General features: G+C 34.3%; 53 protein-coding genes, 2 other RNA genes and 1 CRISPR repeat array (1 of these 56 running past the window's edge). Of the genes, 29 read left to right on the top strand and 26 right to left on the bottom strand.

What is annotated here, in order from left to right:
- The 12 genes from AS161_RS09095 to AS161_RS09040 all read right to left on the bottom strand — a co-directional run.
- Nucleotides 1-1,577: the 5' portion of a CBS domain-containing protein gene (locus AS161_RS09095; RefSeq protein ID WP_164542576.1), read on the bottom strand. 1,075 nt of this gene lie to the left of the window's left edge; 1,577 of the gene's 2,652 nt are visible here — the first part of the coding sequence; its start codon is at nucleotides 1,575-1,577; its stop codon lies off the left edge, out of view.
- Complete coding sequence (locus AS161_RS09090) at nucleotides 1,574-2,758, bottom strand: metallophosphoesterase (RefSeq protein WP_164542575.1); 1,185 nt, start codon at nucleotides 2,756-2,758, stop codon at nucleotides 1,574-1,576. The genes AS161_RS09095 and AS161_RS09090 overlap by 4 nt, the downstream gene beginning before the upstream one ends.
- A gap of 46 nt (nucleotides 2,759-2,804) precedes the next feature.
- Nucleotides 2,805-3,641, bottom strand: a complete 837-nt coding sequence (locus AS161_RS09085) for an MBL fold metallo-hydrolase (protein ID WP_011994061.1) — start codon at nucleotides 3,639-3,641, stop codon at nucleotides 2,805-2,807.
- Nucleotides 3,642-3,702: 61 nt separating this feature from the next.
- A complete protein-coding gene (gene rplI, locus AS161_RS09080; protein ID WP_011994062.1) occupies nucleotides 3,703-4,152 on the bottom strand; it encodes a 50S ribosomal protein L9 in 450 nt (149 codons plus the stop codon).
- A 40-nt stretch (nucleotides 4,153-4,192) separates the two neighbouring features.
- On the bottom strand, nucleotides 4,193-4,969 hold the full coding sequence (gene prmC / locus AS161_RS09075) for a peptide chain release factor N(5)-glutamine methyltransferase (RefSeq protein WP_164542574.1): 777 nt from the start codon (nucleotides 4,967-4,969) through the stop codon (nucleotides 4,193-4,195).
- Between the two features lie 14 nt (nucleotides 4,970-4,983).
- The gene (locus AS161_RS09070) at nucleotides 4,984-5,292 is read right to left on the bottom strand and encodes a metal-sulfur cluster assembly factor (RefSeq protein ID WP_011994064.1); all 309 of its coding nucleotides are present in this window, start codon (nucleotides 5,290-5,292) and stop codon (nucleotides 4,984-4,986) included.
- Between the two features lies 1 nt (nucleotide 5,293).
- A complete protein-coding gene (gene glmM / locus AS161_RS09065; protein WP_164542573.1) occupies nucleotides 5,294-6,592 on the bottom strand; it encodes a phosphoglucosamine mutase in 1,299 nt (432 codons plus the stop codon).
- Nucleotides 6,593-6,647: 55 nt separating this feature from the next.
- Nucleotides 6,648-7,322, bottom strand: a complete 675-nt coding sequence (locus AS161_RS09060; protein ID WP_011994066.1) for a TIGR00266 family protein — start codon at nucleotides 7,320-7,322, stop codon at nucleotides 6,648-6,650.
- Nucleotides 7,312-7,866 (bottom strand): bifunctional pyr operon transcriptional regulator/uracil phosphoribosyltransferase PyrR, encoded by a 555-nt coding sequence (pyrR, locus tag AS161_RS09055; protein ID WP_041257136.1) that lies wholly within the window; start codon nucleotides 7,864-7,866, stop codon nucleotides 7,312-7,314. The genes AS161_RS09060 and pyrR overlap by 11 nt, the downstream gene beginning before the upstream one ends.
- A gap of 10 nt (nucleotides 7,867-7,876) precedes the next feature.
- Complete coding sequence (locus AS161_RS09050; RefSeq protein WP_011994068.1) at nucleotides 7,877-8,638, bottom strand: hypothetical protein; 762 nt, start codon at nucleotides 8,636-8,638, stop codon at nucleotides 7,877-7,879.
- Nucleotides 8,616-9,737 carry a tRNA guanosine(34) transglycosylase Tgt gene (gene tgt, locus AS161_RS09045; RefSeq protein WP_011994069.1) on the bottom strand — a complete coding sequence of 374 codons (1,122 nt, stop codon included), beginning with the start codon at nucleotides 9,735-9,737 and terminating at the stop codon, nucleotides 8,616-8,618. Before tgt ends, AS161_RS09050 begins: the two co-directional genes overlap by 23 nt.
- Entirely contained in the window at nucleotides 9,718-10,344 is a 627-nt protein-coding gene (locus AS161_RS09040) for a cyclodeaminase/cyclohydrolase family protein (RefSeq protein WP_164542572.1), read from the bottom strand. Before AS161_RS09040 ends, tgt begins: the two co-directional genes overlap by 20 nt.
- 245 nt (nucleotides 10,345-10,589) lie before the next feature.
- Between AS161_RS09040 and AS161_RS09035 the strand changes: the two genes are divergently transcribed.
- Both AS161_RS09035 and AS161_RS09030 read left to right on the top strand, forming a co-directional pair.
- Nucleotides 10,590-10,892, top strand: coding sequence for a hypothetical protein (locus AS161_RS09035; RefSeq protein ID WP_164542571.1), 303 nt, complete (start codon nucleotides 10,590-10,592; stop codon nucleotides 10,890-10,892).
- The gene (locus AS161_RS09030) at nucleotides 10,867-12,909 is read left to right on the top strand and encodes a methyl-accepting chemotaxis protein (RefSeq protein WP_164542570.1); all 2,043 of its coding nucleotides are present in this window, start codon (nucleotides 10,867-10,869) and stop codon (nucleotides 12,907-12,909) included. Before AS161_RS09035 ends, AS161_RS09030 begins: the two co-directional genes overlap by 26 nt.
- A 57-nt stretch (nucleotides 12,910-12,966) precedes the next feature.
- Here the strand turns inward: AS161_RS09030 and AS161_RS09025 are convergent, their stop codons facing one another.
- Nucleotides 12,967-14,661 carry an HD domain-containing phosphohydrolase gene (locus AS161_RS09025; protein WP_164542569.1) on the bottom strand — a complete coding sequence of 565 codons (1,695 nt, stop codon included), beginning with the start codon at nucleotides 14,659-14,661 and terminating at the stop codon, nucleotides 12,967-12,969.
- A gap of 184 nt (nucleotides 14,662-14,845) precedes the next feature.
- Here AS161_RS09025 and ffs point away from each other — a divergent pair.
- An RNA gene (gene ffs, locus AS161_RS09020) (signal recognition particle sRNA large type) lies at nucleotides 14,846-15,110 on the top strand.
- Nucleotides 15,111-15,151: 41 nt separating this feature from the next.
- Here the strand turns inward: ffs and rnpB are convergent.
- An RNA gene (gene rnpB / locus AS161_RS09015) (RNase P RNA component class A) lies at nucleotides 15,152-15,482 on the bottom strand.
- Nucleotides 15,483-15,657: 175 nt separating this feature from the next.
- On the opposite strand from rnpB, the gene AS161_RS09010 reads away from it, so the two are divergent.
- Both AS161_RS09010 and fmt read left to right on the top strand, forming a co-directional pair.
- The gene (locus AS161_RS09010) at nucleotides 15,658-17,004 is read left to right on the top strand and encodes an MATE family efflux transporter (protein ID WP_164542568.1); all 1,347 of its coding nucleotides are present in this window, start codon (nucleotides 15,658-15,660) and stop codon (nucleotides 17,002-17,004) included.
- 56 nt (nucleotides 17,005-17,060) lie between these two features.
- On the top strand, nucleotides 17,061-17,993 hold the full coding sequence (fmt, locus tag AS161_RS09005; protein WP_164542567.1) for a methionyl-tRNA formyltransferase: 933 nt from the start codon (nucleotides 17,061-17,063) through the stop codon (nucleotides 17,991-17,993).
- An 80-nt stretch (nucleotides 17,994-18,073) separates the two neighbouring features.
- Here the strand turns inward: fmt and AS161_RS09000 are convergent, their stop codons facing one another.
- From AS161_RS09000 to AS161_RS08955, 10 genes are all read right to left on the bottom strand, one after another.
- Nucleotides 18,074-18,445 (bottom strand): hypothetical protein, encoded by a 372-nt coding sequence (locus AS161_RS09000; RefSeq protein WP_164542566.1) that lies wholly within the window; start codon nucleotides 18,443-18,445, stop codon nucleotides 18,074-18,076.
- A gap of 100 nt (nucleotides 18,446-18,545) precedes the next feature.
- Nucleotides 18,546-19,460: a prolipoprotein diacylglyceryl transferase gene (gene lgt, locus AS161_RS08995; RefSeq protein ID WP_206518811.1), complete on the bottom strand. Its 915-nt coding sequence runs from the start codon at nucleotides 19,458-19,460 to the stop codon at nucleotides 18,546-18,548.
- Complete coding sequence (locus AS161_RS08990) at nucleotides 19,421-20,722, bottom strand: hypothetical protein (protein WP_164542564.1); 1,302 nt, start codon at nucleotides 20,720-20,722, stop codon at nucleotides 19,421-19,423. Before AS161_RS08990 ends, lgt begins: the two co-directional genes overlap by 40 nt.
- 1 nt (nucleotide 20,723) lies before the next feature.
- Nucleotides 20,724-21,335: a winged helix-turn-helix domain-containing protein gene (locus AS161_RS08985; protein WP_164542563.1), complete on the bottom strand. Its 612-nt coding sequence runs from the start codon at nucleotides 21,333-21,335 to the stop codon at nucleotides 20,724-20,726.
- A 94-nt stretch (nucleotides 21,336-21,429) separates the two neighbouring features.
- Nucleotides 21,430-22,620, bottom strand: coding sequence for a methyl-accepting chemotaxis protein (locus AS161_RS08980; RefSeq protein WP_164542562.1), 1,191 nt, complete (start codon nucleotides 22,618-22,620; stop codon nucleotides 21,430-21,432).
- A 24-nt stretch (nucleotides 22,621-22,644) separates the two neighbouring features.
- Nucleotides 22,645-23,952, bottom strand: a complete 1,308-nt coding sequence (locus AS161_RS08975; protein WP_164542561.1) for a response regulator — start codon at nucleotides 23,950-23,952, stop codon at nucleotides 22,645-22,647.
- A gap of 29 nt (nucleotides 23,953-23,981) precedes the next feature.
- On the bottom strand, nucleotides 23,982-24,575 hold the full coding sequence (locus AS161_RS08970) for a chemotaxis protein CheB (protein WP_164542560.1): 594 nt from the start codon (nucleotides 24,573-24,575) through the stop codon (nucleotides 23,982-23,984).
- Nucleotides 24,576-24,599: 24 nt separating this feature from the next.
- Entirely contained in the window at nucleotides 24,600-26,354 is a 1,755-nt protein-coding gene (locus tag AS161_RS08965; RefSeq protein ID WP_164542559.1) for a response regulator, read from the bottom strand.
- Between the two features lie 27 nt (nucleotides 26,355-26,381).
- A complete protein-coding gene (locus AS161_RS08960) occupies nucleotides 26,382-27,134 on the bottom strand; it encodes a hypothetical protein (RefSeq protein WP_011994081.1) in 753 nt (250 codons plus the stop codon).
- A gap of 41 nt (nucleotides 27,135-27,175) precedes the next feature.
- The gene (locus AS161_RS08955; protein WP_164542558.1) at nucleotides 27,176-28,330 is read right to left on the bottom strand and encodes a CheR family methyltransferase; all 1,155 of its coding nucleotides are present in this window, start codon (nucleotides 28,328-28,330) and stop codon (nucleotides 27,176-27,178) included.
- A 139-nt stretch (nucleotides 28,331-28,469) separates the two neighbouring features.
- On the opposite strand from AS161_RS08955, the gene AS161_RS08950 reads away from it, so the two are divergent.
- The 16 genes from AS161_RS08950 (at nucleotide 28,470) to AS161_RS08875 (ending at nucleotide 44,038) form a co-directional block, all read left to right on the top strand.
- Entirely contained in the window at nucleotides 28,470-29,015 is a 546-nt protein-coding gene (locus AS161_RS08950) for a TIGR00725 family protein (RefSeq protein WP_011994083.1), read from the top strand.
- Between the two features lie 26 nt (nucleotides 29,016-29,041).
- Nucleotides 29,042-29,866 carry a DMT family transporter gene (locus AS161_RS08945; RefSeq protein WP_164542557.1) on the top strand — a complete coding sequence of 275 codons (825 nt, stop codon included), beginning with the start codon at nucleotides 29,042-29,044 and terminating at the stop codon, nucleotides 29,864-29,866.
- Nucleotide 29,867: 1 nt separating this feature from the next.
- Entirely contained in the window at nucleotides 29,868-30,878 is a 1,011-nt protein-coding gene (locus tag AS161_RS08940) for a rod shape-determining protein (RefSeq protein WP_164542556.1), read from the top strand.
- A gap of 18 nt (nucleotides 30,879-30,896) precedes the next feature.
- Nucleotides 30,897-31,658 carry a flagellar basal-body rod protein FlgF gene (gene flgF, locus AS161_RS08935; protein WP_346774428.1) on the top strand — a complete coding sequence of 254 codons (762 nt, stop codon included), beginning with the start codon at nucleotides 30,897-30,899 and terminating at the stop codon, nucleotides 31,656-31,658.
- 11 nt (nucleotides 31,659-31,669) lie between these two features.
- On the top strand, nucleotides 31,670-32,455 hold the full coding sequence (gene flgG, locus AS161_RS08930) for a flagellar basal-body rod protein FlgG (protein WP_011994087.1): 786 nt from the start codon (nucleotides 31,670-31,672) through the stop codon (nucleotides 32,453-32,455).
- Nucleotides 32,456-32,588: 133 nt separating this feature from the next.
- Nucleotides 32,589-33,233 (top strand): hypothetical protein, encoded by a 645-nt coding sequence (locus AS161_RS08925; RefSeq protein WP_164542554.1) that lies wholly within the window; start codon nucleotides 32,589-32,591, stop codon nucleotides 33,231-33,233.
- A 26-nt stretch (nucleotides 33,234-33,259) separates the two neighbouring features.
- Entirely contained in the window at nucleotides 33,260-33,886 is a 627-nt protein-coding gene (plsY, locus tag AS161_RS08920) for a glycerol-3-phosphate 1-O-acyltransferase PlsY (RefSeq protein WP_164542553.1), read from the top strand.
- Between the two features lie 18 nt (nucleotides 33,887-33,904).
- The gene (locus tag AS161_RS08915; protein ID WP_164542552.1) at nucleotides 33,905-35,473 is read left to right on the top strand and encodes a hypothetical protein; all 1,569 of its coding nucleotides are present in this window, start codon (nucleotides 33,905-33,907) and stop codon (nucleotides 35,471-35,473) included.
- Nucleotides 35,474-35,495: 22 nt separating this feature from the next.
- Nucleotides 35,496-35,942 carry a tetratricopeptide repeat protein gene (locus AS161_RS08910; RefSeq protein WP_206518810.1) on the top strand — a complete coding sequence of 149 codons (447 nt, stop codon included), beginning with the start codon at nucleotides 35,496-35,498 and terminating at the stop codon, nucleotides 35,940-35,942.
- The gene (locus tag AS161_RS08905; RefSeq protein WP_164542551.1) at nucleotides 35,939-36,574 is read left to right on the top strand and encodes a hypothetical protein; all 636 of its coding nucleotides are present in this window, start codon (nucleotides 35,939-35,941) and stop codon (nucleotides 36,572-36,574) included. The genes AS161_RS08910 and AS161_RS08905 overlap by 4 nt, the downstream gene beginning before the upstream one ends.
- Nucleotides 36,571-37,323 carry a lysophospholipid acyltransferase family protein gene (locus AS161_RS08900; protein ID WP_011994093.1) on the top strand — a complete coding sequence of 251 codons (753 nt, stop codon included), beginning with the start codon at nucleotides 36,571-36,573 and terminating at the stop codon, nucleotides 37,321-37,323. The genes AS161_RS08905 and AS161_RS08900 overlap by 4 nt, the downstream gene beginning before the upstream one ends.
- Complete coding sequence (locus AS161_RS08895; RefSeq protein ID WP_164542550.1) at nucleotides 37,304-37,840, top strand: bifunctional nuclease family protein; 537 nt, start codon at nucleotides 37,304-37,306, stop codon at nucleotides 37,838-37,840. Before AS161_RS08900 ends, AS161_RS08895 begins: the two co-directional genes overlap by 20 nt.
- A gap of 23 nt (nucleotides 37,841-37,863) precedes the next feature.
- Nucleotides 37,864-40,344, top strand: a complete 2,481-nt coding sequence (locus AS161_RS08890; protein WP_164542549.1) for a hypothetical protein — start codon at nucleotides 37,864-37,866, stop codon at nucleotides 40,342-40,344.
- Between the two features lie 50 nt (nucleotides 40,345-40,394).
- Entirely contained in the window at nucleotides 40,395-41,015 is a 621-nt protein-coding gene (locus tag AS161_RS08885) for a hypothetical protein (RefSeq protein WP_164542548.1), read from the top strand.
- 32 nt (nucleotides 41,016-41,047) lie between these two features.
- On the top strand, nucleotides 41,048-43,390 hold the full coding sequence (gene pheT / locus AS161_RS08880; RefSeq protein WP_164542547.1) for a phenylalanine--tRNA ligase subunit beta: 2,343 nt from the start codon (nucleotides 41,048-41,050) through the stop codon (nucleotides 43,388-43,390).
- Nucleotides 43,391-43,426: 36 nt separating this feature from the next.
- Nucleotides 43,427-44,038 (top strand): SagB/ThcOx family dehydrogenase, encoded by a 612-nt coding sequence (locus AS161_RS08875; protein ID WP_164542546.1) that lies wholly within the window; start codon nucleotides 43,427-43,429, stop codon nucleotides 44,036-44,038.
- Between the two features lie 74 nt (nucleotides 44,039-44,112).
- Here AS161_RS08875 and AS161_RS08870 read toward each other — a convergent pair whose 3' ends face one another.
- Nucleotides 44,113-45,012, bottom strand: a complete 900-nt coding sequence (locus AS161_RS08870; RefSeq protein WP_049751011.1) for a MoxR family ATPase — start codon at nucleotides 45,010-45,012, stop codon at nucleotides 44,113-44,115.
- A 150-nt stretch (nucleotides 45,013-45,162) separates the two neighbouring features.
- Nucleotides 45,163-46,404 carry a hypothetical protein gene (locus tag AS161_RS08865; RefSeq protein ID WP_164542545.1) on the bottom strand — a complete coding sequence of 414 codons (1,242 nt, stop codon included), beginning with the start codon at nucleotides 46,402-46,404 and terminating at the stop codon, nucleotides 45,163-45,165.
- Nucleotides 46,405-47,318: 914 nt separating this feature from the next.
- Between AS161_RS08865 and cas6 the strand changes: the two genes are divergently transcribed.
- The 8 genes from cas6 to cas2 all read left to right on the top strand — a co-directional run bounded on the left by cas6 (nucleotide 47,319) and on the right by cas2 (nucleotide 55,630).
- Nucleotides 47,319-48,104, top strand: a complete 786-nt coding sequence (gene cas6 / locus AS161_RS08860) for a CRISPR-associated endoribonuclease Cas6 (RefSeq protein WP_164542544.1) — start codon at nucleotides 47,319-47,321, stop codon at nucleotides 48,102-48,104.
- Between the two features lie 94 nt (nucleotides 48,105-48,198).
- Nucleotides 48,199-49,779 carry a type I-B CRISPR-associated protein Cas8b1/Cst1 gene (gene cas8a1, locus AS161_RS08855; RefSeq protein ID WP_206518809.1) on the top strand — a complete coding sequence of 527 codons (1,581 nt, stop codon included), beginning with the start codon at nucleotides 48,199-48,201 and terminating at the stop codon, nucleotides 49,777-49,779.
- Entirely contained in the window at nucleotides 49,772-50,698 is a 927-nt protein-coding gene (cas7i, locus tag AS161_RS08850; protein WP_164542542.1) for a type I-B CRISPR-associated protein Cas7/Cst2/DevR, read from the top strand. The genes cas8a1 and cas7i overlap by 8 nt, the downstream gene beginning before the upstream one ends.
- A gap of 2 nt (nucleotides 50,699-50,700) precedes the next feature.
- Entirely contained in the window at nucleotides 50,701-51,444 is a 744-nt protein-coding gene (cas5b, locus tag AS161_RS08845) for a type I-B CRISPR-associated protein Cas5b (RefSeq protein WP_164542541.1), read from the top strand.
- Nucleotides 51,434-53,767, top strand: coding sequence for a CRISPR-associated helicase Cas3' (gene cas3, locus AS161_RS08840; RefSeq protein ID WP_164542540.1), 2,334 nt, complete (start codon nucleotides 51,434-51,436; stop codon nucleotides 53,765-53,767). Before cas5b ends, cas3 begins: the two co-directional genes overlap by 11 nt.
- A gap of 19 nt (nucleotides 53,768-53,786) precedes the next feature.
- Nucleotides 53,787-54,299, top strand: a complete 513-nt coding sequence (gene cas4 / locus AS161_RS08835) for a CRISPR-associated protein Cas4 (protein WP_164542539.1) — start codon at nucleotides 53,787-53,789, stop codon at nucleotides 54,297-54,299.
- A 5-nt stretch (nucleotides 54,300-54,304) separates the two neighbouring features.
- On the top strand, nucleotides 54,305-55,285 hold the full coding sequence (gene cas1b, locus AS161_RS08830) for a type I-B CRISPR-associated endonuclease Cas1b (protein WP_164542538.1): 981 nt from the start codon (nucleotides 54,305-54,307) through the stop codon (nucleotides 55,283-55,285).
- Between the two features lie 81 nt (nucleotides 55,286-55,366).
- On the top strand, nucleotides 55,367-55,630 hold the full coding sequence (cas2, locus tag AS161_RS08825) for a CRISPR-associated endonuclease Cas2 (protein ID WP_164542590.1): 264 nt from the start codon (nucleotides 55,367-55,369) through the stop codon (nucleotides 55,628-55,630).
- Between the two features lie 208 nt (nucleotides 55,631-55,838).
- Nucleotides 55,839-57,570: direct repeats of the CRISPR family, unit length 29 nt; unit sequence GTTTTATCTGAACTATGAGGAATGTAAAG.
- Nucleotides 57,571-57,671: the final 101 nt, after the last annotated feature.

Genomic DNA, 57,671 nt, shown 5'->3' with positions numbered 1-57,671 from the left:
ATGGCATTAAGTTGTTGAGCCATATACTTAGCGAATTCTATACCATTCCCCTCAACAACGATATCAATATCGTAATTTTCAATATTCAAAATCAAATCTCTAACAAATCCTCCAACAACATATACAGGAGAATTCATTTCGTTACCGAAAAAGCCAATTAATCTGAGAAGATTTACAATTCTTCTTGATAGTCTTTCGTTTATTAAATGAGATATATTATTGAACGTAGTTTTAATTTCCTCTCTTTTTTCTAAATAAGACTTTTTTGGGCTACTTTCAGCCCTAATAATATCAGACCTAGTAACTATTCCAACTAAAATATTATTTTCATCTAAAATTGGAATTCGGCCAATATCATTCTCAATCATTAACTTTCGAAGGACACTTACAGGTGTATCTAACTTCGCAGTTATCAACTTAGAGCTCATTATAGACTTGATAGGTCTCTTGCCAAGTCCATGATTGAGTGCCTTATCAACAGTTTTTTTAGTCACAATCCCCACCAATTTATTTCCTTCAACAACAGGCATACCGCTGTGCCCTGTTATTTCCATTATTTTATTAACTTCCTCTATACTTTCGGTTGCGAGAGCCGTTCTAACCGGTGAGGACATAATATCTTTCGCCTTAAGTCCAGTATTTATGTAATTTGGCAAAACCTGAAGTATTTTATGCTCAACTTCCTCCACAGAGGCTATATTCACTTTAGCCGATGCCGCTTGCTTGTGTCCTCCGCCGCCAAACACACTCATTAATCCAGCAAGGTCAATATCTGGTGATTTGGTTCTAGCTGTAATAAAAACTTTCTTAGCCATCCTAACGATAACTATAAGCGTATCAACATTTTGAGCATACCAAAATTTCGCAACTATGGCCGCAAGCCCACCAATAAATTTTTCAGTTTCCGCTGTAGCTATCGTAATTTGATAATTATTTACATTATAAGTCTTAACATTCTGTAATAGATTATTTAAAACAATCTTTTGATCTATCGTGAGGTCAAATTTTATGTATTCCGAAACAGTATTCAAAGAAAGACCATTTTGAAACAGATAAATCACAGCCTCTAAATCTTCAAGTGTTGTGCTCGAAAACAAAAGACTTCCGGTATCTTCGTAAATACCTATACCAAGTAAAGAAGCTTCCTCATTTGAAAGCTTAATCCCTTTTTCTTTTAGCATATTAGCAACAATAGTAGTCGCTGCGCCAGTTTGCTTAATAATTTTATTTAAATTCTTATTTTCTATATTCAACTCACGGATATCTGGATGGTGATCTATTACTGTAATTTTTGTATCAGAAGACAACTTACTCTTTATTTCCTCGCCTATTCTTTCTATATCCGGCGTATCAACAATAATTAATTCTTCGATATCGCCATTGAAACCCTTGAGTTCATTTTCGTATATAAAAGGGAAAAAATCGCCATAAAATCTTAAAAATTCGCTAAGATTTTGAAATGGGTTACCAGATATAACAATTTGAAAATCTGGATAAATCTTTTTAAGCCCTACGCAACTAGCAAAACCATCAAAATCAGGATTAGAATGAGTTGTAATAACTTTTAATCTATTCAATCTATCACTTCCCGTTTTTTTAGCTTATTAATTGTTCCTGTGACTATTTCCAAATCCCTTTTGTCAACTTTAGCTATTCCATAGAATATCTCAAAATACCTTTGGAATATACCTGATGAGCGTCTTTCAACAACGGGTTTCCAAGAACCGCAGTTCATATAAAATTTAATATCATCTTTAACTTTCAGAACTTCAAAATTAGGTCGATGGCTGTGACCAGTTATTATACCATCTATATTTCCAATTAACTTTAAGTTTGATTTATCATCAACGTATCCATCCATATTATTTATCAAAAAAGATGGATCTTTGAAAATTCTCACCGCAGCTTTTTTTAAATAATCCGTCTTTTTAAGCTTTCTAAAATTCATTACCATCCTAACAATCAATTCGCCTAATTTAATTCCACCAACTTTATTTAAAAAAACTATTGAAAGCTTACTCATAAATGGATAATTTTTCTTCATCCAAGTTTTTGCTTCATCTTGTCTCATCATTTCTATAAAATTATCTATCCACATTTTCAAAAGGTCAACGCTATTCTCATATACCTCAGTTATTTTCTCAAGCCAGAGAAACACATCTAATGTAGGCCTAACATTATCGTAATCACGTATTACTTCATCCGGTAAATGCTTTCTCAATTCATTATCGAAGTTACTCATCATGTACCTTGCTATAAAATCGCCCAGTGGTGGGATAATTTCACCGTTGACTTCCTTAAATTTATTAACAGAATCAAATTGATTTCCATGGATAGCCAATATATTTGTTTCCTCATCATAGAAATATGGAACTATGTTTAGGTTACTTATTCTTTCTTTTAAAGCTTGTTGAAGCCTTTGATTTTTTAATATATAGTAATCATGATTACCAACGACATACCATATATTTCCTTTGAAATTTTGTAATGCTTTAAAAATTTTGGGATGCCTTCTTTCTATATCCTCAATCACATTTTCGTCAATTTTATCCATACTTTCCCAAAAACCAATGAGCCCAAGACTTTGAACAGCACTTGATTCAAGAATTTCGAATCCATCACCAACAATAACAATTTCGGGGTTCTCCAGATTATTCCAATCTAAAAGCATACTCTCGAACAAATCATCCTGTTCGAAATCATCTTTGCTATTTCCATCACCGATATGAAGGTCACTGATAAATATAAGATTTCTCATAAAGAACCCCTCTATTCAAGGTAATTATTCAATTTTAAGCAAAAAATTAAAATTCAAAAATCCTCTCAGGATGTACATAAAATATTTTCGTACCTGGTATATTTATCTTTTTTATAGCCTTTTCAAGTCCTCTAACGTATCGTGATGAAATATGGTACAAAACTAAATTCTTTACGTTTGAATCTTTTACAAGTTCAACTATATCATCCAAAGACGCATGATTGTTAAATTTTCTGTCCTCCCTATTTAAAAAAGTACATTCATGAAAAAGTATCTCCGTATCCATTATATCTTCTTTTTTCAACAAAACAGTATCACCAGAAATTGTAAGCACCTTTTTCTCATAAGCTTCCGTTATCTCTTCGCTTCCAAGTTTTTTAGCAAGATTTGAAATCTCCTCTTTCGGCAAATCCCTGTATTCTTCTTTCAATCTCCTACGTACGTCTATTACGTGATAACCAAAAGCTACTTCACTATATGTATGGTTAACTTGAAATGGCTGAACGTATCTAATGAAAGAACCTGATTTTCTTAAAAATACATTTTCACCTTTTTTTACAGGCACAAAAATAAGCTCAAATCTTAGATCGTTATTTGCTCTCTTCAAAAATTCCGCGTAAAATTCTATTCCCTTATTACCTTCAGGATAATAAACTGTGAGAGGCTTCTCTCTATCTCCCATAGCGTTATTTCTGGTATTTATTATCGACCAAAGTCCCGCTATATGGTCAACATGCCCATGAGTAAGAAAAATATGCCTAACAGCATAAATTTTATTACTAAGCATAGTAGCAACACCTTCACCAGCGTCGAACAAAATCCTCTCCGGTGAATAATAAATCCATGTTGAGTACAGTGCTTTACTAAACGCTATAAAATTCAAAAAAAACGCACCTCCAAAAGTATTCTAATATTCTATTGGATATTCTCCTATTTAAATTAATTTATTCCTCGCGTAATACCTCAACCTTTATCTTTCCACTAACTCCTCCTGGTAATTTAACGGTTACATCATACGTTCCAAGGGCTTTTATTGGATTATCTAACACTATCCATTTTTTGTCAAATTCCTTAGATAATGTTTTTGAAATTACATCTGATATATTGGCACTTGTAAGTGAACCGAAGAGTTTCCCACCATCACCAGCTTTTGCTTTTATCTTAAAAACATGTTTGTGTAGTTCAGAAAGCAAATTTTCACTTTCTCTTTTCAACGCCTCAAGCCTTTTCTTTTCTTCTTCTTTCTCTTTTTCAAGTTGCTTAAGAACCTCTGGCGTTGCCTCTCTTGCAAGACCTCTTGGAATTAAAAAATTCCTTGCGTATCCATCAGACGCGTTAATTACTTCACCTTTCTTTCCAAGTTTCGGAACATCTTGAATAAGTACTACCTTCATTTACAATTCCTCCCTTTCATATTTCAGTTAAATTCAAACATTAATTGCCTATAACTACCAAATACCTATCTTTACCGGCTAAATCCTTCAGTATTTCTCCACCTGTAAGTTTTCTCAACGCCTCTCCTTGATCTTCTCCTATCTCCATTACAACTATTTTACCTTGAATATTGTAACGTTCAAAGAACTTTTTGTAAAAATCAAGACCATCTTTTCCCGCGAATAACGCATCAGGTGGCTCATATTGAACTTCTATAGGCAAAACAGCATCCGCTTTCACGTAAGGTGGATTTGAAACAATCAACTCAATTTCATCGAACTTCTCAATAAACGGCTCGGCGTATTCACCAAGTTTCAACTCACAACTAACATCGTACATTTGAGAATTCTTTCTTGTAACTTCAATTGCCTTTGGATTAATATCCGTTCCGTAACACTCCACGCCTGTTTCCAAAGCAAGGGTAATTAATATCACCCCACTTCCAACTCCTATTTCCAATACTTTCTTTATACCATTTTTTCTAATCAAATCAATAGCTATTTCAACAAGCCCTTCCGTTTCCCAACGAGGTATAAGGACCCCTTCTTCTATGTAAAACTTCCTCCCGAAAAATTCAACTTCACCTAATATGTATTGGAGTGGGTAACCTGTCAGACGTTTCTCCAAAAGCTCTATTGCCTGTTCAGGGCATTCCAACTCATCATGTGAAATGACAAATTCTTTTGACCTTTCAAGCACCTTACTAATCAAAATCAGAGCTTCCCTCTCGGGAAGCCCTTTCTCTTTGTAAAGCTTCAAAACTTCAGAGATTTTCATCTGCTTAATTCTGCTTATATCCCGAGTTGTTTTCTTACAACTGGGTCTATCCTATCTGGTGTCCATGGTGGGTCAAATGTGAGTTCAATCTCGACATTACCGACACCTTCTATAGACCTTATTTTCATCTCAGCATCGCCCATAATCCCACCTGCTAATGGGCACATGGGTGTTGTCATCGTCATTAAAACTTTAACATTATTTTGCTCATCGACCTGTATATCATAAACTAAGCCAAGTGTAACAACATCGAGACCTATTTCCCAATCAATTACTTCTTTCAATTTATTCAAAACGGCTGTACGAAGCTCTTCTCTTCCCACATTAATCCTCTCCTTTCGATAATTCCTCTATCTTACCAGCTATATCGTAAGCGGCATTTGAAATATACTCTTCATTAGGCCCTTGCACGAAAACTCTAACAAGAGGTTCTGTACCGGATGGTCTTACGACGATATCAACATCTTCTCTCTTATATTTCTCTATCAACTTCTTCACTTCTTCATGCTCGACAACTAATTTGTTTTTTGTCTTAACATTTATCATTATCTGCGGATAATCTGGTATCTCATCTGCAAGTTCAGAAAGTTTTTTACCAGATTTTATCATAACACTGATAGTTTCAAGAGCTGTTATAATACCGTCACCGGTTGTAGATTTATCTAAAAAGATTACATGACCACTTCTCTCTCCACCGACACTTGCGTTAAGTTCAAGCATTTTCTCAAGGACGTACCTATCTCCAACTTTCACTCTAACAAGTTTTATGCCATTGTTTTTAAGAAAAACCTCCAATCCCATATTGGAAAGCACTGTACCAACAGCAACATCGTTTTTCAATCGACCTTCCAATTTCATGTGTTTCGCACACAAACCAATTATCTTGTCACCATGTACCTCTTGTTTTTTCTCATCTAAAAGAATACACCTATCGGCGTCACCATCGTGCAGTATCGCAAGATTGTGATTCGTCATCTTTTCAATAGCTTTCTTAGGGTTTGTTGAGCCACAATCTACATTTATATTGTAACCATCAGGGGTATTATATATCACATCAACTTTTGCTCCTAATTCCCTTAATATATATGGTGTTGTCTCGTATGCTGCACCATTTCCAGCATCTACAAGAATTTTTAAACCAGTTAAGTCCAAACCTTCAAATTGCTGAACAATGTAATTTGTATATTCCTCAAACGCAAGCTTATAGTCCACCACACAGCCAATCTCATTGTAAGGGGAATAATGAATTTCATTCATACGCTTTTCGAGAGTTTCCTCAACTTCATCTGGAAGCTTGAAACCACGTGATAATACTTTTAAACCGTTGAACTCAGGAGGATTGTGAGAGGCTGAAATCATGACACCTATAGCATCCTCCAATTTTGTTATAACCGCAAGCGCGGGGGTCGGTAAAACTCCACATCTATAAACAGTTGCACCCGCGGATGTCGCTCCTGCAACTAAAGCGGCTTCAAGCATATCGCCACTTGCCCGTGTGTCCTTTGCAATGAATATCCTCTTATCAACATATTTTGCTAAAGCATTCCCGAGCTTGAAGGCTATCTCTGGTGTTAATTCTTCATTTACAACACCTCTGATACCATCTGTTCCAAAAAGGCGCATGGAAATTCCTCCCTGTTTAAATTATTTATCTCGTCTCCATATTATCTTCTCTATATTATCTACTACCAGTTTCACGTGGGACAAGTGATTTAATCCATTCTACAAAAGCTGGATAATTCCTCGTTTGTATATACACCCTACCAGGTCCTGTAAAGGTACACACAAGCCCTTCTCCACCGAAAATAGTCGACTTTAATCCACCAAACGTACGAACACTGTAATTCACACTGCCATCAAAAGCGACAACATGACCTGTATCTATTGTCATCTGTTCCCCGGGCTGAAGCTCAATAAGCTTTATACCTCCGAAAGATGATATAGCCACATCACCGTAACCTTGAAGCTTTAGCAAGAAAATACCTTCCCCTGAAAAGAAAGATTTAAAACCACCAAATGACACATCAATGTCTACCGAAGTATCACTCGCGAGAAAAGAAGTTGATTGAACAAATAAAGTTTGATTTAATGGCACAACATCTATATCACCAGGCAACTCAGGCGCAACTCCAACTTCACCATTACCGTGAGAAACATAAGTATTCATAAAGAAACTCTCGCCACCTAAAATAGCACGTTTCAAAGCTTTCCAAACGCCACCTGTTGAAGTTTGAACTTCCACAGGACCTTTCATATAAACCATAGCTCCCGGTTCCACTTTCGCACTTTCCCCAGGACCTATAAAAATTTTCAAAAGAGCATAACTTCCCCTGAATTCAATATCATATTTCATATTCTTCGTCCTCCATCTTGAATATGTAAACACCATCTTCGTTATCAACTTCTTTGAGCCTTAATTTTACTATTTCCTTCTCTTTGGAGCTTGGTATATTTTTACCAACGTAATCAGGTCTAATTGGAAACTCTCTATGTCCTCTGTCAATTAAGACTGCAAGTTGTATGCTCTTTGGTCTACCACGTGAGATAATCGCGTCCATAGCAGCCCTAACTGTTCTTCCAGTGAAGAGCACATCATCAACAAGAATAACTTTCTTATCGTTAATCGGAAAATTAATATCGCTCTTGTCATCTTCTTTTGACGTTCTTTTTTCATCATCTCTGAATGGCGAAACATCCAGAGCGCCAACAGGCACATCAACACCTTCGATAATTGATATATTCTTACCTATCCTCTTTGCGAGAAATGCTCCTCGTGTTATTATTCCAATAAGGACAATATCTTTGGCACCCTTATTCTTTTCTAAAATCTCATGGGCTATCCTCATCAACGACCTTCTTATATCATCTTCATTCAAAATCTTTATAGCTTTATTAATAGCGCTCATCTTACAACCCCACTCCAAATAAAATTTTTAGATTGTATAGATCTTTTAAATAGTTATCATTAACATCCGGTTCAGAGAGTAAGTAAGAACCTGAAATTCCTAACCTGAAATTTGAAAAACCAAATTCAACCGCTCCGCTAAAAATATTGAAAAACTGGTTGTCTGAAAAACGGAAAACGGGCAAATATGTCAAAGACAACTTATTAATAAATTGCCATTTTGGAAAATTAACATTAAAACCCAACTGCACTTTATTATCTCCAACATTATTCAAACCAGCGGAAATATTCCAACCATTTTCAGTAAAAAACGTCACTCCACCAAATGCCACAGGTAAATAAATTGTCTGAGTCGCATCCATATTTATAAGCGTAACATCAAAAACTCCAAAGTCTATGACTAAGTTCTTATCGACAATTATCTTTCCGCCAATGTCCACCTTCAAATAAAATTTATCTATAGGTAAAACATTAGCTTTTATATTTAAACCATAAAATCCTGTTAAATTTGAAAGTTTGTAATTAACAACCCCATAAGAAAATTGAGAATCAGTCGTGTAACCAAGTTCACCACATAAATTTGTTACCCTTTGTTGCCAAGCAACTCTGACAAAAGATGAGCCAGACTCAGAAATATAGTTTTCAAGAAAAACAAAATTGCTACTTACAAAAAGATTAGCAGGACTTTCAAAAACTGCGAATGTAAAAGCAAAAAATTCCACAACTAACAAAAGCAAAACACTAATCGTTAGCAGTCTTTTCATAAGCTTTTTTTATCCCCTTTCGGAATTCTTCAAAAGTACCATTTTCCAAACTCTCGCGCATCTTCTCGCCAAATTCCATCATGAAATGGATATCATGAATTGTCAACAATATCTGCCCCAACACTTCTTGTCTATCAAACAAATGCCTTATATACCCTTTGGAAAAGTTCCTACAGGTATAGCAAGTACAATTTTCATCGATAGGTGTCTTATCGTACTTATACCTTGCCGACCTTATGTTAAATTTACCATTCCATGTAACGGCAAGCCCGTGCCTTGCCACTCTTGTTGGGAAAACACTATCGAACATATCCACACCATTGGCAACTAAATCGACCAACAAATCTGGAGAACCACCACCCATAAAATAGCGTGGTTTATCTTGCGGCATTTTAGGACCTATGAATTCAACCATCTTAATTGTTACCTCGCGTGGTTCACCAACACTCAACCCACCGATCGCAAAACCGTCGAAATCAAACTGGGTAATCTCATGGAGACTCAATTCTCTCAAATCTTCATACGTTGCACCTTGAATTATACCAAACGTTGCCTGATTGGATATTCTTCTCAAATGTTCAAGACTTCTTTTTGCCCACTTTGTGGTTAACTTAACCGCTCTCTTAGCTTCATCATATCCATCTTTAGGGTCTGCGCAATAATCGAACGCCATAACGATATCTGAACCAAGAGTAGCTTGTATTTCCATGGAAAGCTCCGGGGTAATATAATGCTTCGAACCATCTATAGGTGACATTATCCATACGCCATCATCTGTTATTTTCTGGCCTTTCTTTAAGCTGAAAACTTGAAAACCACCACTATCGGTTAGTATTGGTTTATTCCAACGCATAAAATTATGAAGCCCACCGAACTCTCTGATAACATCAAGTCCGGGTTTTAAGTACAAATGAAACGCATTTGAAAGAATTATCTGAACATTGTTCTCTTCAAGTATATGCGGTGTAACAAGCTTTACATTCGCATTCGTCCCAACAGGCATAAAAGTAGGTGTTTCAACAACACCATGTGGTAAGTGAATCCTACCTCGTCTGGCATGTCCTTGTGTGTTGATTATCTCAAATCTTAGTGAACCCATTTTCCTTTACCAACTCCTGTATTCTATCATAATAAACCTTTGCTTCATGCATTACTTCGTACATTTCGTCAAGAATTTTATTTTTATATTTTTCATCTGTAATTGACTTCAAATTAATCATGACATTGTACTCACCAATTTTACAAGCTGCTCTCGCAAGCTCCGCAGCACTGAAAGCGTCTGATATTGCATTCTTATTTCCCCACTTCGCCACAATCTCACTGTACTTCAAAATATCTCTTGCGCACTCAATAAGCTCAAAAGGAGTTTCGATGGCTTTCTTTAAAGCCTCTTGAATCTTTTCTTCACGGTTTGGTTCTTCCTTTGGAAGCTTATAAGCTGCCATAACTGCATCAAAAGCCTTAACATCTTCTTCGGCAAGCTTCAAAGACTTTTCAACAACCAATTCCATATTTTCCAACACTTCCTGCATTAAACCCTCGTACTCCTCATACTTTTTCTTTCCAAATGTTAAATTCGCAACCATAGAATTTAACGAACCGGCAAGCGCGGCGGCAACAGCACCAACAGCTCCACCACCAGGAACTGGCGTCTTCTCTTTAACTTTATTACACAATTCCTCAACAGTAATTTTCCTAACCTCCACAAGTACCCCCTCCTTCTTCTTTTATTCTTAATTTTTCCCACGTTGAGTTAAAAATCTAATTTTAAGCAAATCCAAAGAGGAAGACAAAAAACTTCTATTTAATTATACCACACTCGAACGGATTATACCACATGTACTTTTATCCTAGATTTTTCCTTGACAAACGTATATAATTTTTTGTAAAATGTTAAGATAGAATATCAAAAAACCCGCAAACATAAAAATTTCTATTGGAGGTGAAATTAATGAGTATTAAAATGGTGAATTACATTTTATTACCTGTGTTAGTTGCTTTGGGAATAGGTTTAACCATTTTCTTAGACTACCGTTCAAATACTGAAAATAGCGGTCTTTGGATGAATAAGATGGAAGAAACATTTGCAAAAAATTTAGAAAAGACATTTGAAGATGTCCAGAAAAAACTCCAACTCGCATCCGACTATGTTCTATCAAAACAAGAGATATTAGAAGCATTCGCTAACAAAGATAGGGATATGCTCATACAATACGTGATGCCAATCCATGAGAATTTATCAAAAAAACTATGAAACCAACCTAATACACTTCCATACTCCTGATTTGAAATCGTTCCTCAGAACTAATGATTTAAATAAATACGGAGATAGTTTAGACTATAGAAATGACATAAAAGTTGTGCTCCAGAAAAAAGAACCCATATTTGTATCATCTCCAGGCAAAAGTGGTGTTGGCTTTAGATACGTAAGACCTGTATACTATAACAACGAATTTGTGGGTACTATGGAAGTTACATTTTTATTAAATAAAGAAGTGCTTAAAAAAATCGGGGATGCGATTGTCTATCAATTCTTAGATGAATATGGTAAACCTGCAGAAATAATTACAAAACCTGACGAAGTTGAAGATTTTCTGCAAAAGTACAACATTGAAAACCTAAAAGCTGGAAAAGAAGAATCTTTTGAGGATGATAAATATTTTTACATAAATTACCCTTTTAAGGATGTCGATGGAAAACCATTCGCAGTACTCCTTCAAAGAATCGACGCAAGGGATATTTTCAGTATGCAGAAAAAAGATATAACTTCCCAGATTATGTTAGGACTACTTGTGGCTTTGATAACAATAGCTATTGTTGTACTCTGCTCCACACTCACGGTGAAAAAGATCTCAACTCTTGTGATAGAAATAGAAAAATTACAAAAAGAAAGGAACTTAGCAAAAGGAATCTCATTCAAATCAGGTAAAGATGAAATATCAAGCGTTTTTCAAAAATTATCTGAGTTGCTCGCTAATTTAAGAAATATAATAAAAGAATTTGTCCTCTCATCAAAAGATTCTAACATTAGATTAGGTACACTTATCTCAAAAATCGATGATTCTTACTCTTCGCTTGAAGTATTCAAGGAAAGCTTTGAATATGGAGTTCAAATGGCACAAACGTTATCTTCTTCAGTAGAGGAAACAACAGCAACAATAGAAGAAATATCTGCCACCACATCAAACATATCAAAAGCTGCCCAGAACGTTGCCACAGCAGTTGAAAAAATAACAAATGATGTTGAGCTAAGTAACGATTCGATAGTTCAAATGAAAGGCTCAGTCGATGAAACAATTCAAGGTTCACAAGAGATAGTTGGGTTCGCAAATCAATTGAAAGAAAAATCCGAAAGGATAGGAGACATATTAAAGACGATAACGGATATAGCGGAGCAGACGAATTTATTAGCATTGAACGCAGCAATAGAAGCTGCACGCGCAGGAGAGGCTGGAAGGGGATTTGCGGTTGTTGCGGATGAAATTAGAAAACTGGCTGAAAGTACGAGGATATCGGCTACAGAGATAGGTAAAATACTGACAGAGCTAAGAGACGGAGTTGGTGGAATAAGCGAAAGACTTGAAAGTTTTGATGAAAAAATAAGGAATATAGAATATGCGACTAAATTGGTGAGCCAAAAACTTGAAGATATACAATCTGAAGTAACAACGCTAGAAAAAGAAGCATCAAACCTTGCGGCGGTAACAGAAGAACAAAGCGCATCTATAGAAGAAATATCCGCAGCAATGGCAACATTGTCAAAAACAGCAACCGACATGAGTGAACAGATGGAAATGGACAGAAAAGGATCAGAAGAAATGGAAAACAACTTTAAACTTGTGAAACAATCCTCTTTTGAAGTATCTGAGTCATTTAAGAAAATCGGATCAATCATATCAAGTGAAATAGTTGTTTTAAACGAAAGCGAGTTAAAAGATATAATTAATAGTGAGATAGAAGCCCATGAAAAATGGATGAAAGATGTGGAAAGTGCTATAAACAGAATGGATGAAAAATTGAATGTCGTATTAGATGGCTCATTCTGCAAGTTTGGTTCCATTTATCATTTTGTTAGACCTCCAGAAAAAGTAGCGGACAAATGGAGAGAAATAGATGCACCACACAAGAAAATACACGCGTTTGGAAAAGAAATAGACGAAGCCTTAAGGAAAAAAGATTACGAAAAGGCAAAGCGTTTATTCAAAGAAGTTGAGAATACAAGAGACGAAGTAATAAGACTTATGAAGGAGATATCCAATAACCTAAGTTAGTAAATTAAAAAGAAAAACCTCTCCTCAAAATTTGTGAGGAGAGGTTTTGTGATAATTTTAATCTTTAAATTCCTCATAAACTTTTCGTATTTTATCAATCTCACTTAAAAATGCGTCAACGACATTTGGATCGAAATGTTTACCTTTTTCTTTTACTATCATTTCCAAAGATACGTCAAAATCAAACGGTTCTTTATACGGCCTTTTCGTTGTCAGCGCGTCAAAGACATCAGCTAACGCAACTATCCTTCCTTCTATACTTATCTCTTCTCCTTTTTTACCCCTCGGATAACCACTACCATCGAATTTTTCGTGGTGGTCTGAAATTATATTTATCATAACTTCTATTGCTTGAGTTTCCATAAAGTTTTTCGAACTATTAGAAAATTTTCTAAGTACTTCTTCACCTATCTCAACATGTTTTCTCATTATAGCCATCTCTTCATCTGTCAACCTTGCTGGCTTAAGCAATATCGCGTCTGGTATCCCAACTTTACCTATATCGTGTAAAGGTGCAAAGCGGTAAATTTCTCTGACTTTTCTCGGATGTAACCCCAATTTTTCCGCTATTATTTTCGAGTAAAGAGCTACTCTTTTAATATGATTGCCAGTTTCGTTGTCTCTAAACTCAACAAGGTCAACAAAGCTTGAACCGAGATTTGAAATTAAGTTTTGCATAATTATCGAATAGTAAAATCTATAGGAAATTACGTTCGAAAGTGCCAAAAGAAGCCTTGCATCGCGCTCTGTGTAATTATTTTTCCTTTCCGAAGCTAAAAAGATAAAGCCAAACGGTCTGCTGTTTATTGAGGTTAAAACAGTCAAATTTGATTGAAAGCCTTCTTCCAAGATAAAATTGGTACTTAAAGATTTTGTTTTTTGAAAGTGTTCATAAAGGTCGTTTATTATCCTAAATTGGATATTTTCACTAATCATCTTTCCAAGAGAGGTTTCATCAAAACTTTGTTTAAACCCAGCTTTTAAAAAAAATTTTTTATTTGGATCTTTTGTATAAGCAACTTCGGCAGTTATAGTTTTACTTTCCCAATCGATAAGAGCCACAGAAAACCTTTGCGAATTGAATAAACTACACAAATACGGCCCAATATTAAAAACAAAATCTTCTATCGTTGAAGTCAATGGTATGTGTTTAATTGTATCGTATATATTCTGAACGTTATTAATTTCATTAATAGCTTTAAAAGCTTCTAAATCTTCTTCGTACTCTATTTTTGGAAGAGGTATAGCCGAGATATTAACATTACGTGCTATTTGTTGAAAATTATCTATAACTTTATCAACATGCTTTTTGAATTTTCTTGTTTGAAATCCAAAAAACGCCATAATAATTACACCAAAAACAACGAAAATGGAAGAAAATTTATAAACATTGTTTATATGCGAAAATTTTTTCTCTTCATAGCTTCTAAGATAGGAAGCAAAGTCACGAACGTAATTTAAGACTTCTTCTTTATCGATTTTTCCATTTTTAAAATCTTCAAGCGCTTGAGCAAATTTTTCGTATTTATAACTAACATTTCTCATAGGTACTAACAACTCATCAAAATTTTTCCTTCCGACAACAACATCGTTTATTAAATTAAAATACGCGCGTATATTAACGTAAGTTTTTTGAAACTCTTTGTGCTGAAATACATCAAAAATAATTATAAACAGCAGGAAAGCGAATAGAATTGTAATAAGGTACATATTGAAATTCATGCATTTTTTCAAACTTCTAAGTTTTTTCATAATTCCATCTCCTTACAGAAATGTTCATTTCGTTGAAAGAAAATATAAATCTTTTTTGTATTTTATTATATCACAAATTATTTTATTAAAATCAATTAAAAAGAATTAGCATTCCTCAAAAATTCACAGATATTTAAAATTTCTCTTGAAAAATAAAAAATAAATGGTAGAATAACTCATGGTGCCGTACTAAGCGGGGGGTTGGTGGTCCCCTGTAACCCGAAACCCACCTTAGCGGGGCTGAATTCCCCGTCTGAGGCTACCTGGGTTCGGAAACGGCGTACCTGATGGCGTTGAAGGTTGGGTCCTACGCAACAACTACCTGCGAACCGGGTCAGGTCCGGAAGGAAGCAGCCCTAAGTAGGCAAGTGTGTGCCGTAGGAGTGCCCGGCCGGAGCCACAACGGGTACGTACGACCGGGTTCAGGCGTGTCGAAGCGGGGTGTACGGCACCATTTTTTTTGTGTGAATTGTGTAGGCCAAAATAAAAAAGCTCAAGAGGAGCTGTAAGCCGGATTCTGTCTTGAGCAAGCATCTGTCTAAGCGGTCTACCCGGGGGATTTAGGGTGGGACCGCCCAACCCCCTGTTTGACCTTGCTCCGGATGTGGGTTGCCAAGCCAGTGCATTACTGCACTGCTGGTGAGCTCTTACCTCGCCTTTCCACCCTTGCCTTACTCGGAATAACCTTTCAGGCGGTTTCCGTTTCTATGGCCCTATCCGTGGCTCACGCCACCTAGCCGTTAGCTAGCATCCTGCCCACGGAGTCCGGACTTTCCTCAGGACAGCCTTGTGCGGCTGCCTGCGCTTGCTCGCCCCTCTTGAGCTTTTAAAATTTTTAAAGCAATGATTTGCGTAGATTATTCTACTACACTTTCAAAATATTTCAATTTCTGATTGTTGCTCTTATGCAAAATTTATGATAAAATACATTTAGTTCGTAGTACGAATTTTTCACATTAAAATTCTCAGAGAAAAAGCAAAAGGTAGGGAGAAAATGTGGCGAAAGTAAACGTGCTTAATGAAAGAATAGAATATTCGTTATTTCACTTAGCATGGCCTCTCATAGTTTCAAACGCGCTTCAAACAATTTACAATATCGTTGATTCTTATTTTCTAGGTAAGCTTGGGCCTGTACAATTCTCAGCTTCCACAATTACTTGGCCCGTTATATTCACATTTATCTCACTTGCCATGGGTTTTTCAAACGCTGGGATAGCTATTGTCTCACAAAGTTACGGAAAAATGGATATACAAAAGGTTAAAAAATCAATTGGGCAGTTATACCTTGTTACGATATCCGTTGGTTTGCTGGCTACCGTACTAGGAATCGCTTTTGCAAAACCTATATTGAACTCTATCGCGGGTTCTGAAAGTAGAGATGTTGTCCCGTATGCTTTAAAATACTACATAGTAGATATGTTAGGTCTTCCACTTGTATTTATAATCAACAGCACAACTTCCGCGATGCGCGCCGTCGGTGATTCTCAATTTGGCATGAGAATAACCCTTTACATGAATCTTATAAATATGTTTTTCGATCCACTATTGATATTCGGTATTGGACCATTTCCTAAGCTTGGTGTTGCCGGTGCAGCTTGGGCTACTAATATTGGTCGGTTTATAGCAGCTGGAATTTCTGTATACCACGTTGTTTCAAAAAAAGCTCATGTGAAAATATCGAAAAGCGATTTTAAACCAGATTGGAAGATTATAGGCTTGATTTTTAAGCTTGGACTTCCAAGCGCGCTTGGAATGTCAATAACATCGGCTGGTTTCGCTGTTATTATGAAATATGTGGCTATGTTTGGTCCCGCCGTAATAAGTGCTTACGGGATAGGTAATAGGGTTACCAATTTGGTTTCTATGATATCTTTCGGGCTTGCCGGCGCTGTTTCCACAATGGTTGGACAGTTTATCGGTGCAAAGAGATATAAAGATGCTGAATATACAGTTTTAAAAGCGTTTTACTGGAATATAACCATTATCGGCGTGTTATCTTTATTGACATTTATATATGGTAAGCAAGTGACTCAATTCTTTATAAACGATCCAAAAGTTATACAAATGGGAGAAATCTATTTCAAATACATATCTTTCTCAATGCCCATCTTTACGGCTTATATGATTTATAACAACGCGCTGATTGGAGCTGGGAAGACGATACTAACCATGGTTGGCGATATACTCCGTTTATGGGGAATTAGAATCCCTATCATCGCGGCATTATCTCTCACCTTTGGTTTTAAAGGTATCTTCGTTGGAATGATAATAAGTAACCTAATTGTTTTTGTTATAACTTATCTTTTCTTTAGGCTTTCCAATTGGAAAAAAAGCGTGGTATAATCTTCTGTGTGAAAATAAAAATTCTACACCTAGATTTATTGATTTGGAGGTATTTTATGCGCATTTTGTTTATGGGCACTCCTGAATTTGCCGCGAGTTATTTAGATTTTCTTATTCAAAAAAAATTTAACGTCGTTGCTGTTATTTCACAAAAAGACAAGCCACGCGGCAGGGGGCAGAAATTATTGCCTACTCCGGTTAAAGAGGTGGCTCAAAAGTACGGTATTCCCGTTTTCCAACCTTCAAAACTAAATGAAGAAGGGTTAGAAATTATTGAGAACTACAGACCAGATATTGGTATAGTCGTCGCCTATGGTAGACTGTTAAGAAAACCATTTTTAGATGCTATTCCACTTTACAATGTTCACACATCGCTCTTACCGAAATACAGGGGCCCTGCCCCGATGCAGAGAGCTATCGAAAATGGCGAAAGAGTTACAGGCGTTACTATATTCAAAATAAGCGAAGGTATGGACGAGGGCGATATTGCTTTGCAAAGAGCTTTTGAATTAGAAGAATGTGAACCATTTGGAAGTGTTTACGAAAAGTTTATAAAGTATGGCACAGAACTTCTTGAGGAGTTTCTAAAAAATTATCCAGTCACATTAACCCCGCAAGACCACTCAAAAGCGACATACGCGCCTAAAATAGAGAAAAAAGATTTATACGTTGATTTCTCAAAACCAGCGGTGGAGGTAAGAAATAAGATTAGAGCTTACGATCCAACTCCTGGCGTGCGAACGTTTTTAAATGATATAGAAGTTAAATTGTATGGTGCATGCGAAATAGAAAGCAATTCCCAAGAGAATATTGAACCAGGTACTGTTGTAAGGATTGAAAAGCAATCTGGTGATGGTGTTATAAAGACTATCGATGGTCTCTTACATATAAAATACATCCAATTTCCGGGGAAAAATAAAATAACATTCCTTTCGGCAAAAAACGGTGGGCTCATAAAGGAAGGAATGGTATTTAGAAATTTAGATTAAAAAAACAAAAAATCCCCGCGATGCGCGGGGATAATGTTTTTTATTTACCTTCCTACCAGGGGGATGGGGAGGGGGAGAAATTACTTTTTCGTACTATTTAACCTAAAGTAATCGATATTCTCATCGTGCTCAATTTTTTTGTATCTATGCATTGCCGTTTCATACATTCTGTTTATTATAGCTTTTAAGTCACTTTCTTTACCAATCTCGTTAACTAGGTTTTCAAGTTCACCCATAAATTCGTATTTAAATTCTTTTTCGTCGAACCTTATATTTTCCATCAAAGATAATGGCAAACTCGGTTCAATTTTTTTAAGAAGTTTTATTATGAATTCTACAAAAACATTCTTCACATCACTTTTTCTCTTTGCTTCCGCTAATTTCTCTCTGTATTCAGTTTCCAACTCGTGTTCATACTTAACATAACTGACCATCTTTTCTGTACCTTCCATATAATCCCCCCTTGAAATTTATGTGGAAACAACCAAAAACATATTCATCCTTATAGCATAAATTTAGACTAAGTTAATATGGAAATCGTTCGATTAATTTTTAATTGCCCCTCTTGCCCGTTTTCCCTATTATGTACGCATACCAAGCAGCACCGATAAAAATTAGAATAATACTAACAACCTGAGCTGCTCGAAAGTGACCTGCCATAAGGCTGTCAAGCCTTAGTGATTCGATCCAAAAGCGACCTAATGAATAAAGTATAAGGTACAAAGCTGTTGTTTCACCATATTCACGTTTTCTTTTTTCAACAAAAAAGTACAGAAAAACAAATATAGTTATATCCCACAAACTTTCGTATAAAAAGGTTGGATGGAAAAATCTATCAATATCAAAACCTGGCATTCTTCTTTCAGGTGGAACATACATTTTCCAAGGTAGTGTGGTGGGTCTTCCATAGGCTTCGTAATTGAAGAAATTTCCCCATCTGCCAATTGCTTGAGCCAAAGGAAGCACAGAAGTAAACAAATCGGTTGCGTGGACAAATTTAAAATAACCTTTTATTTTTGAGTATATAAATATCATCAGCAGAGCTCCAAATATACCACCATGGATAGCTAATCCACCGTGCCATATCTTATATATCTCCGAAGGATATTTCGAGTAGTAATTCCAATTAAAAATAACATAGTAAATCCTTGCCCCCAATATTCCGGCAACAATTCCCCAGAATAATCCCTCATCAAGATCTTCTGGTTTAATAGGATACATGCTTAATCTTCTTCTCGCAAGTACGTAAGCGACTAATATACCACTTGCAATACAAATACTGTACCACCTCAATTGAAATTTGCCAATTTGGAAAATGTAATCCCTAACAATAAGCCGTCCAGAAAAAACTTCCCTTAAGAAGAAAAACAATCCAATTCCAACGGCTAAAATAATCACGACTGATAATATAATTCTTTTACTTTTGCTCAACTTTGGCTCCTCCTTTTTCTTAAATCTTTTTCCCATAGTTGTTGATAAATATAACTTACATTAGCTAATTTCTCCTTTATTGAATCATCGAACGGTATATATCTCCAAAATATCTCACGAACAGGTTTTTCAAGCTTTTGAATACCGGCAACTTCTTTAGTAACCCATAGTACATAATCTTTTACGAAATATTCCGCAGGGTTCCCTTTATACTTGTTGTCCTCAAGATACCTATAATACTCACCTGTTAATCCTTCCTCCATCCATCTGCCAAATGAGAGTTCTTTCTCTAACTTCCATCTATATTCACCAAAAGCTTGGTAAAATGGTTCAGTGCCTTTGCGTGAGAAAAGTGGTACAACAATTCTACCACGACCGTAAATATTCAATCCTTCAATAGGTTCCCAACAGAAGCCCATTTCGCCGTAACCCGGGACCAAAATTATATAAGGTGGCATAAGTACTTCTGTACCACGTATATTTCTGGTAAGTGAAGTTTTATCGATAAGCTTAAAATTTTCAATTAATTCGTTGACAAAAGATTTCGTGAAGACTTGGTTTATTTCTTTAAAGTAATTCGATATCAATGCAGGATATTGAATACCAAATTTTCCAATAGCTTTTTTCACCATCTGCCTTACAACTAAGTGTTCTGTTAATTTCTTTTCACTACTTGACTTTAAAGGCAAATTTCTTTGTTTTTCATGCATCGAATCTAAAACTTCCTTTAAGTTCTTTATATCACTATCCATCTTCTTCAATTTTCCAATAGCTTTTATAACCTCATCAAATATTACGTAAACGCCTTTTGAATATGGTCCCTTCCCCTGTATTCCTTTCACAAGGTCTTTAAGTTTTTCTTCCTCTATACTTCTTTCAAACAACCTTCGTTCGTACTCCTTCTCAAACATTGTAGGATCAATTTGTCTTTCTTGCATACTATCTTGAATGACATCTTCGAAAGTTGATGGAGGAACTTTGCTTTTCTTAATAGCAATAATCCATTCATCAGCATAAAAAACTGTATCACTCTGCACAAGCTTTACAATTTCTTTTATTCTATCCCAATCTTTTGCTAAGTAACGCGGATCAACAATGCCAGCCCTAATGAATAATCTTTGCTCCATAGGACTGTTTTCTTCAAGTAATTCCGCAATATTTAAATACACATCCCAAAATATTTCAGTGAAAGAATCTTTGTACTCGTTGAAATTCTCTTCTTGAAGTTTTTTCCTCTTCAAAAACTCTTCTTTTAACCCATCATCAATTCCTGATAAAAGCTTATCAAGATATTCCATCTCAGCCTCTCCAAACAAGCTTGAGTTTATCACCTAAGAATTCCACAGAGTAAACATTTCTAAAACCTTTTTTCAACGCTTTCTCGCACATTTTATCAACATTTTTAAAAGAAGCGACAATTAAAGCGTCCGCTTGTATATTTGTCTCTAAGCTTAAAACAGGTACTCCTTCTATCTTTGTCCCAACTTTGTTTCTGTCATCATCTAAAAACGCTATAACATTGAATTTTTCTTTGTTAGCTATTAATCTAAATAACATCTTACCAACAACGCCGGCGCCGTAAATACAGATGTCTTTTTTTCCAACAAGCTTTAAAAACACATCCTGAAATTTAACTTCGATGCTTTTATACAATTCTGAAATTTCAGACAAATACGCTAATCTTAAATAATTAAGTTTTATTAATCCTTTATTTGTAAGTTTATACTTCCCTTCGACTTTTTCCACAAGCTCATCTGAAAGAAAGGATTTAAGGTATTTATTAACCAACGAAGGGACAATACCTGCCTTCAAAGATATTTCTGAATGAGACGTAATTCCTTCGGAAAGAGCTTGTAAAATCATCATTTGTTTGTATAAGGGAGAATATTCAAAAAAATCAAATTTTTCCATCCAAATCCTCCTCATAATCTCACAATTTTATATCTCTAAACATTTGACCGAATTTTTCTACCTCAGATTTTATTTGACTAATTGCTTCTTCAAGTTATTCAACACCTGCATACAACTGTTCCACAGCTTCATGAGTATTTCGAGAAATTCGAGAGAGTTTGTCTGTATTCTGTGTCGACGCAAATACAACTTGGCTTATTAGATTCAATGATTCTCTGACATTGTTTAATTCTTTGGATATTTTTTCAGTAATCAAGACAGTCGAAGTAACTACTTTATCAACGTCTTTAAGTGAATTTTTTGACTCCTTGGCAAGAGAACGAGTTGAATTAGAAAGTTCCATTATCATTTCCGCTATTCGAGAAAGTCCGTCACGGTCTATTGTTTCTTTACTCGTCTCAATCGATGCGTTTATAGCTAATACAGTTATATTATCTGATATTTCAGTTATTTTTTCAACAAACCCGCCAACAGATTCTATCATATTCGTTAATTCCGTAACAGCATTCGTTATTTCTTCTATTGTTTTCGTAAAGTCTTTTATTCTATCTAATGTCGTTTCCACTTCCGCTCGGCTTTCTTCAAAATAAGCTGCAAATTCTTCAACTGATTTATCAAGCTCCATAGAGGCTTCTTCGGTATTTTGTGCCATAGATTTTATCTCAGCGGTTGAAGTAGATGTTGATATGATATTGTCTGAAATCTTCTCCAACAATTCATTTGTCGCATAATATTGTTTCTTCGTAGGAGCAATAAGAATACCACCAAAAATATAACCAATAATTATGGAAATTATAACCATTACTGGAATTAGAAACTTAAATATGTTAGATTGCAATCTTTTCAAATCTTTGAAAAGCTCATCTTCCCTTGCTGCATGAGCAAAGTATTTTTCACCATCGTAAGAAAAAGCAACGTATCTTTTTACTCCTTGGTATAAATAAGAATATACTCCCGATTTTTCTTGTTTCATATATTCCAATAACCCTGGAACTTGGGTTTTTACGTCAATTCCTATTTTTGTCGGATCTGTATGGTAAAGCGTTATACCTTCAGTTGAAAGAACATAGTAATATCCAAATTCTGGTTTGAAATTAAGTAAAAAATCGTATTGTTTTATTTCGGAAAACACTTTTGTCTCATTTAAAAAATTCTTAAGTGTAATATTTTCGATAATTTTTGAAACTTGAGAAATCAATATCGAAAAGAAAACCAAAGTCGTTGCAAAAATTAATAACGCAATTATTAAAGCATACTTAGTTCTAAGTTTCATCCTTAATTTCATATTTATCCACCCCCAATTAAGATTTTATGTTAATTTTTCAATTAGCTCTCCAATCGTTTCACCGTGCCACTCGACAACTTTACAATCAAAATCAATTTTAATATTTTCACTTTGTGCAATTTTTTGTACATTTTTTTTGCACTCTTCAATCTCTAATTTAGCTCGTTCTATATCTTCGCCAATAAATATACAAACGAACTCATTAGCAGAAAACCTTCCAGAAAACTCCTGAAATTTCTCAAGAAAAAGGTTTCCAATCTTTTTCAATAAATTATTTGTCGCCTCTTCACCATGTTTAGTACTTATCTCTCTAAGATTTTTGATCGTTAATTTTCCAAGTGATGCTGGCAAGTTATTCCTTTGAACAAAATCCAAAGCGTTCAACAATCTCGTTCTAAAATATGTTTTATTGCATAACCCGGTGACTTCATCTATCTCTTTTCCTGATGAAAGATTGTTGTAATCGTTAATTAAACCTATTAAAGCACCAATTGGTTCGTTAACAATCGAAAGCACATGTTGAACAACTTCATGTGAAGAAGGCTCTTCCACAACTAAAAACCCTACAGGTTCACCCTTTTGGTAGATAATCTCTATTACAAAATTATCTTTTATTTTTCTATTTCCATCAAAATATGCTTTTACACTGGAATAATATCTTATGCCCGTAAAATTTTCTATAAACGAATGTAATTCTTCTGGCGAGGCTAAATTCTCACCAAACCCATAGAGCCTCATTTCAGACAATGAACAAATGCTCATATACATCGCTTTAAAGTTCAGTACTTCGCTAAAAAGCTCAAAAAGTTTATTTACAACAAGCCTTTCATCGTAAATAAATTCGGAATAGCTCATTATCTCTCTCACCAGAGTCGATTCTTTTAAGCTCTCTTCAATTATATCCACAAGTTCTCCGTATGGTTCTATATGGATTTTGTAAATTTCCCTTGACCATTCCATAGCGAATGGTTTATTGACAAATTCAAGTATTTCTTTCTCTAATTCATCTTGAGGAAGTGTTTTCTTTAAAAAATAATTCACACCACTTTTTTTAGCCCAAAATTTATTGACTGTTTCATCAGCACCTGTAAGCATGATTATTCCAACATTTTTCGAAAAACTAAAACTCCTAATGAAGCGTGTGAAATGTATACCATTAAGCTTTGGCATTACGTAATCAACAATAACAACATCTGGAAGAAAAGTAAAAAATTTGTTTATACCATCCAAACCATCTTTAGCGGTTTCAACATTGTAACCCTTAATTTCCAAAAGATTCTGCAAAAAATTTCTCCAAACTGTCGAATCATCAATCGCGAGCACTTTTTTCACATTTATCACCACGCTTAAATTATTTATAATCAATAATCTTGCAAAGCTTGTCTGTTAATTCTTATTATTATATCTTTTATTCTACTCTGTTCCGCTTGTTCATATCTCATTTCTAATTCTTTCGCGATGTTGTTTGGCAGATAAGGAAACCTTGGATTTTTCTCAATAACAAATTTAACCCCTTTATTTCTGAGTATTTTGGCATAGTCTTTTCCATCGTCGCCAAGTCCGCCGAGTACTATAATAGTTGTTTTATCGTCTGCGTATTTGACAAGCGATTCAAATAACTTTGATATCGAAGGATGTACCTTATATTCACTCTCAACAGAATTCAAAGTATTTTCCGAAATGAAAATTATATCTTTACCGCCTTTTGGTAAGTATATTTCATTTTTTATAGGAGTTGGTTGATCAACGATTTTTACTATATGTCCTGTCTCAATTTCGATGTGATTTGCAAACGTTTCCATAGCACTACTTGTAAAATGGATACATATAATTACTGGAATATTAAGCTTTTCGTTTATTTTCAAAAGGTTTACTGCAACATTAGGGCTTCCCGCGGAACCAACAATTATAAATTTGTAATTGGCTTTATTAAGCATATTGTTTGAACTTTCCATTTTTTCACATCCATATACATAAAATTATCCTACCAATTTTTCGATTAATCTCAGCAATCTCTCTGGTGATTCTTCTTTTGATAAATAAGCATCCGCACCAACTTCGAGTCCTTTTGCTAATTGTTCTTTAGAAAGTGTGCTAAACAATATCACTGGTAATTCTTTTTTTATTTGTTTTATTCTCCTTGTGGTTTCAAAACCATCTATATCTGGCATTTCCACATCGCAAACAACAACATCGCAATTTGAACTCTCAACATAACTTATCGCTTCTGAACCATTTTTGGCTTCTATTACCTCGTAACCAAAAGCTTCCAAGAACTTAGATACAACACTTCTTGTAACGACAGAATCGTCAACGAGTAAAACATTGATTTTCTTTGTTTTTTTAACTTCTCCTTCTCTAAATGAATCTATATCGATTATAGGTAATGGATAAACATAAACATTTTTGACAAAACCCTTTACAGATGGATAGCTTTCACTACTTACTTGCCCATCGAAAATGCCAACTATATTATCTACGAAAATAGCTCTATAATTTCGGGTTATTATTCCAAATCTTGGATTCGAGGATTTGTACACTACATCGCATACCTTATCTTTGTATTTAACTTTACCATCAATTGCTTTTAACTTCGTAACTATCTCAAGCACGTCTTGTGTACTTATACAAAATTGTTGCCCATCAGCTTCAAGAACGAGTACTTTAATAAGGAATGATTTCACTGGAAAGTGGATTATAAACCGTGTCCCTTTTCCCGGTGTAGTAACAAACTCCACATCACCACCACGTGCCATGGCAAAATTCTTGACAGCGTCAAGTCCAACACCTCTACCAGCTGTACCATCAGCTTCTTCTTTTGTTGAAAATCCGGGCACAAATATAACATCTTCTGGTCTTAAGTGTCCAAGGTTTCTCTCCATGGCTTTCTTTCTTACTTTTTCAAAGTCTATCCCTTGACCATCGTCTTCTACCTCTAAATAGAGTTCATTATTCAGCACATAACTTCTAATAGTTATTACACCTATTTCGTCTTTTCCAATTTTTTTCCTTTCATCAGGCGATTCTATGCCATGAGATATCGAATTTCTAACTAAATGAACAAGTATATCAATTAAAGCTTTCGAATCTTTCTTCTCAACCATTTCATCACCAATCTCAAGGTTTAATCTTACTTTCTTTTTTGCATTCGTTGCCTCCTGAACAATTAGTGTGTCGAAGTTCAAAAGAATATTTCGAAGCTTAGTATAGTATAATTCTTGGATAGTGGAAGTTAATTTGGACTTCGCCAAACGAATAATCCTAAGTGCACTATTTATATCTCCACGCATTAAGCTATTTTCCGTTGTTAGAGCCATCGATAAAAATTCTTGAATATCTTCGACAGATAAAGCTCCCTGCTCTTTAGAAAATATAGTTGTTTCAGCCTCTTTCTTTCCTTCTAACCTATCGATTAAATCTTGGACTTCTGATTCTGAAAGGTCGCCATCACGCTCCAAAAGAGGTGGTATTATCGATAATAGCCTTGACAAAAATTCATCTGATAATTCACCTTGTCCAGCCAAATAACTTTTGAAGTAATCTTCGATTTTATGGAATAAATCTTTATAACCAACAAGTCCAACAAGACTTGCTGACCCTTTGATAGTGTGAAATAATCTGTATATATCATTTATCAACGCTCCATCTCTCGATTCAAGGAAGGATTTTATGTCATTTATTGATTCATTTCCCTTCTCACGAAGTTCCTCAAAAAACATTTCTAAGAAGTCCATAAAATCAGCTCCTTTGGTAATTTTAAATTATTCGATAATCTCATATGTTCCCTCGTCTGTCTCAAGCATTTTCTTACCTGATTCGTGATAAAGTTCGTTTCCAGAAACGAGCGTTATCTTTCCGGTTCTATAAGCAATATTATCGAGAACCACAATAAATTTTCCCTCATCAATATTTTTGACTGGTATTATTTTCTTATAATCTATAAAACCATCATAGCCGTGGAATTTGTAAGGAGTGACTAAATCGAAAGATACAATAGTTTTTACATTACTTTTTCTCACCGCATACTTTCCACCGATAACTACGAAATCCGCTTTTTGAGAATCAATCTTAGTCTTTTTTTCTTCTTTTTCCTCTGACGAAATCACTCTTGCTTCAATAGGTAACTCCACGTTATGAATATTGTATACGTAATAAAACTCTCTGTCTTTTTGCACAACACCTATGTATTCAGATATCGATTCAAATTTAGACCCCTTTTGTATCGGTAAGTTGGGTGATATAGGTATAATTTCGCCTTCTATTTCCTCAATCACTCTTGTAACTCCAAAAGCATACTTTTGGAGAATAATAAAGTACTTTAAAACAGGAGAAGACAACTTTGAATGAGTAACGATGGGGTACAGGAAATTACCATGTTCCGCAAAACCAAAAATAATATCCTTTTCAGGGCCCGAAATAAATTTTTCACTTATACCACTGACAAGAGATTTTTCTATCGCTATCTTTATGGAACCTTTATCATACTCAATTTCACATGCGTAGAACTTTGCCATTATCACCACGCTCCATTTTAAAACATCTTAAATTATTCAAATTATTTTTTTCGTCCTAGCCTTTCCAAAAGATGTTTCAACTGCCAAACTTCTTCATCGTAGTGATTTAAAAACATCGCTTTTTTAATTGAATCAAAAGCTTTCTCAAACATTGAAAGCTCATACTCAATAAGTGATTTGTATTTCCAAACAAGATGTTCTGTTGGATATTTTTTAGCAAGTGATTCGATTTTCTTATAGGATTCATCATAGAGCTTGTTTTCAATCATATGTTCGATTAATCTTAATTCCTCTTCAAAATTTTGTGACTTAACAATATTTGTAATTTTTTCTGAAATTTTTGGAATCTTTTGTGGTTCGCTTGAAATTATTTTAGAACTATTTTTATCAACATCTTTGAGAATCTTCTCTGGTTTTTTGATGCTTTCTGGAGGCAAATTTCCTTTCTTTTCTTTTGTTTTCACATGTTTGATTTTTCTCAGAATCGCGCTAGTGTCGTCAAAAACTTGCTCAAAGTAATTGTAAATTTCAGGAAAGTATTCGCCGCTACCTATTACCGAATACCCATCATCGTTAAGAAGATTCAATATTATATTTAAAACTTTTTCCACATTATCAAGATATATGAAAACCCTTCTGATAAAAATTATATCAAATTTCATGTTCATTAATGCAGAACAGTTTCCTATATTGCAAACTTTAAATGAAGTATTTTCTTTGTATTCATCCTTTATGCAATATTTATCTTCATATTTAACAAAGTACTTTTCAATTTCGTGTTCTGAAAGAAACCTTATACTCCAAAATCTGTAACAACCATTGATTGCTTCTTCTATCCTTTGATGATTTACATCAATACCTAATATGTTATACTCAACCCCCATTTCTTTTGCGATTATCGATATGGAGTAAACTTCTTCACCCCTAGAACAGCCAATTGAAAGGATATTCCATTTCGGTTTTGACTTCAGAATACTTTTAAGCTTTTCAAACGTTTTCTTATCTCTAAAAAAATAGGATTCTCCTATCGTCAGATTTTCAATAACGAGTAATTCAAAAAGCTCCTCAGGAATTTCATCGATGGGGATACTTGACATTCTTTCAATAAATCTATTCAATCTTCTCTCTTCAACTTTCATACGGTGTTTTTTTAACACCTCAACGATGCGAGATTTGATTTTAGAAACTGTTTCCAAATATTACACCCCCGAAGATGAAAAATATCATGTTAAAATAAAATTAATCCCACATTTACACTTTTATTATAACACACTTTGTGTTATACTAAGTAAATGAATTTTGATTAAAAATAGAAATTAATAGGGGAGGAAAATTATGCTTAATATTCGCAACACTAACAAAAGTATAAAAGTCGGGGTTATAGGATATTCCGGTTCGATTAACGAAAGCCCAGTAAAGGAATTGGAAAATATTTGTGTCAAACTTGGTGAAGAACTTGGAAAAAGATATGTTGTATTCACAGGTGGAAGAGACGGTGTTATGGAACTTGTTTGTAAAGGTGTAGCGAATGTTAATGGTTTTTCTGTAGGAGTATTACCTTGGGAAGGTTCAGACTCGAATGAGTATAATTCGTTAGTTATATCCACTGGTCTTGATTTCCAAATGCGTTCTTTTATACTCGTGAAAAGTGTAGATGTTGTAGTGTCCATAGGTGGTGAAATTGGTACCGCCGTTGAGATTTTAGCCACTTATGCCAATAAAAAACCCGTTATATTACTCAGGGGAACAGGTGGCTGGACAGATAGAATATCGAAAGTACTTATAGACGATAAATATCTTGATAACAGAAAAATGGCGCCAGTATACCAAGCTTGGAGTGTGGAAGAGGTCTTGGATATAATAGAAAAAATACAAAAGTAAATAGATGTTATCTGTGGGGGTGTAGTATGCTTAAATACGCGCCTGTAGTTATTGTTACGCTATTCTGGGGGATGTCTTTTGTCGCGACTAAATTTGTAGTAAGCGTTTTTCCACCATTCCCAGCCGCACTTTACAGGTTCATAATAGCGCTTCTGGTATTGTTTCCATTTACTAAAAATAAAAAAATAAAGGATATAAATGCTTTCTGGGCTGGTTTTTGGGGAATAACTATGTATTTTGTCTTTGAAAATACCGCACTTGTGTACACTAATCCAACAAATGCGGCTGTAATTGTATCAAGCGCGCCTATTTTGTACGTACTGTTCACACACTTGGTACATAAGACTAAGACAAATATTTACCACTACATAGGTTCTATTATAGCGTTTTTAGGAGTTGCCTTAGTTATCCTAAACGGAAGGCTTTTAGAACTCAATCCCTTAGGAGATATCCTTGCTTTTGGAGCAGCATTCTCATGGGTAGCTTACACACATTATGTTATGAAAATGGAAAATCACGATGGTATCGACCAGATATTTTCTATAACATTTTGGGGTGTCGTTACACTAATTCCGTTTTCGCTTTTTCAAGATATGACACCAATAATTGAAACAAAAAGTTTAATCGGCCTTATTTATCTTGGAGTCATATGCTCTGCTGTTGGATATTTCCTTTGGAACAAATCAATAGTGTTAATTGGTGATAGAAGAACAACAAACGCAATATATTTCATTCCCGTTGTGACTATTATATCAGAGAACATACTCATAAAACCAAATTTGAGTTTGTATAATATAATTGGTGTAATAATGCTAATAATTGGATTATATATTTTCGAAAGGGGAGAGTAGTATGGCAAAAAACGATTTAGGAATTGACCTTGGTACAGCGAATTTCATAGTTTATCAATTAGGAAAGGGTATAGTGTTAAATGAACCCTCAGTTGTCGCAATCGAAAAGAAAACAAACAAAATTTTAGCAATCGGTTCTGAGGCAAAAGAGATGCTTGGCAAAACACCTGAAGATAAGATATTGGCAGTGAAGCCCATGCGTGATGGGGTGATAGCTGACTATACAATCATCTCAAATGTACTGAAATATTTTATAAAAAAGCTCAACAAGAGTATGTTTTTCAAATGCAACATGGTTATAGGTATTCCAACAAAAACAACAAGTGTTGAGCAAAGAGCGGTCTACGATGCCGCTTTGAAAGCAGGCGCAAAAAGGGTACACATTGTTTTAGAACCAACAGCAGCAGCAATTGGAACAGGCTTAGATGTCATGAAGCCTATGGGAAACATGGTTATAGATATCGGCGGTGGAACAACAGATATCGCAGTTATAAGTCTTGGTGGTATCGTTGTTGGTGATTCGATAAAATTGGCTGGTAATGCCTTGGATGAAGCAATAGTAAAAGGAACAAGAAGAACCTTTGGATTGATAATCGGTGAATCAACTGCAGAGGAGATAAAAATCAAAATAGGAAAAGTTCACCCAGATGTAGAAGATTTAGAATTGGAGATTAAAGGTAGAGACGCGGTAACAGGATTACCAAGAACAGAGATAATAAATTCGACCGACGTTTACAAAATGATTAAATCTGTTATCGAAAATATAATCTCAAGAATCAAACTTGTTCTTGAAAAAACTCCGCCAGAACTCTCAGCAGATATAGTCAAACATGGAATAGTCCTTACGGGTGGTGGCGCATTGCTTAGAGGTATAGACAAAGCCATAGAAGAAGAAATAGGAGTACCTTGCAAAATAGCAGATGAACCTCTACTGTGCGTAGCAAAAGGAACAGGAATACTACTTGAAAATGAAGAGTTATTGAAACATGTAGCAGTGACATATGAAAAATAAATATAATCTCATAGGAGCGTGAGTAAATTGTACAGAGGGGTATACACGGCAGCGATGGGAATGTTAGTAGATATTACAAAAATCGATACATTATCAAATAACCTTGCAAACGTTGAGACAAACGGCTATAAAGCCGATACCCCTACTTTTAAAGCTTATTTTAATAAAGAAATAGATAGAATAAAACCAGAACCAGAAAACAGAAGAGTAGAGGTAAAAAAGATAGGCAATCTCGAACAGGCTGTTATTTTAGATGAGGTTAGAACGAACTTCTCTCAAGGTATTCTTGAACAGACAAATGTACCTTCACATATCGCAATTAATGGTGATGGCTTCTTCGCAGTAAGAAAAGCAAATGAAATTTTCTACACAAGAAATGGTGAATTTATTAGAGATAGCAATGGTAGATTAGTTAACACACAAGGTAATTATTTACTCAATCAAAATGGTCAAGAAATAGTCGTTCCGGAAACCTTTTCAATAGATGAAGCTGGAAATATATTAGATGAAAACGGGAATGTAATTGATAGAATAGCTGTTTACGCTCTTAGTAATCCTAGAAAGATAGGCGATACTTTATTTACCGGTCAGCCACAGAACTTACCTGAAGACAGTTTTAGGATTTTACCCGGCTATATAGAAAAATCTAATGTGAACGTAGTAAGAGAAATGGTAAAGATGATAGAAGCGCACAGACACTACGAAGCAACATCCAAAGCTATAGTTGTCCACGATGAACTTCTCAACAAAGTAATCAATAATGTTGGAGCATTAAGATAGGAGGGAGTTAAATGATTAACAGCCTTTACACAGCAGCGACAGGTATGTGGACACAGCAATTTAAAATGGATACTGTATCAAACAACATAGCAAACGTTGACACAGCCGGGTATAAAAAAATTAAAGCAGAATTTCAAGATTTGATTTATAGCTATTCAAAGAATGCTGGCGCAGCGACAGCTCAAAATTCAACAACTCCAACAGGCATATACGTTGGTCATGGTGTCAAGCTTGCCGCAACGACTAAAATATTCACACAAGGAAACCTTGAAAATACAGGTAACGCACTTGACTTAGCGATAACAGGCGATGGATTTTTCCAGATACAACTTCAAGATGGTAGAATTGCCTATACAAGAGATGGACAGTTCAAATTGGACAGTCAAGGAAGGGTAGTTACCGCAAATGGTTTACTTCTTTCACCGGCAATCGTCGTTCCACAAAACGCGGTTTCGCTAACAGTTTCGCCAGATGGTATAGTCTCTGTTGAGCTTGCCGATGGCACAATTCAACAGCTCGGTACAATAACACTTGTAAGATTTGTTAACCCAGCAGGATTGAAATCCATAGGCGATAACTTGTATTTGCAAACGAACGCAAGCGGCGAGCCAATTGAAGGTGTTGGCGGTCAGGACGGCTTTGGTACGATAATGCAAGGTTACGTAGAAAAATCAAACGTTGATGTTGTCAAAGAAATGGTTGACATGATTACAGCAATGAGAGCTTATGAATTTAATTCAAGATCGATAATCACGGCAGACCAAATGCTTCAAACAGCAAGTAACTTGAGAAGATAATAGATTAATCTAAAAAAGCATTAAGAACAAAAAATCCCCGGGGAATCATACACCTGGGGATTTATTTATTTTTCTCAAGAGTATGGTATAATAAACGATAGTTTAGAATTACAAATAATTTGGAGGTGAAATTTTGAGCGAAAACAACGAAAATTTTGAAAACAGAGAGCGTGAAGAATTGATAGAACGCATAATAAACGAAAAAGGTCCTGACGCTTTTGACGATATGCTAAAACTTCTCGATGACGAAGATGAAAATGTTAAAGAAATAGCAACTGAAGTATTGTACAGACTTGGTGATAGCGTAAGACCAAAAATAGAAGAATACGTAAAAAAAGAAGTCTTACGTGGCGAAAAAAATAATATGAAACTACTTTATCTTATCGATTTACTTGGCGATATGGGCGCGAAAAATTCTGTAAAAGACATACTAAAGGCTCTTGAATTGTACGACTTTGAGGAGGCTCAGATTGTAATATACGAAGCATTGGCAAAACTTGGCGCAGGTGAACAATTTTATCCTTTATTAAGATACATGCTCCTTGAAGGCGAGGAAAGATTTGCTTTAGGTCCACAAATTGCAATAGCTATGTCTTATCTTGACATACCAGAGATTATACATGATTTAGTCCAAGCGATAGATAGCTCAGACTTTTCAGGAGAGGACCTCGAAACCATCAAGCAAGCTCTGAGCAACGTAATTAACACAAGGCCATCGTACAAAGAAATACTTATAACTTTAGTAGGTGAAGAAAATTTCGAAAAATATGTATTATAGATAAAAAATTAGAATCGAGAAGGGGTGTGAGTGGCTTGATTTGGGTAGCAGCTATCGCAGGTTATTTCATTGGTTCTATCCCATTTAGCTACATAATTCCACGTTTGCGTGGTATAGATATAACAAAAGTTGGCAGTGGAAACGTAGGTGGAACAAACGTTTTAAGAAATCTTGGTACAGGTTACGGCGCACTTGCGATGTTTCTCGATATAATGAAAGCAGTTGTAGCAGTTCTTATTTTCAAAAATCAAGGTGAAAACGCAATGGTCATGGCTGGCGCTATGTCCGTTTTCGGCCATTGCTACTCCCCGTTTGTAAAATTCAAAGGTGGAAAAGGAGTGGCTACAACTCTTGGCTCATTCTTTGCCATCTTCCCTCAAGCTGGAATGTTCGCTTTGGGCATATGGATTGCTATTGTGGCTTTAACACAATATGTGTCATTAGCTTCGATAATAGGTCTATTGGCAGGTACTATCTTCACACTCGTATTTGGCAAAAACTACTGGATTATCTTCCTTGCACTTACGCTATTTTCTGTATATAGGCATAAAGAAAACATTAAACGCCTATTAGAAGGTAACGAAAGAAAGACAAATGTTGTTGATTATTTCTTAGGTTGGATGGATAGGAAAGATAAAAATAGCGCAAAATAATTAAAAAGAGAGGCAGATATGAAGTACGCAACTTTCAAAAGTTCTATGAAAGCTAAATCAAATTTGGTTATATTATTCTTTGCTTTATTTTACTTAATCTTGCTACCAACCAAATCACTTGCGGTTATAGATGAAGAAACCGCAAGAAATTATTTTTCACAGTCGCTAATTCAAATGTATCAAGGTAATTTCCAGAAAGCATATGAGCTTTCTAAACAAGCTCTCTCTGGAAGGGTATATGTCAATGAGATAGCAAATTTCTGGTTTTTGAGAGGCAGGCTTGCAATTGCAAATGGACTTATAGACAAAGCAATAGAAGAATTTGGTACTTTTACACAACTTGTAAAAAATGATGATATAGATAACATATTAGAAAAGGTAAGGTACTTTAGAAACATTAATTTATCGCCTTCAAAGAACTTTGAACTTAAATATATCGGTAATGCGAGTGGAATAATAAAAGGCATCGAATATTTTCAAACACCTGTTAGTGTTGCTGTCTATGGAGATTCTTATTGCGTACTCGATAGTAAAAACAGAAGAATAGTATATTTCAAAAATAATCGAATGACAAACATAAAAAAAGTTTCGCATAATATAAAGCAGATAATATTCGATCGCAATGGCTCACTTTACTTGGTTAGCGAAAACGCGATTTATAACGATTCAGAATACGAATTATTGAAAGGCTTACGTTCACCGATAGTCGCTGGATTTGACAGGAACGGTAATATGTATATAGTTGACTTTGACAGAATAGTTTTGTTTAATGTTTATTCCAACAATATCACTGAACATAAGCTCCAAAAAGTAACCCCTGCATTAGATGCTGAAATAACAATAGACAAACTTTACATATTGAACGGATTAACTCAGGAAATAGATATATACGACCTGAAAAACTTTTCAAAAATTCAGTCGATAAAATTATCAGAGAAGATTTGGAATTTTGAGGTAACACCTTACGGTGACATAATATACCCGGGCAAAGACGGTTTGATAGCTAACGACCAAAAATTCGACATAAAAGGAATAGACCTCATTGAATACAGCTATCCAAACCTTTTCGTTATGAAATGGAAAAATAAGCAAATTGAGCATTATGTTCTAAAAGATGATAAACCACTATTTGTAAATATCGAAAGGTTAGAGTTTGATGATAACTTTGTTTACGCATACATTAGTGTCGAAGATTTATTCGGTGATGAAGTACACTATATCCAACATTCCCTAAGCATCTTTGAACACGATGTATATGCTCCAAGCGATGTGTACAGTAGTCAGATTACCCCAAAATACATAACTCTAAAAGAATGTAAAGGCGAGCTAACGATTTATAGATTGCAATCATTAAGAGTCTTGGGCAACTGCCCGATACTCACCAAATTTACAGGCGCACCAACATACCAAAAAGCAATTGAAAACTCAAAAAAACTCATTTGGATTGCTCAGTGGAACTATCTCAGACCAATTCCGCCAGGAGTGATAAAGGTGTCAGCTCGTGTAAATTTCAAGAATAATGTCTACTACGATACAGTATTTTACACAAGCACACTTATAAAATCAGAAGAACTCAGGAAAAAGTAGGAAAATAGGGGGAAAAGCAAATTTGACAAAAGAAGAGATATACAAGCAGTTAGAGGAAGCTGTTAAATTAACAGAATCTGGTAAAAATAAAGAAGCTATGGAAATATACGAAAAACTTCTGGAATATGAAATTCCAGAAGTGTATAATAATATTGGAAATTTGTACAGAAGAGAAGGATTGTTAGGAAAAGCCATTGAAATGTACAAAAAAGCGATTCAAATATCTCCAGATTTTGCTTTAGCTTATTTTAATCTCGGTTGTGCTCTTATGGAACTTGATAAATACAACGAAGCAGTGATGTTTTTTGAAAAATCAGAAAGACTCGGTATGAAAAGTTTTGACCTTGATGTACAACTTACCCTTTCATATATCGGTTCCGGAAATTTATCGAAAGCAAAAGAAAAGATGAAGGACGAAAGAGTTCGGAACGAAGTTTCAAAATACATAGATGGGGGAATAAAATTATGATAAATTTTGCTTCTTTGGATCTGAGTTACATAAAAGATTTAATATCTTACGTAATAACCAATTGGTATGTTATCTTGCCCGTTGCAGTTTTTTTCTACCTCTTACCAAATATAGTAGAGCCGTTAACAATATTTGGATTGGGCTTTTTACTGGGAGCTGTTTATGTACAACCTTTAGTTTTTAATCTCGTAGGGAAGTTTTATCCACAGATTGTCACTTTTTTTAACCAAAATAGTACATTAATTATAATCCTTTTTGCCATATTATTTGGCATCATTTTATATGGTCTTTACAAATCCCTAATCTTCATCGGAAGTATGGCATTAGCATTTGTGGGAGTTCTTTTTATTTTCAACACATTTGCTGGTCCTGAATTTGGGTGGTATATTAGAATTGCCGTAGGATTAATAATTGGCATAATTGCAGGCAGTTTTTCGGTCAAAAACAGCGCAAAATTTGTTGGTTTTGTGGCAGTTGCTGTTTCTTCCTTTGTGATTTCTGTTGTTTCACTCGCATTTATAAAAAGCTATCTGTTTAAATTTAACGATTTTATTTTTCTTTGGGCAATTCTTATCTTATCACTCATAATTTTCTTCCTGCGAATAAATTTATTGTGGAGGAAGGATAAATGAAAAAAATCCTAAATTTCTTAAGAACGCTTTGGCTTTTAATAGGTGGTTTTCTTTACATATTTGTTTATGGTATTATCGTTTTATTAATTGGCTTTTTGCTTGGGAAAGAGGAAGGGAGAAAATTTGTCTTAAAACAAATAGAGATATTCGGTCGAGCTGCTTTCAAATTGCTTGGTGTAAGAGTATTTTCTTGCGGAAAAAAGCCAGATATAAATAGAAATTACCTAGTGGTTTGCAACCATCAAAGCATACTTGATATACCACTTGTAATAGGTTACGTCGGTCCTACACCATTTATCGCAAAAAAAGAACTTGGAAAATTTCCAATGATAAATGTATTTTTGAAATACCTTGGTAGCGAGCTTATAGACAGAGGAAACATAAGGCAAACAGCGTTGACTATAAGAGAAGTCATGAAAAAACTAAATGAAGGTTATCACTTTGTAATCTTCCCAGAGGGTACTAGATCTCCCGATGGAGAAGTACACGAATTCAAACCGCGTAGTCTTGAAATAGCCATGAAAGCTAAAGTCCCAATCTTACCAGTATCAATATGGGGAAACCATTTGGTTATACCTAAGCATAAATTAATCGTAAATTACAACAAAACAGGCATACTTATACATGACCTCGTCTATCCTGAGAACTTTCAATCTGAGGAAGAATTAAGAAAGTACGTTGAGAATACCATAAAAGATGGTGTGGAAAAACTGAAAGAGGTGATAAAAAATGAAAAAAGCGACTGTTAAGGCCCTTGTACTTGACAAAGTGTCAAATACTCCTGTCGTTTTACTGGGGATAGAAAACACAAAAAAGATTCTTCCGATTTGGATTGGCGCTTGCGAAGCGAGTACCATGGCAATCGCTATAGAAAAAGTACCTTTCGACAGACCCCTTACACACGATTTAATGTTAAACATAATAAATGAAGTTAGTTTGAAGATAGAAAGATTTGTAATTCACTCCATAAAAGACAACATCTTTTACGCGAAAATAGTCTTAAGGGATTTAACACTTTCAGAACAAGACATATCAGAGGGTGTTAATCCATTTATAGAAATAGACGCAAGACCATCTGATTGCATAATCCTTTCGTTGAAAACAGGAGCACCACTTTACGTCACAAACGATATTATCGCAAGCGAAGCAATAGACCTTGGTCATCTTGACCAATCCGATGAAGAATTCAAAAAATTTGTTGAGAATTTAGATATAAACGAGTTCAGAAAATTGTTAGACGGTGATACAAGCGGATACGGAGAATAAAAAAACATAATAAGGGGGTAACTATGCCAAAGATTTTTGAAAACATAAAAAATATCTTTAAAAACATATCTAATAAAATTTTAAAGAAAAAAATCCCCCAAAAAGAAGGCATCGAGTCTTCTAAATCTTCCAATGGAACTAACAATTCATTAGATCAAGAGAAATCAAAAAGTACAAAGCCGAAATTCGAATTTCGGCAGATATTCTCTGCAATTAAAAAATTCCCAAAGTACCTTTGGTCACATAAGATACTTTTAATTTTAACATTAGCAGGTATCACACTGTTATCTATAGTCATCATTTTATCATCAAAACCATCAGATAAGGAAACCGTCATTTCGGAAGGAACTCAAACAGTTCAAAATTTTGTTATCTCAATTCCCAGTGGAGCTTTCCCATATGAAAAATCATTTAGGGTTAAGATACCTCCTCAACAGAGTCTTCAATCTATTTTGAATACTGGAAATTTCGCCAGCCCAATTTATGAAATAATTCCCAGTGATGAAAGATACGATATGGCAACACTACCAATAACTCTCAGATACTATTTCCCATCATCGCTCATTGGGAGCAACGATGCAAATTCGCTATCATTTGCCGCGATAACCAGCGATGGAAAAGCATACAATATAATTCCGGGGAGTTATATAGGTAAAGATGAAAATGGGTACTACGTCGAATCTAATTTATTCGTAATTCCACGTTGGATTGGTGTCGTTTCTACACCAGGCCAAACTCTCAAAACAGGTATTTTAGAAATTTACAAAACAATTTCGGCCGAACCAACGCTTCTTATAGTTCCGGGAAGCGACCCCGGTTTTTCCGGATATTTCGAATCAACAAAAGTATCAGGTATTTCTCTGTGGCAAAGTGTTTTCAAAAACAGGTCCATATTAATTTACAAATACCCATTGAACGAAGTTAGATCGTACAACTACACAACACTATTTAATTCTTTTAAAAATGCCAATCCACTACCAAGTGCAATTATATTCGAAGCGGAAAGATTAGCAGAACAACTAAAAAAGTATTCTAATATCCAATTCGACATACTTGCTCACGAAATCGGTGGGTTAATTGTTTACTACTGCCTCTCAAAGCACCCAGAAATAAAAAATGTACGCAAGGTCGCTTACATTTCAACGCCATTTTATGGAACAAACATAGCAGACCCAAGGCTAGCTGTTTCTATATACCCAGCGAAACCATCCGCAGCTGAGACGCTTTACAACATCCCACAATCAATTATCGCTTCTATGCAAAGTTATTTAAAATCTTACATAGAAGGTGTCAATATTTATTATTCTGATTTAATACCAAATTCCGAGTTTTTAAAATCAATGAGATATTTACCATACAGAACAGATATAGAAACAACCGCGTACATGGGAAACACTCCACCAATGTCCATCGATGTAACTTCGAGCCTTTTAGAAAGACTTTATCCCGAATTAGTATTGAACCTCGGTGATGGTGTTGTCTCAAAAAATTCCGCAAGAATGCCTTACATGACATTGAAAATATTTAATGGTAGTTGGAATAATTTCTATGTAAGTGATGAATTCATACAAGAATTGAAACAATTTTTTGAATATAAGTTACCGGAACTACCATCTTACAAAGACGATACATTCTCAGAAAAAGTGACGAGCGATAAAGAGAAAGTCTTTGAGAGATTCCTCTCAGCTGAGCAAGTTCAACAATTCCAAATTGATGAGTGGAAAATTACCGATAATCCTTACATAAAATTCATCCAAACACTCCCATTTACAGGCAATCAAATAGCAGTTTACGGTGGTATTATATACACAGCCGATGAGAAAGGATTATACGTCTCTGGAACAAAAGTATGGGATGAAAGTATCTTAAGATTGAAAGAAACAATCGACGGTATAAGCTACATGACTCAAACGAAAATATTCTACAGAAAACTCGCGGATACAATTAGTTACAATTCAACATCAGCAGATGATTCTTTAGCAACAAAAGACTTCGCAATATTCGCAAAACCAAGACCAAACGAAAAAATTGATTTTGTTGACGAAACGGGTAATTTGATAATAACTTTACGCGGTGTGTACGGCAAAGTCATATATGACGGTAATGAAATAATACTCATGACCAACCGAGAAATATACCGATACTATTACGGAATAAAATACACCGCTCCCGTTGGGCTTTACAAAAGCTACGACATGACATACGCTATAGTTGTTGACGATTACGTTATAGCAACCACACGCGCATATGGCTTGCTTGTATTCAACAGAGCGGGGAATTACGCCTACACCGGCGAAGGATGGGTTGGAAATCTTAAGCTTTACAAATCCGGAAAATATATTGTCGCTGTTGGAGACAACTTTATTACACTCATCGACTTTGAAGCCAAAAAAATCGATAGATTTGTTGAAAATGTACCAGGAGTCGTATACGATGCAAGCGTGTGGGAAGATAAATTGTATATTATGACAAGCGAAGGAGTATTGTTATACAAGATTGGATGATAATTAGATAGTCCAATACAAATCTAAAAGACGAACAGGGAGGTTTAAAAATGCTACATCTATTCCTAGCACATTTTGTCGCAGACCACGGTTTCACCGACAACACAAAGATAAGGACCTACAAAGGTTACAAACTCATTGAACACATCATCTGGTCGTTATTTGCATTACTCGCATTCACATTTGACACTCTGTTGAAATCTACTCGAGGAATCATAGTACTTTCCATTATGGCTATTATTCATGTCTCAGGAGATATTTTAAGAACAAAAATAAAAAATGTAAATTACATACACATGCTGGAATTATCTGAACTTGTAATTGCACTGATTCTAAATTATCTTGTTGCAGATTTATTTGTTTATTCATACATATCAAAAGAATTCGCTATATACCTTCTTGGAATGGCAGTAGTAACGATGGCTGTAACTTACTTTTTCAGAAACTTTTATCCAAACGATCCACAATACAACGATTTAGACGGTATATCCGAACGTTTGGCATTCTTCGTATTCTTCTTGGCAAATAATTATCTTTTCGCATTTCTTTCTTTAGTGCTTGGATTCCTGTACAGACTTTGGAAAGTAAAAAGATTTTCTCACACTTGGTGGCTCAGCCCATTATTTGGAATAGCAATAACAATTATATGGAAAATATGGATTTATCAATAAACTATTTGAATTATTAATGGAGGTGTCTTAGGGTGAGAATTTCATTAGAATGGTTGAATGAATATATCGATGTTTCACGCGAAGAAGTACTTGAGAAACTCCCAAAACTTGGGTTCGATATCGACGAAAATGGACCAGTATTTCCGATAAGCGGTCCAATCGTTGTTGGAAAAATTGAAAAAGTTGAAAAACATCCAAACGCGGAAAAACTCGTCGTATGCACAGTTAATATAGGCAGTGAATACAGGACAATCTTAACGGCTGATGTATCCGTACAAGCAGGGAAATACGTTTACGTAGCACTCGAGGGCGCAAAACTTGCAAACGGCGTTGAGATACAAAAAAGAGAAATGCGTGGAATATTCTCCGAAGGAATGCTTTGCTCGTTAGAAGAACTCGGACTTGAAGAAAAAAGCGAGCATGTATACACAACGGATGAAGAATTACCACTTGGCGAAGACGTTATTAAAATCCTTGGCTTATCAGATTGGTACTTCGAAATGGAAATTACACCAAACAGACCAGACTGCCTTTCTTATTTCGGTGTAACAAGGGAACTATCGGCAGGTTTTAAGAGAACGCCAAGATTTCCAATTCCAAGCGTAAAAGCCTCCGGTAATAATAAAGTCGATATAGAAATAAACACTGACGGATGCTGGAGATACACCGCAAGGGTAATAAACAACGTTAAAGTAAAGCTAAGCCCCATGTGGCTACAAAAAAGATTAATCGCTTCAGGCTTAAGACCAATTAACAACATCGTTGATATAACAAATTACGTGATGCTTGAAACAGGACACCCTGTACACGCATTTGACCTATCGAAATTAGCGGGAAAAATAGTGGTAAGAGACGCCAACCCTGGCGAAAAAATGCTTCTATTAGATGGTAAAACATACGAATTTTCCGGTGGTGAAGTACTCATAACCGATGGTGAAAAATTACTCGCGCTTGGTGGAATAATGGGAGGAGAAGAATCTGGTATATCGGAAACAACAACAGATGTCCTCCTTGAAGTTGCAATGTTCGACCCAGTACGTATCAGAAGAGCTTCGAGAAAATTAGGTGTCTCCTCTGATTCATCGTACAGATTTGAAAGAGGCGTAGACTTCGACGATGCACTTTACGTAATAGAAAGACTCTCAGAATTAATCCAAAAACTCGCTGATGGAGAACCATCAGCTGAAATCGTTGACGTATGGAAAAAGAAACTCCAACAAAAAGTCATCTTCGTTCCAAAGCACTTCCCAAAGAAAGTACTTGGAATAGAAGTTAAACACATTGGAGAATACATCGAACCGCTGGGGTTTGAAATAGAAGAAGAAAAAGAAGGATACCAAGTTTACGTACCATCATTCAGATATTTTGACGTATCTATCCCAGAAGATATAATGGAAGAAGTTGGGAGAATACACGGATACGACAACATGCATGCCGAACCACCAAGGATGCTTGCTATTGAAAAAGGCAGAAGCCAAATCCAAAAACTCAGATACGAACTAAAACAACTTTTAACAAGCTTCGGTTTCAACGAAGCAAACACACTTTCATTCACATCAAGTAAACTCATAGAAAAATTCGAAATCAATGGAAAAGGACTCCCTGTAAGTAACCCGATAATATCCGATTTCGACACAATGAGACCGAGTATCCTCTATGGTTTACTCGAATCGCTTTCATACAATTACAAAAGACAGATAAAAGACGTTAGACTATTCGAAGTAGGTAAAATATTTAACGTAAAAGATGGAAAACCATTTGAAGAAGAAGCACTCGCTTTCGTAGCCACCGGCAGGGAATCTGTAAATGATTACACCGACAAAAGAAATATATCTTTCTATACATTTAAAGGTGTTATCGACGAAATCTTATTAAGATTTGGCGTTGAAGCACAATTTGAAAAATACTCAAAGAAAGGCTTTATACCAACAAGATGCGCATTGATAAAATCCCATGGAAAAGATATAGGATTCTTAGGCATGCTTGAGCCAGAAATAGCTGACAAACTCTACGATGTAAAAGACGAAATATACGTTGCTGAGATATACCTTGAGAGACTCTACGAATCGGCAAAAACTCAAAAAACATACAAAGCCATACCACAATTCCCATACATAAGAAGAGATGTTTCATACCTCATACCAATTGGACAGGAAATCGCTGGAATTCTTGAAATATACAAATCAAACCCACTCGTTGAGGAAGTCGGTATCGACGATATTTACAGACAAGTTGGTGAAGGACATTACAGTGTGACCATATACGCAAAATTCAGACATCCAGAACGCACACTCAGTGACGAAGAAGTAGATATGGCAATCGAAGACATCAAAAAACAAATCAAAGAAAAATTCGGAGTGAATCCAAGATTTTAATGTGAACTCCAAAACCCTGAAGGGGGATGGGTTAATATGAGCAAATTCGAAGAAGGGAGAAAATTTTTAAAATCAAATTGGGAAGAATTAGAAAAATTCACAAGTGACCAGAAAAAAGGTATGTCAATGCCACCTTTTGAAAAACCTGTTGAAGAAGGGAGCATTCTAATCGACCTTCCAACAGTCAAACACCTTGGAACGAAAACAGTCTCTGAAGCGATAGAAAATAGAATGAGCCATAGAAAATACACAAACGAACCACTGACAATCGAAGAATTGGCTTATCTTCTTTGGGCAACACAAGGGATAAGAAATATAACGCCAAAAGTGGCATTTAGAACGGTACCTTCTGCAGGATGCAGACATCCATTTGAAACGTACATATATGCTATAAACGTACAAGGACTTGAAGAAGCAATTTACAGATACTTACCCATTGAACACAAACTTGTGCTCCACAAAAAAGAACCGCACCTTAGAGAAAGAATAATCAGAGCCGCGCTTGACCAAACATTCGTTGGAACAGCAAGCGCGGTATTCATATGGACAGCCATACCATACAGAACAGAATGGCGTTACGGTCCAGCCTCACACAAAGCAATTTTACTTGACGCTGGTCACGTATGCCAAAACCTTTACAGCTTTTAGCATACCTATTAGGGATTGAAACATTGCTCATCAGTCAAATTGTTATCTATGATATAATGCTTTTAGCATACCTATTAGGGATTGAAACATTGCTCATCAGTCAAATTGTTATCTATGATATAATTAACCAACTGCTGGGCCGTGTTCATTCTCATCTGTGGCGTGACCGACTTAATCTTATTTTGGTTATAGCTCAGCAGGTCTTCTACAGACAAAGATGGATTATTAAACATCCTCAATTGTTTTAATAATAAATTCGCATATTTCTTACCTATTATGCCTTTCAAGATTTCAAAACCATATTTATCCATGATTCGCTCATCAATACATTGGAACAATTTAGCCGCTCTCATATGGGCTCTCGGAGTTGGCACTATCTCTGGAAGGTTAAAATCTGAAGGCATTTGAAAGACTGAAGAGTCAAGTTTGTAAACACTCTCAAGCGCTCTAATATACATCTCACCCTTGCCGCTTACATTATTAAGCGCGTACATCTCCCAATCATCAAACTTGTTAACTACTTTAAACCAAACAAACCTGTCGATATACGCTTGGTCAATAGTCACATTCACTTCGTATTTGTCTGTTTCCGGATTCATCGCTGCGGCAAGCCATGTGCCTTCTGGTAAAACATGAGTATTCAATCTTCTATCTAATAAAAGTTGCATAATAGCCGCTCTGACAGTCTCATGCGACCTATTAATCTCATCCAAGAACAAAATGGTATTTCCGTCTTTCGGCCACCATTCTGGTCTTAACCAGATCGTTTTATCACCGTCTCTTGTTGGCATACCAATTAAATCACCAGGTTCCATTTGAGATAAAGATAAGACTATTACTTCCCTATTGTACTTTCTCCCAATCGACCTTATTACCTCCGTCTTACCCACTCCAGCATGACCTACAAGCATTGGAACTTCACCAGCAGACATTATCGCTGGTAGTATTTCAAATAATTCGCTTGTTGTTGCCATAAGCAACATACCTCCCCATATTATTTAATATTGTTTAATTTACCTAAAAATATGGGCAAAGTACTTTAAAAGTCCTGTTGAAAGGCGCAGGCAATATTCAGAGGGCAAATTGTTTATTGAAAATGGTGGAAATGAAGAGAATAAAGTACTTTACTTGGGATTGAATACAACAATAGGCTTATGTGTTAAATTCAACTCAGTTCCTAAATCTCTTACAAAATCGTGGTCTATTAGATACGCATGAGAAATAGCGGACAACAATCCTGTAGGCAATTTATCATCAGTTACCCTATCGAGGATATCAAGTTTGCTTTTTTTGTAAGTTCTTTTCGCAAATTCAACAATTGCGTACTTTTTGTCAAGTGATGTAAATAACTGAATCATGTCCATTTCTTTCAATCTCTTAAGAAATACATACTGATCTTCTATATCAGTCTGGTTATATGGCTTAACCAACTCAAGCAATTCTCTGTTTTTCTTTCCCATCTTCCTAATAAACTTATTAAAATGATGTGGCGTTCTTATGTAATAAAAATCAATCCCGCGATTGACGGCATACAACCTTAAAGTCGCGAATTGAGGCTCGTAGATTAGAAGTTTCTTCGAAATGAGGTTTGTGAGAATTCTATCTGCGTACTCATCCCATTCTGAAGTCACATTTAAAATTCTTGTGTACAAATCGTTGGGAACAGTATCTTTCACTTTATCGTAATGCTTTTCATTAGAAACAAGATATATGTATTTATACTTACCAGAAGCAATTAAATAAAACACATTATTAATCAAAAACGTATACGGACCAGTGACACAATAAATCTCGTAATCAAAAGTGTCCGATGATACTTTATCAATACTTTCCGTGGTAGCCAAAACGTAAAAGTATCTGCTCCTTACCTCAAATGAATTCATATCACTTGCCAAACCACTCATTATAACCACATCTGTCAGAAGGTCAAAAGCGGGGGTAAAATACTTCTCATTGCTCACGCTAGGTTTGATACTAACGACATCTTTAATAATCTCAAATGGCAGATAAGATTTGTTGTTTTCAATACCTAAAATACGTGTCCTTATTTCTTCAATCAAACTTCCATATTTCTTTACTATTAGCTCCATCGGTTTTCCGCTCATAGCGAATTCTGGCATATCATATTTCTCATAACAAATTACCCCATCAAAAGCTAATGAACTTAAAGCCCCATGAACTATACTAAGTAATAAGTCTAAAACCGATGGGTCTGATCCTAAACGGTATCCATATATTTTCTCTATAATACTAACAGTATTATTAATAGCCTCTTCAAGTCCTGATTTATTCTCTTTCACAGTTCTTGCAATACTACTTGCTATTAAACTAACAAGATACTCTTTGCTAATAATAATACCTATCACCACCTTGAAGATTATAAAACTATTCGAGAAGTGAAATATATAAAGGCATGAAATGCTTTGTCGAAGGGCATAATAAGTATGAAAAAACAAAAGCGCAAACTAAAATAACGCTACTTGAAATACTTAAAATAGCGTCGCGAACTCCAAGGGATACTCATTAAAAGTATCCTAAGATAATTAAGGTAATAGATTTAATTGGCTAATAATTTTTAAATTAAGTGGGTATAAAGAGATTAGTTAACAAGACTGGAGAGTGTGTTGAGGGATTAATATGTGCGATGGTTGACCATGAGCGTGGAAACTGCGTGTAATAAAGGGCTTAAATAAACGGCTTAAAAAATCCCCCCTTTTTGTGGCAATATTTTACCACACTTTACTTCCTTTGTAAACCCCATTTTTTAACATTTAGAATATTTGTATTCTCCATATCTTTTAAATGATTAAAAGAAACAAAAACAGAATATTGATATATTTTTATCAATTTGCAAGAAATTTACAAATTCAAGCAACGAAAAAACAATACTTAAGCCTTTTATTATACTTGAACGTGCGTAATTTATACAAAAAAATAATAAAAAATTAACATTATATTTACAACAACGTGGTATAATAAAAATGAATTTTGAACCGGGGTGATATCTTGAGGGGGATTCTAACATTAAAACTTGATAAACCACTTACCCTTCCCATCCATTACAACCACATACTCCAAGCCGCAATTCTAAACCTTCTCAGTGATGAGAACTACTCTAAATTTATCCACGATACTGGTTTTCAATTTGGTAAAAGGCGATTTAAAATGTTTGCGTTTTTCAGGGCTGAAAATGAGATTTTTGTATTGGTTTATTGCTTTTATTTACAAATGAAAATATAAACATAAAACTTTGGAAAGAAATTCGGGGGGAGGAATTTACTTGAGAGCAAAATTTATATTTCAAATAATAAGTCCTAAAGAAGAAATTTTTGAACTACCTATTTATTATCGAACACTATTTATGAGGCTTATGAAAGAAGCCTTATCAAAGTATAATCAAGAATACTTTAAGAACCTTTATTGGTGGGGAGACAAGAAAAACAAGTGGCAAAAACCATTTGTATTTGCAGTTAATTTTTCTAATATGAATATTACTAATAACTCTGTACTGTTTAAAGGTGATATATCTTTGAATTTGTCCACATCTGATTACGAATTCTTTATCAATATGTATAATGGCTTAATTAATAATCAACTTTATCCATATAATTTAACAGAAGTGCACAAGATTAAGCTAAAAAGATCATATTTAATGAGGGAACCAGAGAGTTTTGATACAACTATGAGGTTTAAAACTTTTTCACCTATCTTGATTGAGAGAAAAGATGGGAACGAGAAAATTCCAGTTTTACCTTTTGATGAAAGGTTTGAAGAATTTTTTAATGAATTTGTTGATTTTGAGATAAGAAACATCCGAATTTTGCGTGGACAAAATAAGGGCTTGCAAAGGAAACTTACTTTCAAACCAATAAATGTAAAAAAAACAGTTGTAAAGCACAGAATTTCTGATTTTGTTGAAAAAACAAAGAAAGATTATATGTATCTAACTGGTTTTTCTGGCTTGTTTGAATTATCAGGGGATCCTGAAGATTTGAAAGAATTATATTTGAATGGAATTGGGCTTAGGCGTGGGCAGGGTTTTGGATTTATAGAATTGGGAAAATAACAAAAATAGTAAAGGGGAATGCTTAATTATGAAGGAGAGGGTATATTTAGGTGATTGGGCTTACAATGCTGGGATTATTGGATTTATCGATATTATGTTAGATGGTGAAGATATAAACTCCCAAGACATCATCACAATCGGACCAAATTATATAGAATTTGACAGAAGTAGTTTAAATGGATTTTCTGATAAGTTTTTTAAAAAGGCTTCCCAAAGATACCCACGAACAGATGAATTGATTGATTTGGGTAACAAAATACTGGAAAAATTGAAAGAAAAGGAACTTGATAAAAACTTAAAAAAAGAAGTAAGTGATTTCAAAAAGAGAGTAGAAAAATTTTCTAAGTTAAAACAATTGATAGACAGCAATAATATAACCTTGCTTAAAGATTTTAATAAAGTTGATGCCGAACAATATGTTCATAAAGTAACCAATTTATTGATTGAAAACAAACAGGATTTAATTGAGGAGGATGCTAAAACTTACCTTAAAAATATAAGTTCAATATGTGGTGAAAAAAGTTTCCTAAATAAGAACTTTAAAGGGAATTTAAAAAATAAATTCTTTGAAGATTTTGAAAAGCCAATAGTTAACCAAAAAAACTTACAAGACAAAAATCATAAATGTATCTTTTGTGGTTCAAGACCTGCTAAAAAGGATGCTTTGTTAGATACTGGAATTGTAAGCTTTCTAGGAGCTAATAAGGATAACAAAAACTTTTTCTGGAATTTCAAATCGCAGCTACCTATTTGTGAAATTTGTGAGTTAATATACTTTTGCATATTTGCAGGATTAACCGAATTCAGAATGGGAAAAACAAAAAAATTTTATTTTGTAGATAAAAATGCTTCTGTTTTGGATCTTTATAAAACAAATAAACTATTTATGGAAATGATGTCAAAAGAGAAAAACATATTAAAAGAAAAAGAAATTTTGAATTTTGTCAATGATTACTTATTATTGAAATTTAGAGAAGAAAGTAAGTTTAGGTTAACTAATATTATGTTTATCGAAATAGACCTAACATCTTCTGATGTGCCACAACTTTATGGTCTTAATATAACAAAACAAAAAGCAGAATTCATAAATTCGAATTTTGGTCTTTTTGAAAAAATTACTGGTACATTTATAAGTTTTAAAGATAATAGTATTTATCCTTTCAGTGAGTTTATGCAAGAATTTATAAATAACACGCTAAGTTTTCAGTTCTTGACATTCTTAGAAGAACAATTTTTAGGTTCTCTAAAACCGAATTCCAAAATAAAAACGAACCTTTCGCCTTACAGGCTTCAAATGTACAACATGCTTATTTATAAATATATAAAAAATATAAAGAGAGGTGAAGAATCAATGGATGAAAAGAATTTGTGGGCAATGTATTTCTTTGGTCAAGAACTAAAGGAAAAATTCTTAGTTTCAAAGGCTGAAAACAAAATACCTTCTCTTGCTTACAGATTGCTTTCAGCACTTAGGGTTGGTGACGTAAATACATTTATGAATCTAATTATTAGAACCTATATGAGCTACAGCATGGAAATACCCGCTTTATTTGTTTTGGGAATGAACGATAGGGATAATTTCTATGCATTAGGATACAGTTTTGTAAATGGATTGCTTGGGAGCAAAAAAGATGAAGAAATAAAAAACAATGAGGAGGTTGATGACAATGAATAAAAATGCGGGAATTACAATCACTGTCATATTTGAAGGAATGAGCTTAAACTATGGAGAGAGCTTAGGAAATATTTCCGAACTAAAAAAACTTACAAGAGAAAATAAAGTATACACCTATATGTCAAGACAAGCCTTAAGATATGAAAAGTACAAATTTATGATAGAAAACATTGGTATAAAAGAAACTCCGGTAACAGGGGATGAGCAGGTAGTTCAATTTAGCAAAGAAGCAACAATTTTGGAATATCCTGAGATAGACTTGTTTGGCTATATGAAAACTTCAGGACAAGGACAAAACGCTCAGACTCGAACAGCGGTTGTAAAAATTACTCCGGCTGTATCTTTAGAAGAGTACAAAAATGATATTGAGTTCGCTACAAACTTAAATTTAGCAAAAAGAGCAAATACTAATCCAAATCCATATCAACTTGAACAACACAAATCTTTGTACACTTACACCGTGGCAATTGACTTGGATAGACTGGGCAAAGATTTCGATGAAAAAGGAAATATAATTGAAATATCCGTTGAAGAAAAACTCAAAAGGCTTTATAGTTTATTTGACGCAATAAAATTCTTAAGCAGAGAAATTAAGGGAAGAAGAGAAAATCTAAGTCCAATTTTTGTAATTGGTGGCCTTTATCCAATAAAAAATCCATTTTTCTTAAATAGAATAAAACTTATAAGGAAAGATTTTGCCTACACAATTGATCCAAGGCTTATTAAAAGTACGTGTGAATTGACACTACCAAACGGAAAGAAAGTCTTTGATTATACTCTAATAGGAATATTAGAAGGATTTTTTGCAAACGAGGAAGAGCTTAAAAATATTTTGCCAAATTCAAGTGGTACAATTGACAACTTCTTCAAAAATTTGAAGGAAAGAGCAAAAAAATATTATGAAGAAGGGATAGTTTAAAGATGGTGCATGAACTTTTAAAAATCAAGATTTATCAACCTTTTGCAAATTTTAGAAAACCATTTTCATACGGGATAGTGGATTCTTATCCCCTTCCTCCACCATCTACCTTAAAAGGATGGCTTCACAACATCTTAGGTGCAAAAGATGGAAAATATTATAAAATGGCTGTATCCATATGTGGAAAATTTAATTCCGTCGTTTATGATATTCAAAAGATAATAAAGTTTGATAGACTAAGAGGAGAAAAAGATAATGCTCCCGTCGTAAGCGAAATATCTGCAAGGGTGGTAAATGGCATTATATACGTAACAAACTTTGTTGATGTGGAGTTATGTATTCATGTAAACGCCGAAAAAGATACTTTAGATCAAATATATGAGAATATATATAACTCTTATTGGGGATTAGGACGTAAAGAAGATTTGATGAGAATAGATGAAGTAAAGTTTTTTGAACCCAGAAAAGTAAATTATAGAAATTATATAAAAGGGGAACTACCGGAAATAGGAATGTATTTAAAAAATTCAACTGCCGAAAAGTTTATGATTGATGGAATTAGGTTTAGGCTTAACCACAAATATGAGATCAAGAATGGTTTGAGAGTATTTACTGAAAAAAAAGATGTAGTTTTTATTGAAACATTGGAACAATTAAATCCTTTAGCAATGATTGACCAAGAAGTAATGGTAGATGATGAAAATATAATAATAGACTTAATAGGCGATGAGGAGTATGAAAATTGATAGTTATAAAACCATAGAACTTTATGCAAAAAGATTTAAAAAGGATAATCAAATTGAATATCAAACAATATACCAACACACAATGGACTTACTAAATAACATGGATAAACTGTTTGAAGAATATAGAGAAGATATAGAAGAAGGATGCAAAAAACTTCAAATAGATTGTAATAAGTTTGAGTATCTTCTAAGATTGGCAATAATATATCATGATCTAGGTAAAGCAAATTCGAAATTTCAGCAAAAAATAAGGGACAAGGCAAAAATTAATGAGGTGCCTCAGATTAATAATTTGTCTAGGGAGGTACCTCATAATTTTATATCTATAGCTTTTGTCGATTTAGAAGATGAAATTGAAAAGGGGAATATTAATTCTCAGGATTTTGAAAATTTACTTTTTACAATTGCATTTTCACATGATAGGAGTTTTGATTTTGATTGTAAATACTTTGAGAAATATATAAATGACGATGTGGCAAAATATTTAGAAAATGAAAGTTTGAACCCTTTGTTCAATTTACTTCCTTCAGCTCCTGATAAGGATAAAATACTTGAAAATTCAAAATATTTTTATAGGTTAATTACTAAGTTGAGAGAATCTATGTTCAAAGAACAGTATGACTTTTCAGACAAAAACGTAATTTTTAGAATTCTTTTAAAAGGTTTTTTGCATAGGCTTGATCACTCAAGTTCCGCAGGAATTATTGCAGAGGAAATAAAAATTCAAAATTTCCCAAAAAAGGTTGAGTTTTACTTAAAAAATAAAGGAAAATTCGCTGGTTTTAAAGATTTTCAAAAAAAAGCTATTGAGCTTTCTGGAAAAAACGTGATTTTGTTTGCACCAACTGGCAGTGGAAAAACAGAGTTTGGTTTAAACTGGGCATCCAAAAGTAAGCTCATTTATACTCTTCCGATCCGTGTCTCAATTAATGCGATGTATGAAAGATTGGCAAAGGTCTTTGGAGAAGATAAAGTTGGAATTTTACATTCTGATAGCACAATGTATTTAATTGAAAAATACATGAATTCAGAGCACGAAAATCAAGAGTTGGAAACTTTGTTTGACAATATCGATCTTGCTAAAAATTTAAGTCTCCCGGTAATTGTAACAACAGGAGACCAAATTTTTACATCAGCTTTGAAATGGCCAGGATTTGAAAAAATTTATTCATTGTTTTTGTACTCAAAAATCATAATAGATGAGCCACAAAGTTATTCCCCAGAATCTTTAGCAATTATAATAAAGACCTTAGAAGAAATAATAAACTTAAATGGTAAATTTTGTTTAATGAGTGCGACAATTAATCCGATTATTTTAAAATACATTGGAAAGTATGCTGAGTATGTCCAAGCATATTCAGATGAAGATTTGAAGAAAATGTATTCTCACATTGTTTCTATCAAAGAACTTACAATTTTAGATTGCATAGATGAGGTAATTGAAAATGGAAAGAGAAAAAATGTGCTTGTCATATGCAATACTGTGAAAAGAGCTCAAGAGGTTTACCAAGCTATAAAAGAAAGCCTAAAAAATTCTGAAGAAATTCCTGTTGAGCTTTTACATTCAAGGTTTTTAGAAGGACAAAAAAGGCAAAAAGAACAAATCATTATGTCAAATCAGAGGAAAAACGGCATTGTCATCTCAACTCAACTTGTAGAAGCTTCACTTGATATAGACTATGATATCTTATTTACTGAACTAGCATCGGCAGATTCATTACTTCAAAGAATGGGAAGGATATACAGAAAAAGAACGTATAACGATTTATATCCAAATATTATCATTCTAACTAAGGATCCAAGCGGAGTTGGAAAAATTTATCAGAAAGATATTGTCGATAGGACAGAAGAGTTCTTGAAAGATTTTCATGGAAATAAAATTACAGAGTATGACAAGAAAAGGCTGAATGAGTATGCATACAATGTTAATGCACTTGAAAAAACCAGATTTATAAACAATTTCAATAAAGCATACGAACTTCTAAAACTTGGATACAGAGCTGATAGAAAGATAGAAGCACAAAAAATTTTTAGGGATATTGTCACGATTTCTGGAATACCAAAAGAAATATTTGATAGAAATTTTGAAGAAATAAATGAGACATTGAAAAAAATAAAAACGAGGTCTTTAAAATCAACCGAAAAGTTAAAATTAATTTTCTCTATAAGAAAATATACAGTTACTGTACCAGCATACTTTTTTACTAATGGCGGAGTAAGAATTTACGATAAGGATTCAGGAATTTATATTCTTGATTGTGAATATGATAACGAATTAGGTTTAATACCACCAAAAACATTGGAACAGTCCGATATATGGTAAAAAAGCGAGTGAAAACGAAATGGAAGATATTCAAAGTATTTTGGATTTAAGATTCCAGGGTATAAAAATAAACTATCTCTATGTATGTAAAAGAAAACTTTGGTTATTTAGTAAGAACATCACTTTTGAGAATACATCTGATAAAGTGCTTTTAGGTAAAGTACTGCATGAATACTCGTATCCAAAAGAAACAAAAAGGGATGTTTTAATTGATAATCTTATAATGATTGACATTCTGTCAGATGGTAACGTTAGAGAGGTAAAATACAGCAGTAAAATGAAAGAAGCTGATATAATGCAGGTTATTTACTATCTTTATTACCTCAAGCAAAAGGGTATTAAAAAGCATGGAATAATTAATTATCCAAAAGAAAAAAGAAAAGAAGTCTTGGAACTGACGGCTGAGTATGAAGAAAAGATAAAAAAGGCTTTAAAAGAGATAGAAGAAATTACAGCAAGGACCACACCACCACCTGCAAAAAAGCAGAAAATTTGCAAATCATGTGCATATTATGAGTTTTGCTGGGGGTAAATGATATGCCAAAAAGCTTATATCTTACCTCTAATGGAAGAATAAAAAGACATGAAAACACCTTATACTTTGAAACAGAAAAAGAGAAAAGGTCTATTGATATTGAAAATGTTGAACAAATTCACATCTTTGGAGAAGTAGACTTGAATACTAAAGCTCTAAATTACATTTCTCAGTACGGTATTGTCCTTCATTTTTATAACTACTATGGCTTTTATACTGGAAGTTTCTTACCGCGCAAGAAAAACGTATCCGGAGATGTTGTTATAAAACAAGTTCTTCATTATATTGATACAGAAAAAAGGCTATTTTTGGCTTATTGCTTCGTTGAATCGGCAGTGTACCACATAATGCGAAATTTGAGGGAAAGGAAAGAAGCTAAAGATTTTCTGAGTTCAATTGAAGATGAGTGGGAAAATAGTAGATTGAATATATCAAGTATTACAGAATTAATGGGACTTGAGGGGAGAATACGAAATATGTATTATCAATCTTTTAATCAGTTTTTGCCAGAGGATTTCACAATGAAAAAAAGAGAAAAAAGGCCACCAACAAATCCTATAAACGCTTTGATTTCATTTGGAAATAGTTTAATTTACAGTCATACCTTGTCTCAAATTTACCAAACTCAACTTGATCCAACAATAAGTTTTTTGCATGAACCAAGTGAAAAAAGATTTTCGCTAAGTCTTGATATATCTGAAATTTTCAAACCATTAGTTGTTGATACTGTAATATTCAAACTTCTCAATAATCGTCAGCTTAGTCTTGAACACTTTGATGAAGATTTGAATTATTGTTATTTAAACCAAGAGGGAAAAAAGATATTCCTGAAAGAATTTGAAAAAAAGCTCGAGACTACGGTTCGTCACAGACAACTAAACAGAAATGTTTCATACAAGGGATTTATAAAACTTGAATGTTATAAACTGATAAAACATTTTATAGGCGATCAAGTTTATTCTCCACTCAAAGCATGGTGGTAAATTTGCTGAAGATGAGTGAAACTTGACAAATACTTTTTTAAAATAATTCATAAAGATATTTTTTCAAAGGAGTGGTTAAGTATATTTTTGATAGTTACTTACGATGTTAATGAAAAAAGAGTAAACAAGGTAAGAAAGATATTGAAAAAATACTTTATCTGGGTACAAAACTCTGTTTTCGAAGGTGAAATCACATTTGGAAAGTTAGAAAAATGTAAACGAGAACTGCTCTCAGTAATAGAAAAAGACGAGGATTCAATATATTTTTATGAGATTGAATTTAAAAATGCTTGCAACAAGAAAATATTGGGGCAAGAAAAGAATTATGACTCCATAATATTGTAATTATAACAATATAATCAATTTTGCAGCGAACCTCATTTTAGACTATGCAACAGTAAAATATTGATAAAATCTAGAAAAATAAATTATTCATCAAAAAAATACTAAATCTAAATCAATACTTTGCTGCAAAATATATTCTTTTTAAGCAATTTTAAAATTAACTTTAATTATAAATATCCTCTAAACTTTTTCTCTTTTACTGATGTGGGTTTTATCTGAACTATGAGGAATGTAAAGACTGGTCAGACTGTTCCTGTAACCGTTGAAGCTTCAGTTTTATCTGAACTATGAGGAATGTAAAGACGGTTTCAAGCACGAAACACTCGTTTCGTACTTCTCGTTTTATCTGAACTATGAGGAATGTAAAGTAAACAGATAATAAATTACCAGACGTGGTATTTGTATGTTTTATCTGAACTATGAGGAATGTAAAGTTTTAAGTTCACTAATTCTCATACCAAACACCTCCAGTTTTATCTGAACTATGAGGAATGTAAAGGAATTTTTCGGGCTTATTGTGTCAAAAAAGGCTGAAAAGTTTTATCTGAACTATGAGGAATGTAAAGTTGCAAGAGTCTTGGTTAAGTCTTGTTTGAGTTCTTGTTTTATCTGAACTATGAGGAATGTAAAGAGATGTAAAATGTACGATTGAAAACGTGATATATTGGTTTTATCTGAACTATGAGGAATGTAAAGTTGAACTTTTCGAGCAAATGTTAAACACACATCCAAGTTTTATCTGAACTATGAGGAATGTAAAGTGTGTTTCTATTTAAACCGTGGCACAGAGCCTCGTCAAGTTTTATCTGAACTATGAGGAATGTAAAGAATACTCGTTGCTCTTCCGCGATTTCGTCATCATGAGTTTTATCTGAACTATGAGGAATGTAAAGTCCGCTGAAAACAGTTCGAAACTGTCTCCAACGTAGTTTTATCTGAACTATGAGGAATGTAAAGAGATATTGGCTTCAAGTATGCAGTTCAGGAGTTCAAAGTTTTATCTGAACTATGAGGAATGTAAAGTCGAGATACTGTTGGTAGATGCCAATGAGATGCTCCAGTTTTATCTGAACTATGAGGAATGTAAAGTTCATACTAGATGAAACAAACATTAACATGTTACCAGTTTTATCTGAACTATGAGGAATGTAAAGATTAAAGGAGGTATTAGGTATGGATAAGGAACTCATTGTTTTATCTGAACTATGAGGAATGTAAAGTTGAAGTAACTTAGTAAAGCCTTCGAACTTCTCAAGTTTTATCTGAACTATGAGGAATGTAAAGTCGCAACGGTCTGTTGATTTTTGAAGTATCTTTATATAGTTTTATCTGAACTATGAGGAATGTAAAGTTTTTGTTTACACCGTTTACTGTTACCATAATTTCGGTTTTATCTGAACTATGAGGAATGTAAAGATTCGTGATGCATCACATATAGTATACCACGAAAGCGTTTTATCTGAACTATGAGGAATGTAAAGTTGGTGCAAGTACAGTTATTCTTTCCGTCTATCGTGTTTTATCTGAACTATGAGGAATGTAAAGGTATATGGTTTCACCTTGTACGCTAGGATTAATTGTAGTTTTATCTGAACTATGAGGAATGTAAAGTTATAACACACGCTCAACTTGGTCTGATTGCGCAATAGTTTTATCTGAACTATGAGGAATGTAAAGAATCGACCTCCGTTTTATTTTGTATTACCCTCCTATGTTTTATCTGAACTATGAGGAATGTAAAGGCATTATATACTTGTCAAGCAAATTCTGAAATTCTAGTTTTATCTGAACTATGAGGAATGTAAAGAGGAATCATCAAATCTTTGCTGTTTGCTTCAAGTTCAAGTTTTATCTGAACTATGAGGAATGTAAAGGTACACTTAATGTAACAAAGAGTTAACGTAAAATTTCGTTTTATCTGAACTATGAGGAATGTAAAGATTCAACATGCATAAGATTTCCGGTAATAAGTCAAGAGGAGAAAAAATAGAAAAATAAAAAACCTAGTCAACACTTTGACTTTCAATAACTTAATATTTCA

It is taken from the genome of Fervidobacterium sp. 2310opik-2, from assembly GCF_011057735.1.
GTDB classification, from domain to species: Bacteria; Thermotogota; Thermotogae; order Thermotogales; family Fervidobacteriaceae; genus Fervidobacterium; species Fervidobacterium nodosum.
The sequence above is the reverse complement of the archived record's forward strand: the minus strand, read 5'-3'. Positions and strand labels throughout refer to the sequence as shown.

Coding starts and splice junctions, on each gene's coding strand:
- AS161_RS08900 (WP_011994093.1), top strand. CDS start 36,571: ATGAAAAAAATCCTAAATTTCTTAAGAACGCTTTGGCTTTTAATAGGT.
- AS161_RS09025 (WP_164542569.1), bottom strand. CDS start 14,661: ATGAAAAAACTTAGAAGTTTGAAAAAATGCATGAATTTCAATATGTAC.
- lgt (WP_206518811.1), bottom strand. CDS start 19,460: ATGGGAAAAAGATTTAAGAAAAAGGAGGAGCCAAAGTTGAGCAAAAGT.
- cas8a1 (WP_206518809.1), top strand. CDS start 48,199: ATGTTAGATGGTGAAGATATAAACTCCCAAGACATCATCACAATCGGA.
- cas4 (WP_164542539.1), top strand. CDS start 53,787: ATGGAAGATATTCAAAGTATTTTGGATTTAAGATTCCAGGGTATAAAA.
- AS161_RS08905 (WP_164542551.1), top strand. CDS start 35,939: ATGATAAATTTTGCTTCTTTGGATCTGAGTTACATAAAAGATTTAATA.
- AS161_RS08890 (WP_164542549.1), top strand. CDS start 37,864: ATGCCAAAGATTTTTGAAAACATAAAAAATATCTTTAAAAACATATCT.
- AS161_RS08980 (WP_164542562.1), bottom strand. CDS start 22,620: ATGAAATTAAGGATGAAACTTAGAACTAAGTATGCTTTAATAATTGCG.
- AS161_RS09050 (WP_011994068.1), bottom strand. CDS start 8,638: ATGAAAAGACTGCTAACGATTAGTGTTTTGCTTTTGTTAGTTGTGGAA.
- tgt (WP_011994069.1), bottom strand. CDS start 9,737: ATGGGTTCACTAAGATTTGAGATAATCAACACACAAGGACATGCCAGA.
- rplI (WP_011994062.1), bottom strand. CDS start 4,152: ATGAAGGTAGTACTTATTCAAGATGTTCCGAAACTTGGAAAGAAAGGT.
- flgG (WP_011994087.1), top strand. CDS start 31,670: ATGATTAACAGCCTTTACACAGCAGCGACAGGTATGTGGACACAGCAA.
- AS161_RS09000 (WP_164542566.1), bottom strand. CDS start 18,445: ATGGAAGGTACAGAAAAGATGGTCAGTTATGTTAAGTATGAACACGAG.
- cas1b (WP_164542538.1), top strand. CDS start 54,305: ATGCCAAAAAGCTTATATCTTACCTCTAATGGAAGAATAAAAAGACAT.
- fmt (WP_164542567.1), top strand. CDS start 17,061: ATGCGCATTTTGTTTATGGGCACTCCTGAATTTGCCGCGAGTTATTTA.
- AS161_RS08990 (WP_164542564.1), bottom strand. CDS start 20,722: ATGGAATATCTTGATAAGCTTTTATCAGGAATTGATGATGGGTTAAAA.
- AS161_RS09090 (WP_164542575.1), bottom strand. CDS start 2,758: ATGAGAAATCTTATATTTATCAGTGACCTTCATATCGGTGATGGAAAT.
- AS161_RS08875 (WP_164542546.1), top strand. CDS start 43,427: ATGAGCAAATTCGAAGAAGGGAGAAAATTTTTAAAATCAAATTGGGAA.
- cas3 (WP_164542540.1), top strand. CDS start 51,434: ATGAAAATTGATAGTTATAAAACCATAGAACTTTATGCAAAAAGATTT.
- AS161_RS08970 (WP_164542560.1), bottom strand. CDS start 24,575: ATGGAAAGTTCAAACAATATGCTTAATAAAGCCAATTACAAATTTATA.
- AS161_RS08940 (WP_164542556.1), top strand. CDS start 29,868: ATGGCAAAAAACGATTTAGGAATTGACCTTGGTACAGCGAATTTCATA.
- AS161_RS08960 (WP_011994081.1), bottom strand. CDS start 27,134: ATGGCAAAGTTCTACGCATGTGAAATTGAGTATGATAAAGGTTCCATA.
- prmC (WP_164542574.1), bottom strand. CDS start 4,969: ATGAAAATCTCTGAAGTTTTGAAGCTTTACAAAGAGAAAGGGCTTCCC.
- AS161_RS09030 (WP_164542570.1), top strand. CDS start 10,867: ATGAGAATTTATCAAAAAAACTATGAAACCAACCTAATACACTTCCAT.
- AS161_RS09060 (WP_011994066.1), bottom strand. CDS start 7,322: ATGAAATATGATATTGAATTCAGGGGAAGTTATGCTCTTTTGAAAATT.
- AS161_RS08945 (WP_164542557.1), top strand. CDS start 29,042: ATGCTTAAATACGCGCCTGTAGTTATTGTTACGCTATTCTGGGGGATG.
- cas7i (WP_164542542.1), top strand. CDS start 49,772: ATGAATAAAAATGCGGGAATTACAATCACTGTCATATTTGAAGGAATG.
- AS161_RS08985 (WP_164542563.1), bottom strand. CDS start 21,335: ATGGAAAAATTTGATTTTTTTGAATATTCTCCCTTATACAAACAAATG.
- AS161_RS08885 (WP_164542548.1), top strand. CDS start 40,395: ATGCTACATCTATTCCTAGCACATTTTGTCGCAGACCACGGTTTCACC.
- AS161_RS09035 (WP_164542571.1), top strand. CDS start 10,590: ATGAGTATTAAAATGGTGAATTACATTTTATTACCTGTGTTAGTTGCT.
- AS161_RS08895 (WP_164542550.1), top strand. CDS start 37,304: ATGAAAAAAGCGACTGTTAAGGCCCTTGTACTTGACAAAGTGTCAAAT.
- AS161_RS08965 (WP_164542559.1), bottom strand. CDS start 26,354: ATGGACTTCTTAGAAATGTTTTTTGAGGAACTTCGTGAGAAGGGAAAT.
- AS161_RS08915 (WP_164542552.1), top strand. CDS start 33,905: ATGAAGTACGCAACTTTCAAAAGTTCTATGAAAGCTAAATCAAATTTG.
- cas5b (WP_164542541.1), top strand. CDS start 50,701: ATGGTGCATGAACTTTTAAAAATCAAGATTTATCAACCTTTTGCAAAT.
- AS161_RS08950 (WP_011994083.1), top strand. CDS start 28,470: ATGCTTAATATTCGCAACACTAACAAAAGTATAAAAGTCGGGGTTATA.
- AS161_RS08870 (WP_049751011.1), bottom strand. CDS start 45,012: ATGGCAACAACAAGCGAATTATTTGAAATACTACCAGCGATAATGTCT.
- glmM (WP_164542573.1), bottom strand. CDS start 6,592: ATGCGCCTTTTTGGAACAGATGGTATCAGAGGTGTTGTAAATGAAGAA.